Source organism: Parabacteroides caecihominis, from assembly GCF_023656785.1.
GTDB lineage: Bacteria > Bacteroidota > Bacteroidia > Bacteroidales > Tannerellaceae > Parabacteroides > Parabacteroides segnis.
Map to the genome: position 1 here is coordinate 1 of NZ_JAMOKS010000046.1, position 48,655 is coordinate 48,655.

Here is a 48,655-nt window from a genome sequence, read left to right on the forward strand (position 1 = left end):
GTTAAAAGAATAATCCTTAAACAGGAATTGTAAGAAGTTCTTTTGATAAGGAAATGTTTATGGGATAAGGTGTTATTGATTAATGCCTTATCCTTTTTTTTGTGGAGAGTGTAGTTCTAGCTGAACTGTGTCCTTATTATGGAACAAAGCAGAACAGCCGCAAAAGTAACGTATCGTATGATATATTAACATACATTTTTGTCTAATATAGGTGCATCTATTGTCCATAAATAAAAAATTAACACAATAGTAATGGGCTGTATATGAATATAGTGCATAGATTATGGTCAATTTGCACTAACTATTGAAGTTCTGACAGGTAGAAATAGAACATTCATTTTTCAAAATTCGGTTATATCAATTACTGTTTTTCTATTAATATTAAGTAATAGAATTCTAACGACTTTTCTGAACTGCTTTTGTTCTGCTATTGAAAAACAAAAAGAGAAAGAGCTTTATTCTCAGTTGTTTTCTTATTTGTAAAGAATTAGTGATGAGCCAAAATCTAATAATTAGTTAATGAATAAATGGACACAGTCCAGCTAGGACTATTTCCTTTTTATGTGAAACGAACGGGCTAAAATTCTTGCACAACAAGTAATAGTGATTTGGTGTGCGCAAACACAATTTATTCATTAACTAAATCTGGTGTTATTATGACGAAGGATTTTAATCGTTTTTATTTATCAAAACGGATGTTTTTAGGAGCAACTATGCTTTTGACATCTGTGGGGTTGGCTTCAGCCAATCCGGGAATAGAGATTCCCGTTTCCGATGCGCTTGTTGCTTCTCCTCAACAAGCGAAGAAAAAAGTAACCGGAACAATTGAAGACGCTTTGGGACCTATAGCGGGTGCCAACGTAGTTGAAAAAGGGACAACCAATGGAACGATTACCGATATGGACGGTAATTTTGATTTGGAGGTATCTTCTAATGCTGTTTTGGTAGTTTCTTTTATCGGGTACGTGGAACAACAGATCCCTGTAGGAAACCAAACGTCATTTACTATTAACCTAAAAGAAGACTCGCAAGCGTTGGAAGAAGTGGTAGTAGTTGGTTATGGTACGCAGAAGAAAGTGAACCTGACAGGTTCGGTAGCATCCGTTAGTGCGGAAAAAATAGCCAACCGCCCGGTGATGAACCTCGGACAGGCTTTGGTGGGCGCGGCTCCAGGTGTACGCGTTACTCAAGGAAGTGGTAACCCTGGTGACGAAAGTATCGGTATCCAGGTGCGTGGCCAAGGTTCATTCAACAATAGTAGTCCATTGGTATTGGTCGATGGTGTTGCTGCTGATATGGCTCCGCTGAATACGGATGACGTTGAAAGCATCTCAATCTTGAAAGATGCCAGTGCGGCGGCAATCTATGGTTCACGTGCAGCCAACGGTGTTATTTTGGTAACAACCAAAAAAGGGAAAAAAGACGAAAGCCCAAGAGTGACTTTCAATGCTATGTTTGCACAGGAAAAGCCGATTACCGATTTCAAATTGATGTCAAGTACGGCAGATTTCATGGAGTTGCACAATATCGCCAAGTTGAATGCCAATCCGACGGCCAATACACCTGACTATAGTCTTGATAGTATTGAAGAATGGCGTCAAGCAGATTTGAACCCGAATGGGGTCTATACTAATCCTGTAACAGGACAGCAGATACCAAACTGGTTGGCATACCCGAATACAGACTGGGCACAGATCCTGTTTGAACCAGCTTTCTACCAGAAATATGGTGTCAATGTGTCGGGTGGTAATAAAAATACAACCTACCTGCTTTCACTTGGTTATCAAGATAATCCGGGAACATTGGACAACACGAGCATGGAGCGTTTCAATATCCGTGCCAATATAGAAACAAAAATAGCAGATATCATTACCTTTGGAACACAAACCTATGGAACCAAAGAGTTTAAGGATCCGGGAAGTACGTCCATGACTTACCTGCTTCAGGCATGGCCGGGGCAGACTCCTATCTATGATGGTAAATATGGGGCTAGCGAACATCCGGAAGTGACCCAGAAGGATAATATTTTGCAATCGGTGGCTGCCAATGGAGGAAAGAATACATATACGCGCCTCAATACGACATGGTATGCCAACGTTGAGTTGCCTTTGAAAGGTTTGGTGGCTGAAGCCAAATTCAACTGGAGCCAGTATAGCCGCCAGGACGAACATTACTCTCAAAACCTGCCTCGTTATAGTTTCCGCGAAAGTTTTGAAACACCGAAAGAAGGACTAGGTGTTCTGGACCAGGCTACCACCTATCGTTATTCTTACGAATCGACCAGTTATACGGCAGACTTGCTGCTACGTTATAACAACACATTCGGAAAACACGATGTAGCCGGCTTGTTCGGTTATGAGCAGTATCGTGGTGAAACTACAGGGTTCAAAGCAACAAAGAAAGGTTTGATAGATTGGAGTATCACCGATATCACATCCGGTGCGGAAATGCAATCCATTGAAGGTGATGCCAAGTCGGTAAATGCTATACTTTCTTATTTCGGGCGTGTAAATTACGCTTATGATAACCGTTACCTGCTCGAATTCAGCTTCCGTTCAGATGCCTCTTCCAAGTTTGCACCCGGCTATCGTAACAGCTTTTTCCCATCAGGGTCTGCCGCTTGGCGTATCAGTGAAGAACCTTTCTTCGAACCGTTCAAAAATGCGGTTAGTAATTTAAAACTTCGCGCTTCTTATGGATCGCTGGGTAATACTGTAGGGGGAAATTATGACTGGCAAGCTTTGTATAAGAAAGTGAACAATGTTTTTGACGAAAGAGTGCAAAATGGTTTGATACAATCTTCTATCCAGAACCTGGCTCTTTCCTGGGAAAAAGTGACCACCTATAACATCGGTCTGGACGCTTCTTTCCTTAATCAACGCTTGAGCCTGGAAGCCGACTTCTATTTGCGAAAGACTTCGGATATTCTTACCAACTCCATTATGTATAAAACAATGGGTAGTATCAGTGCTCCAATGTCAAACACGGCCAGCTTGTCTAACCACGGTATTGAACTGAACTTGGGCTGGAACGATCAGATTAAAGATTTCCGCTATGGCATAGGACTCAATTTGGCCTTTAATAAGAATGAAGTAACCGATTTTAAAGGTGAATTGAGCTATGAGTTGGATGAAAATGTTAAAGATATCTGGGGGAATCCTACATGGCGTTACACCAATTTGGCTGATGTTTCTACCGGAGGTGACACTCGTCGTGTAGAAGGACACATGATCGATGAATTTTTCTTGCGCCGTCCTTATTCCGGTGACGGCTCTTACAAATTAGCTGATGGCAGTGTTAATCCGCAGGGAGGACCTCGTGATGGTATGATCCGTACAAAGGCTGATTTGGATTGGGTTGCTTCTATGTTGGCTGCTGGATATACCTTCAACAATAATTTGAAACAGATCAATTCTGATGGTTCCAATTTATGGTATGGCGACTTGATCATGGCTGACTTGAATGGTGATGGTAAATATGGAAATGATGATGACCGCGAATTTACCGGTAAGAGTTCGACCCCGAAGATTACTTTAGGATTTAATATCAATGCTTCTTGGCGTGGTTTTGATTTGAATATGATGTGGTCCGGACGCTTTGGCGGTTATCATTACATCAATTCAAAAGGAGCGAATGGATCTATGATTACTAATACTGGTGATGCTTTGCCTGGCGATGCTTGGAACAGATATTATTTCTACGATTCGGAAGCTTCACATGCTGGTATCATTAAAAATGAGCAGGGCGTTGTCATCGGTTCTTCCTACGATCCTGCAGTTGACCCGAATGCCCGAATCTCTAACGAGTATCCTCGTCTGCTTACTTCCGGTGGTACTACCCCTTCAAATACATTCTATTTGTATAATACTTCATTTGTTAAGCTGAAATCATTACAAATCGGATATACATTACCTAAAAAATGGGTAGCACCGGCTAAGATCAATAATTTGAGAGTATTTGTATCCGGTGAAAATTTGTTGACTTTCAAATCCGATAGATTCCCTGGTGTAGATCCTGAATTGGGTGGTTCGCTTGCCGCATATCCGATTGCACGTATGTTCTCCGGAGGTCTGTCTGTAACCTTTTAATTAAAAGCACATAAAGATGAAAAAGATATTTAATTTATTAACATTGGCGGCTGTTTTTGGAGTCGCAACATCTTGTACGGATATTTTGGATACGGCACCCAACGATAAACTTTCCAGTGGTACTATGTGGACTACCGAAGAAAGCGTTGACCAGGGCGTTATTGGTGTGTATTACTCCTTGCAGAGACCTTTCCATGGAAATCAAATTATTGGAGCTGATGCCATGATTGGTTATTATGGGTATGATGCGTTTGGTATGACTGGACAAGGTGAGTATGGCATGCAAAACTTGTTTACTAAATCGGTAAATCCCAGTAACGGGTTTTTCTTAAAAACATGGCAATGGATGTATGACGGTGTGCATCGGGCTAATGCCGCTATAGCTGGTATTAAAATGCTCCTATTAATGAAGCTAAAAAAGCTCGTTTGATAGCTGAGTGTAAAGTACTTCGTGCATTCTTTTACGATCGTTTGAACATTCTTTTCGGTAATGGTGGATTAGGGGTACCTTTGTATACGGAACCGGTGAACCCGTCTGAATGTGATAAGCCTCAAAGTTCGGAACAGGAGATATGGGCTCAAGTTATTAAGGATTTAAGCGATGCTATAGCTGAGCCGAATTTACCTGACAATCAAATCCAAGGAGAAGGACGAGTAAGTAAAGGGGCTGCTTATGCTTTGCGTGGTAAAGCATATCTGTTGACAAAGGAGTATGATAAAGCAATAGCAGACTTTGCTAAGGTAGGTGAGTGTGGTTACAAATTGTTCCCAGACTACAAACAACTGTTCAAGGTTGCTAACGAGCGTTGTGAAGAGATTATTTTGGCAGTACAGTATATAGAAGATCCTACGGGATATGGTACGGGAATACAAAAGTATTGTGCGGCATTTACCCAGGGAGCTAAAGATAGCCGTGGCTGTTGGGGTGACTTGCAGGTGACTCCTGCGTTGGTAAACCTTTATGAAGAGATGGATGGGCAGACAGTTAAAAAATTTGCCTGGGAAGATTATTTGTCTGATTGGAAGAAAGTGACTGATATGGAAGCTGCAGAAGGGCATACGAAATATCGTAAAGTTTTCTTCATTCGTGATAAGTTCGTTAATGGAAAGGAAATCCATTCTACGGTCACCAAGGCTGTTGATACTGAACTTAATAAATTACCCGAAGAAATCCAGGCTATTTATTTGCCGGAAGGTAATGAGGCTCGTTTGAAAACTGCATACGCAAATCGTGACCCGCGTTTAGCTTATAATGTAGTGACACCTTACGCCAATTACCTGGGGGTAAATAGTAACTCTACTGCAGAAGCATGGTACACGTTCCGTTGGCCTGTTGCTGGTAAATATTATGCAGATCAGGCAAATGCCGAACCGAATGCCAATCCGGAGTTACCGAACGATTATTATGCTTCCGGTTTTATGAATGCACAGGCTGAATTTAAATATATTCATCGTAAATTTATCGGTGAGGGGTTGGAATACCTGCGTCGTGAGCAGAATCCGGTAGATGAACCTATCATTCGTTATGCAGATGTATTGTTGATGTGGGCCGAAGCACTTGTTGAAAAGAATGACTTGGCAGGTGCTATGGCCAAGGTGAAAGAGGTCCGTGACCGTGCCGGTATACCGACTATGGCTTCTAGCTTCTCAGATCAGACAACTGCACGTAACTATGTGCGTGACGAACGTCGTCGTGAGTTTGTGAACGAAGGTATAAACTTTTTTGATGAAATGCGTTGGCGTACGTTGAAAGAAACAAAATTCAGTGAAAAGGTTGCCCAGCATGCATGGGGCGGAACAGAGAGTACCGGAGGTACTGTTTATGATTGGATTGGCGACCAGTGGTATACTTGGCCTGTCCCCAAGAGTGAAACAGAGCTTAATACGAATTTGACATCTACACCGGGTTGGGAATACTAATCGATACGAGCACGCACTTTGTTGATTGTATAGAATAATAGAAAGAGGGTGTCAAAGTAATCTGACACCCTCATGAAATAGAAATTTATAAGAATGGATTAGTCTATCCAACCCTCATTTTGTTTTAGGTTTTCATTCATCTGAATTTCAGACCTAGGAATAGCCCAGTTGTATAAATGGTTACCTCCCCAAGTATAAGAATATTGAGGTTCACCCCAAATCTGTTTTTCCCTGTTCATTCAAACATTCAGCTAAAGAAAGGACTACATCCGCATAACGAATTAATGGTATATCAATTGGCGAATAACTTCTGTTTGGTATTTTATTTGCACCTTTAAACCCATAATTTGCTCAAATCTTGAGACTGCCTCTTTCTTAATTAAGGTCGCTACACGTAACCCCAGAGTATATATGATTATTGTAAGCTTCTAAAATGCCACTAGCTATCCTAGTATAAGGATTGCTATAAATAAGTCCTGTCGTCTTGTTGTTTACTGCCCCGTAAAGACTCCAGCATATAATACTGGAACTAGAGGTGAAGGGATATGCTTTAATATAAACAAAAGGCAGAAACTCATCGTCTTTTTGCTTATCCATTCGAGCCATAATAGCTGCAGCTTGTGCATAAGTAAAAGAAGATCCTGGAGGACAATTGTTCTCTTCTATAAATGCTGCTCCTTCATACCTATCCTTAAGCTTCTCCCACGCAGTCTTTTCTTCCTTTTTAGAGCCATCAGATTCTGTGTTAGAACCATCAGGTGGACCAGGAAAAGATATAATATTATAACGCATATTATAAGAATATAGCCAGTTTGAAATATCCGTAAGACCTAAAATATTATATCCTATACATCCTCCAAATTGTGCTATTGTTTCTTCGATTGTTAGAGGTCCGGTCAAGAATGTAGTTTTCCCTTTACTCTCATAATCCGACCAATATGGACCCATATCAAAGCCATGATACATAATAGCCCCAACAACCTCTATTCTCCAATCATGTAAATTAAAGGGGCCGTTATCGTTAATGCTTTTTGTAACGACATCTATGGTAGAATCATCCTTTTCATCAAATACTGTTTCGTTGCTACACGCAAAAAACAACATAAAAGCCACTGATGCAAATAATAGATTTTTCATAATAATAATTTAATAAGTTAAACAAATGGATTATAGAACTACAAAGAGTTAATAAATGCTTTAAATTTATTATTTTATCTACATACCACAAAGCTAAATATTATGTTATTAAACACAAAAAACACCCTACTCTCACAAGCAAGACGGCTAACTTTAGTATTAATATCAAATCAAATTACCAAATCCTGTAATACACCCCCACTTCGACATATGGCGACAGTCCGGATCGTCCTGCCCCATAACCGACAGACAGCCCAATCCCCAAAGGCGGGTAGGTATTTTCTTTGTTATATAGACGGTCTTCGGAAAAACATCTATACTATCCAGGGCGACATTATATCCGCTCACCCACGCCCTGTAATTTTGTGTGACGTACTCTTTCCTGACTTCATCACTTTTCTGCGCACCACGGCGTGAATTGATTATCAAAGAGTTATCTTTTGATTTAGGTGGCGCAAGCTAAAAAACGTAATTTTGCGGCATGTATGTGCGCAAGAAAAAGAACCGCTCTGGCACTATCAGTGTCGTTGTAGTAAGCAAATCCTCCGGTAAGTATGAGGAAATAAAGAGCTTTGGCACCGCGGACTCAATAGAAGACACGGAAAATTTGTGTGATGCCGCCTAAAGATGGATTAACAGCTATGCAGGTCAGCGAGAACTCGAAGAGACCAAACGAGTAGTCGGCAATGTGGATGCTGTATTGATCAACGGAACTCAGTTGCTGCTTGATTGTATCTATGATAATATTGGCTTCAATCGCATACCGGACGAGATATTGCGACATCTTGTGATCGCACGTGTATCTCAGCCTGCGAGTAAACTTGCCACCACAGAGTACCTCAAGTCTTACTATGACGAAGATATTGACCTGAATCACATCTATCGTTACATGGATAAACTGTACAATACCCAACGGGAGTTAGTGCAGCAGATTAGCGTGGAACATACCCGTAAAGTGCTCGGTGGAAAAATTGGATTGATGTTTTACGATGTGACTACTCTATACTTTGAAACTGCAAAAACAGATGACCTACGAGAACCTGGCTTCTCGAAAGACGGTAAGACAGCGGAATCGCAAGTCGTGCTTGGACTTCTGGTTAGCGAAGGCGGTTACCCACTATCCTATTCACTATTCAATGGGAGCCAATACGAGGGCTATACCATGATTCCTATGATAGACGACTTCAAACAGCGTTTCTCACTTGGGGAAGACTTCATCATAGTAGCAGACTCAGGACTGATGAACAAAACCAATGTAGAATTACAAACACCCCTCTGGATGCGGAGAAGGTCAGTGCCGAGTATAACGGATTATGGGTTGTAGAACGAGCTTTTCGTATCTCAAAAGGCTCATTAGAGATGCGTCCTATATTCCATTTTACTGAACGAAGAATAGAAGCACACATGTTTGCATTTGCTTTGTCGCCTATAAAATATATGAGGAATTGGAGCGAATTATCAAAGAAAAGAACATTGACCTGAGCGCAGGAAAGGTATTTGATGCCGTCAAAACTATTACTACCATCAGAGTGAAGATGCCTGAAAATGAAGAAATTTATACTAAGACCTTATTCCTGACTGATAAACATCGGGCGATACGCTCACTATTTGACTTCGCCGATGAACCGAAATGATTTGGGTGGCGCATTGACGAAGTCAGGAAAAAGAGGAGGGTGTGCCAAAACTCTCTTTTCAACAAAATCACCCCTGCCACACATAGCTGTAGCAGGGGTGATTTTCATATTTTGGATGTTTTGACACACCTCCTCTTTTTTTGAAATAGATGGGTTATTACCAGTTCGGATTCTGTGTCAAATCCGGATTGATTTCGATTTCTGTAGCGGGTATTGGCCACAGGTAATCGCGGTTTTCGCGGAATACACGGGTTAGCATACGTTTTCCTGTGATGCCGAATTCATCTCCGTTCAATATAGTATGGGATAATTTCCAACGGCGCAGGTCACTGTCGCGGATACCTTCGCCTGCCAGTTCGAACGCTCTCTCACGGAAAATACGCTGGAATACTTCATCCTTTGTATTGGCGGCCAGATAAGAAGGACCGCTATTCAGCAGGGCGATTCCGGCACGGGCACGAACTTTGTTGATGTATTCGACAGCCTTTGACTGGTTGCCCGTTTCATTATAACATTCTGCTAACATCAGATAAACATCTGCCAGACGAAGAATCGGGAAGTTTACAGGGGTATGGGCACGGTCGGTAATTTGTCCGTTCCAGTCGCCTTCCGGTACAAATTTTCTCCAGAAATAGGTTTCCCAGCCGCCTTTATTGTTTCGCATGAAACCGTTATTTTCGTTTACGGCAACAACGTCACCCTTTTCGTTTTTCGCGAAGATGAAAGTCATCAGACGTTCCTGGTTACGGTTCCATCCCAGATAAGTTGTGTAAGGAGCGATAACGGTGGCTGATAAACGCGGGTCACGCTGTTCGTACATCTCTTTTACTTTTTCGGATTCAGCCGGGATATCCAGTACTTCCGAACCGTCGCTGTTGACCGTGCATCTGAATACACGTTCCTTAACCTGGTTGTCGGAGTTGAAGCCGGGGAATACTTCGTCCCAGTCGAACGGGCGTCCGTCCTTGTATTCATACATGTCGACCAGGTTGGTGGAAGGTACCGTATTGTTCCAGCAACTGCCGTAGGAGTTACGGGTTCCGGCGTAGAAGCATAAAGGCATACCGTAGCTGTTTCCTGTTCCTCCCAGGTTGATGATGGAGAAAATCATTTCGGAACTGGTATGGCCCGTCGGAGTGAATAACTCAGCGAAGTCATCATGTAATGCATGTCCGGCCTGGGATTTTTCCAGGTTTTCGATGGCTTTGTCGTATTGTTTGTCGTACAGGTAAACCTTACCCAACAGGGCCTGGGCTGCTGACAATGTAACACGTCCGTAGTTTGCATCGTTCCATTGGTCGGGAAGTCCGGCGCCCAATGCCTTTTCCAGGTCGGCAAGGATAAAAGCGCGTGTCTCTTCTGCAGAACTTCTGGGTTTCAGCAGGTTGTTGAACTCTTTTTCCAGGTCGGTCGTTTCGTCATATATGGGAAGTCCTCCGAAATAGTCCAGCAGGTGGAAATAGATTAATGCACGGAGAAAACGGGCTTCACCTAACATCTGGTTTTTAGGCACTTCATCGATAGGAGCCTCGCCGATGCTGCGGATAGCCAGGTTGGCACGCTGAATGGCGTTGTATCCGTTTTGCCATTTGCCGTTCAGGAATCCGGTACGCGGGGTACAGGTTCCCAGCTGAAGGGCTTCATACTGGTCATATCCGGCAGCAATATCGGAGTTGACGTCTATCATAAACATTTTACCGTACAGGTCGGTGTTTTTCAGGGAGGCGTAAACTCCCATAAGACCTTGCTTACACTGGTCTTCCGTCTGCCAGAAAGTACTGGAACTCAACTGGTCGTATGGAGCCCTGTCCAGGTCGTAACAGCCTGTCAATGTGAATAAGGCTGCTAAAAAAGACATGATATATTTTTTCATTTTATAATTCTGTTTATTAGTTAGACAATCTGATCAGAAGGTAACATTGATACCGATTACAGCTTGACGCATGGTCGGATAGGTAACGCCGCTCACTTCAGGGTCGTATCCTTTCCACTTCGAGAAAGTGAAGAAGTTTTCCAAACTTCCGTATACTCTGACTCTGTCCATATAGGCAACCTTGGTCCATTGGCTGGGCAGGGTATAACCTAATGTGATGTTACGAATTTTCAGGTACGCCTTGCTGGCAACCCAGAAGTCGGAATACTGTTCGTTACGGGTATCGCTATAGTCCAGCAGACGCGGATAACTGGCATCCGTACGGCCTTCGTACCAGCGTCCGTCGATAACTTCCTGGTTCATCTGGTAACCCTGGCGGACACCACTTTTATACAGGTTGCTCAGATATACGTCCTTAATGCCGGCTACACCCTGAATCAATGTAGAGAAGTCAATGCCTTTCCAGTTGAATCCCAGGTTCACCCCATACGTGAAGGTCGGGTTCCGGCCGTCTCCGATAACGGTACGGTCATCATCGTTTACCAGTCCGTCACCATTCAGGTCTTTATACAGGATATCACCTTTTTGAGGAACTCCGTAAGGGAATACGACTTTACCTTCTACTTCCGGGTTATTCAACATCGTTTCAACCAGTGCCAGGTCTGCGTCTGTCTGGATGATACGGTCAATTTCGCGGACATACAAAGACCAGATAGGAAGTCCTTCCTTCAACATTCTGGCTCCATCGTACGAAGGTTCGTCTCCTTTAAATTTATCGACATTGTTTTTGATGTAAGTGAAGTTGAAGCCTACATTATAGTCAAAATCCTTACCGACTCTGTCGGACCAGTTCACAGAGAACTCAACCCCTTTATTGGTTACCTGGGCGGCATTCTGCTTAGGAATTGTCGCGTTACCGTGAACCATTGGAGCCGGAAGGTCAATCAAAATGCCGTCTGTTTTCTTATTGAAGAATTCGAGACTACCGCTCAGACGATTGCTAAACATATTATAGTCAACTCCCAGGTTGGTGATATAGGTCGTTTCCCAAGATAGATTAGCATTGGCGATGGCAGTTTGAGAAAGCCCCATTGCCACGGCACGGCCTAATACGTAGTTGGTCTGTGCATACAGAGACTGCGAGAGGTAGTTGCCGTCATTATCTCTGTTGCTTCCCAGGGTGTTGTTTCCCAGCGAACCGTAAGAACCACGTATCTTCAGGTTATCCAGCCAGGTGAAGTCTTTCATGAAGTTTTCTTCCGAAATACGCCAGGCAGCAGAGAACGATGGGAAATAACCCCAGCGGTTATCTTTCTGGAAACGGGAAGAGCCGTCGGCGCGAAGGTTGGCTTCCAATAAGTATTTGTCATCCCAACCCAGGTTGATACGTCCGAAGAAAGAGCGCATCGCCCATTCCGTAACATTACCGGTTGAGGAAGATTCGCCGATAGCTCCTCCGATTACACCCAGTGACGGGTCGAGCAAATCCTTACGGGTGGCACTGAAGTAAGAACGTTTGTATTGTTCCTGGCTGGCACCAATCATGATATTTGTGCTCAGGCGGTTATTCAGATAGTTACGTTCGTAGCGAGCGATGGCATCCATGAAATTCCTGTAGGTCTTTTCATTGTAATTATAGATGCTTGTCTGGCCCACACCATCTGTATATAACGTATTCGTCTGGAAATTATACATCGGGACGAAGTTTGGTTTCGAATCCTTTTGTTTGTCATAATAATCATAGGTATAAGAACCCTGGATAGTCAGACCTTTTAACGGAGTCAAAATCGCATACATACGGGTTTTCAGCGTGTTTATTCCGATGTTACCGCTCACATTCCTTAAACGATTATATGGATTGTTTGTAGCGTTCTGAGGGTCATCTTCATTATTGGCATTGATACCCAACCGGTTCTGGTCGTCCAAATAGGCGATACCCGGGTTTCCACCGGTTAAGCCGTAGGTATAGATATCGTTGATGTTCTCGCTGACCGGAGTTGTATTGGCTGTATATCCGCTCAGGTTTACACCGATTTTCAACCAGTCTTTTACCTGCGAGTCGATATTGGCACGGAGGCTGAAACGTTCGTATCCGCAATTTTCCAGGATACCCGGGTTGTTCAGATAGTTGAAAGAAGTATAATAAGTCACTTTTTCGGAACCTCCGGTTGCTGACAGGCTGTGTTGATGGGAAACACCGGTTTCATACACATCGAAGATATCGCTGTTAGGATATGCCAGATAGTTCGGAATACCATGCTCATTCAGACCGTTCGGGTCTTTCGACTTCTCACGCCACAAATTTATCACGTTCTGGGAGAAAGGTTCGGGCTTATTGCTGTTGCGCATCCCTTCATTCATATACTCCATATAGCTGGCATAGTCGGTGACTACGTCGTATGGCTTGTTCAGGCTCTGGAAAGAAACATAACCGGTATAGTCGATTTTCATCCTGCCGGCCTTACCGGACTTGGTGGTAATCAGGATTACACCGTTTGCTGCACGTGAACCGTAGATGGCCGATGAGGCAGCATCCTTCAATACGCTGACTGTTTCCACATCCTGCGGGCTGACGCTGTTCAAATTACCTTCCACACCATCAATAATAACCAGGGGAGAGGAGTTGTTCAATGTTCCCTGTCCGCGTACCTTAATATCCGCATCACCGTTGTTGGAGGGGATATTGTTGCTGGATGTGATCTGTACCCCCGGTGCAGTTCCGGCCAAAGCCGTAGAGATGTTGGTTAACGGGCGGCTTTCGGCCATCTCGCTGACATTTACGGAGGTAACGGAGCCGGACAGGTTCACTTTCTTCTGTGTTCCGTAACCTACTACAACGACTTCGTCCAGTGCCTGGGAGTCTTCCGATAATTTAATCCGTAATGATTTCTGGTTATTCACCGGAATCTGTTGCTCCTTGAATCCGATAAATGAAACGACCAGTACGGAATTAGGTGATACTTCCAGGGTAAAGTTACCGTCCATATCGGTAATTGTCCCGTTTGTGGTTCCCTTCTCAACTACATTGGCGCCTGCTATCGGACCGAACTGATCTTCGACTACTCCATTAATAATGTATTTGGCTTGTTGAGGAGAAGCAGCAACAGGGTTCGGTAAGGCTGTACCCGTAGTTCCTGTTGCCGGACTGGCCGTTGCCAATCCTACAGATGCCAGAAGCAGGGTTGCTCCCAGGAACATCTGTTTTGATAAGTAAAAACGATTAAAATCCTTTGTCATAATAACACCAGATTTAGTTAATGATTAATTAATTGTTTACCCGGTTTACTGATTGTTTTTCCGTGAGTTTCAGCCTGGGTATCTGGCAAAAACCACATAGTTCTAATGGAACTACGCTGTTTTTTTGATTTGGATGGCGAAAGGATTGAAGATCAATTAGTATATAATGACTGTTGAAAACGGTGTGGATTTTAGGGTAACTTTAGGTGAGGCGCTGATAAATAAATGGAGAGCGGAGAAAGACAAATCATTGGTATTAGCGTTGCAGATACTGAAAAGATGTTTGGAATGATTAAATCATTACTGTTATTATTATTGAATATAGTTAACATTCTTATCCGGAGGCTAAATATACAAGGGCTTTAAAATAGGGGAGTTCTCGTTTTTTACAAATAAGCGTTGGACTATTAGTGCATATTAAATGGATAAATTAATACACTCATTAACATTAATAACATATATATTTGCATCGGTATGATTGGAGTTCCATTAGAACTAAGTTATGCCTTAATATATGTGAAAGCAGTTTACTGCAAAAGTGGTATCAAAAACCTTAACAGACTAATACATACCTTTATTTACAATGAAATAAAAAGAACCTTTTCACCTGTTTTAATCTGTGTCCTTGGACGATAAGTGCATATGAAATGGATAAATAGGCGCCTCTGTTATGGACAATCTTTCTACTTTTGTGTTCAAAGCAAATAATAGTATCATGAGAACACAGAAATGTTTAACCTTATTTTGCCTGCTATTCGGAATAATAGCATCTGCAAATGCTTATGTCGAACGTGATCTGCTGCAAAAGGCGGCAGATATATCTGAATTGAAATCCGTTTTATTGATGGACCGGAAATGGGTTCCTTATCCGGATTATACCGATCGCACTGCCTGGGAGCAATTTTTGGGAGATTACAGGAATGATTACATCAAACAAGGAGAGAAACGTTTGGGTTATGAATGGAAAGTTGTTAAAGCAACCGACTATATCGAATATGAACGCAGCGGAAACCGGCGAATCATGGAAGATCCTTTCGGCAGTAATAACGGAGCCATAGCCGACTTGGTGATGGCTGAACTGGCAGAAGGAAAGGGCCGCTTTATCGATCAGCTGATCAATGGTGTCTTTCAGTCCTGCGAGATGACTTCCTGGGCATTGTCGGCGCATTTAAGCGCACAGCATTCAAAACGTTCTTTACCCGATTATAAAGAAGATGTGATCGACCTGACTGCCGGCGACCTGGGTTCCTTATTGTCCTGGACCTATTATTTCTTCCATGCAGAGTTTGATAAAGTAAATCCTGTTATTTCCGAGCGCCTGCGCCATGAGTTACAGAAAAGAATATTGGATACTTATATGAAAGAAGACCGTTTCTGGTGGATGGCCTTCAATTACAAACCCGGAACACTGGTCAACAACTGGAATCCGTGGTGTAACTTTAATGTACTGCAATGTTTCCTACTGTTGGAAAACGATAAAGAGAAACTGGCAGAAGCCGTTCATCGTACAATGGTTTCTGTCGATAAGTTCATCAACTATACCCATTCGGACGGAGCCTGTGAAGAAGGTCCTTCTTATTGGGGACATGCTGCGGGAAAGATGTATGATTATCTGCAATTATTGTACGACGGAACCGGTGGAAAGATCAGTTTGTTCGATCAGCCGATTATCAAAAATATGGGTGAATATATTGCCCGCTCTTATGTAGGGAATGGCTGGGTGGTTAACTTCGCGGATGCCTCGGCAAAAGGTGGCGGAGATGCCCCGATTATTTTCCGCTACGGAAAGGCGGTAGGCAGTGATGTGATGATGCAGTATGCCGCTTATCTGAACAGCCTGTCAACCAGAAAATCGCTTTCTTCCGGGAGAGATATGTTCCGTACCTTACAAAGTCTCCTGTATGCAAAGGAGATGGGAGAGGCGGAGCCTTCGTATCAGTCTCCGGCTTATACCTGGTATCCTGAAACGGAATTTTGTTATATGACGAACAAAGCCGGTTTCTTCCTGGCTGCGAAAGGTGGATATAACAATGAAAGCCATAATCATAATGATGCCGGAACTTTTTCTTTGTATTCAAATACGACTCCGGTATTTATCGATGCCGGTGTCGGCACTTATACCCGCCAGACATTCAGTAACGAACGGTATACGATCTGGACAATGCAGAGCAACTATCATAACCTGCCGATGATAAATGGAGTACCCCAGTCGTTTGGTTCCCGGTATAAAGCGACTGCGACTTCTTTCGACCCGAAGCGGATGACTTTTACCGCTAATATTGCTACCGCTTATCCTGAAGAAGCCGGGGTGGACAAATGGATTCGCTCATATACATTAAATAAGAATAAGGGCGAAGTGAAGATTCAGGATTCATTTACCCTGAAAGAGTTGAAAGAACCGAATCAAGTCAATTTCCTGACCTGGGGTAAGATAGATGTTTCTTCGGAAGGAATCGTCCGGATAGATGTAAACGGAGAAAAGGTAGAATTGCTGTATGATAAAAATACTTTCACCCCGTCTGTAGAGACAGTTGCGTTGGATGACCCGCGTTTATCCAATGTATGGGGAAAAGAAATCTATCGCCTCTCTTTGAATGCCGGAAAAATGGTGAAATCCGGGACTTACACATTTACAATTAAACAAAACAATAAATAAAAGAAGAATGAAAAATTGGATCGCTTTAGCGTTCTCCGCATTCCTGATCTCTTGCGGGGGAACACCTAAAACAGTAGAAAAGAGTTTTATTGACGAGAATATCGATTTCGCCCGTGCACAGCTCGGTAACGAGATAGAAGTCATTGAAGCCAGTGGCAAATGCCTGAATCCTGTGACGCTGAAAAAGGATAGCTCAGTTTATTATTGCGGCTATGGAGACTGGCGCAGTGGGTTCTTCCCCGGCTCGGTGTGGTATCTGTATGAACTGACGGGCGATACGGCCTTGCTTCCGCTCGCTCAGAAATATACATGGGCCATAGAAGAAGCCAAGAATCTGACCTGGCATCATGACATCGGGTTCATTATCAATTGCAGCTTCGGTAACGGTTTGCGTCTGACGGCCGATCCGTCTTATAAAGATGTGATGGTACAGGCCGCCAAGTCATTATCGACCCGTTTCCGTGAAGCTCCCCAGGTAATCCAGTCATGGAATGTGGATAAAGGATGGCAGTCGGAACGCGGTTGGGAATGTCCGGTGATTATCGACAATATGATGAACCTGGAGCTGATGTTCGAAGCGACCCGTCTGTCCGGTGATTCTTCTTTTTATAACATAGCGATTGCGCATGCAGACCGTACGTTGCAGGAACATTTCCGTCCGGACGGCAGCTGTTACCATGTCATCGATTATAGTCTGAAAGACGGTTCTGTTCGTAACCGCCATACCGCACAAGGATATGCGCATGAATCGGCCTGGAGCCGCGGACAGGCGTGGGCTATTTACGGATTCGTTGTTTGCTATCGTGAAACCGGTGATCGCAAATATCTGGACCAGGCGTTGAAAACATTCAACTTCATGAAGAATCATAAGGCAATGCCGGCTGACCTGATCCCTTATTGGGATATGGATGCACCGAACATTCCGAATGAGCCGCGTGATGTTTCAACTGCTTCCTGTATTGCTTCCGCATTGTATGAAATCAGTACGATGGATGTGGAAGATGCCGTAGCGTATAAGACGTATGCTGACAGTATCATGACTTCGCTGGGCTCTCCGGCTTACCGGGCTGCCCTGGGAACGAACGGAAACTTTCTCCTGATGCATTCCGTGGGCAGTATTCCTCATAACTCGGAAATAGATGTTCCGTTGAACTATGCCGATTACTATTTTATGGAAGCGTTGAAACGTAAGAAGGAGTTAGAATCGAAATAATATTCTTTTATGAGAAAAGGTATGAAATGGATATGCGGGGCAGCTGTCATTCTGATGATGGCTGCCTGCAATACGAGACCGGCTGATGAATGGCAGTTGGTCTGGGAGGAAAACTTTGACCAGGCAAACGGGTTGGATACGACAAACTGGTCGAAAATTCCCCGTTGGGCACCGGAGTGGGCAAAATATATGTCTGACAGTGAACTCTGTTATGATTTGGTTGACGGTAATCTTGTTTTGAAAGGTTTAATCAATCCGGACCGCTCGACAGATACGGTTCCTTACATTACCGGAGGCATCTATACCAAATATAAGCGTGCTTTCCATGGAGGCCGGTTAGAGATAAAAGCACAGCTGGGATGTGCCACCGGGGCATGGCCAGCCATCTGGCTAAAACCGTTTGAAGAAGCGAAGTATCCCTGGCCGTCGGGTGGCGAGATAGATATCATGGAGCATCTGAATTATGATAGCATCGCTTATCAGACAGTTCATTCTACTTATACGCATAACCTGAATATCAAGAAAGACCCGCCTCAGGGAAGCACCGGGCCCATCGATCCGGCAGGTTATAATGTATATGCGGTAGAAATGTATCCGGATAGCCTCGTTTTCTTTATAAATGATGTACGTAACTTTTCATATCCCCGCATAGAAACCGATAAAGAAGGTCAATTCCCATTTGACAAACCCTATTATCTGTTAATCGATATGCAGTTGGGTGGCCCCTGGGTCGGTCCTGTCGACCCGGAAGATCTTCCGGTCGAGATGAAGGTCGACTGGGTTCGTTATTATCAGAAGAAGAAATAGAAGTAAGAGTAAAAGTAAAAGTAAAGGGCGGATATTTTCCGCCTTTTTTATTTATGATTTGTCGATAGAATTTGTTTTGAGTAAAAGCTCTAATATGTATAAATGTTAAATATGAATATTTCTGCTCATAAACTGAGGACAAATATGGATTTTTAAAGTCTATATAAGAAAGGAATTAAAAAAACTCCTTGGTATGCTCAAGGGTTTTTGGCTGGAAAATTAATAAATCGATTAATCTTATGGATAATACATTGAAGAAAAAATTATGTGAACGGTTATTATGGTACTTTGGTCTATCGAACTCAAAAAAAGAGAAAGTATCCTATATAAGCATGGAAGAATGGACTTATATTGAACGTTGGGTGGATTATGTTCTTGGAGGATTTTTTTTGCGGTTAGGAAAAGTTCATCCGAATCTTTCCACAACAGAATTGCATATCTGTTGTTTAATGAGATTAAAACTACGTCGTTTTCATATGGCATCTTTAATGGGGATATCTCCTTCGACTGTATCAACCTATAAATTTAGAGTCAAAAGAAAAATAGACGCTCAGAATACAAGTATAAGGAATATATCATTGGAATCATATTTGCTTAGTCTTTGATTTTGTTAGAATCATTTTTTAATGTCTGATGAATTGCGCTATTGAATCAATGAGGGTTATATTTGCGCTAGAAGTTGAGAGAAATCAATAAAACTCAGGGGGGAATACTTTCATTGTCTATGTCTTTTTTTAACTTTAACTCTACTATGTTGTTTTTTAATGTGTTATTCTTTGTGTGTGATAGATGTTTGTCTATCTGGTAAATGATATGATTTAAATAACTTTATTTATATTTGTCCTAGATTGTGAAATGATTAATGACTTTTGTAAGATATGAAAAAACAATGTATATTATTTGTAATGTTAAAACTACCAATCCTGATTCTTACTTGTTTATGCATGCAGGGATGTCGTAATATAAGTGTTGAAACATATATGGATAAATCATTGGATGATATTTCTTGTATTGCAAAAAGAAGTAATAAACCTTTTTGTATTGTATTAGTTGATTCTTGTCAAGAATTATCTAAAGAATATAGTTCGTATTTGCATAATGATTATAAATATTTGCTTAATAAATCTATTTATAATTTTGTGAACATAAGATCTTTAGAAAACGAATGGTATTTGAAATGGTTATGCCCTGTATCTATTCCTTTAACTTGTGTTTTTTCTTCGAATGGAAAACTGATTGATTTAATACCTGGTGCAGCTAAGGAAACATTTTTATATACGCAGTTAGCATTAGAGAATAGAAAAATAACTGAATATCATTGGCCTAATAGGTTTAATATTAGTAAGACCGAAGTTGTATCATTGTTGGATAGTACTTTACTACATAAGAATCTTTTAAAGCAAGGTGTATATATAAAATCTGAATTGCAAAAAATTTCAAACTCTTTGCATTATCCATATACTGAATATTTACAACTAATGGGAGAATTGAAAGAAAATGATACACTTCAAGCACAATATGTAGCAAAAAAAATGTTGAAGTTTGAATCTTCTTATAATTTAGATTTATATAAACAAGAATTTGTGACGGCAAAGAGAGTAATAGATCCTAATTTTGATATTGAGAATGAACCTACAATCGAGATAAATAAGAATCTTGTATATTTATATGATTGTGAAGTCAGTAAAAGTGTTTCGTTTGATATTCCTATATTTAATAAAGGGAATAAACCATTGGAAATATTTGCTATACATACAAGTTGTTCTTGTTTAGAGCAATTGAATTATATGACAAAAGATAAGTTGTTTATAAATAGACACGATTCTATTGTTTTAAAATTTAGTTTTACAGCTAATAGTTCTGAAGAGATATATAGAGATGTATTTATTAATTCAAATGCGATTAATATCCCTATATTTCATATAACTGTAATAGCAAATTCAAAAAAGTAAACTTTTAATATTTATCATTATGAAGAACATTATTTGTTGTGTAATTTTGTTGATTGTGTCTTTTATGATACAAAGTTGTTCTATGGAAGATTCTTTTTTAGGAACAACAACGAATGAGGAAAATAATTTCCCCGTACATGTAGAAGAATATGCAAAGGCTGTTGCAAACGAAATTCATGTTACTGTACAGAATCTGAACAATATGAGGGTCGATTATTCAAAAGCGGATAATTCGCCAGCATTTAAAAAACAGTTTTATAAAGACTGGTATAATGCAAGTCAAACAATGACTAAAAGTAGTATATCAATAGAACAGATGCAAATTGACCCAACTGTTTTTTCTGATAAAATACGTAATTTGACAAGTTTGCAAATAGAATTTATCGAGAAAATTATAGATGAATGTCAAAGAAGTAAGTCTAATGAAGACTTACTTAATAGGTTAATCTCAGTCACTAAAGAAATACATTCTTCAGTACCTGAAATTCAGCAGGAAAGATTATTAAGAGTTACGGCAGTACTTTATTATTGTATAATAGAAATAAATAATCTTGAAAAACAGGGCATTATGCTTGTAACTCCCTATAATAAGTATGCAAGAATAAAAACAAAAAGTGAAGGAGGTAGTCTTGGTGATAAATGCCGTAGCTTTTTAGCAGCGACTTGGGCAATAGCCGTTGGTGAACCAACTTTTGCTGGAGAAATTGTTGCAAGTGTTGCAACAGTTATTGTTGCAGGTATTTTGATGTATGAGGTGGTTGTATGTAAAAAGAACTATACAGATGATACTTATCAGTATTGTCAGGAGCAGTTTAGGAAATGTATACCTTCATTTTATGATGCATGTGCTCATTGTTTACAATTTTGTTTATCCTATGGAGATTGGCCTGGTTCTAGTAAGGGATGTAATTGATATTGTGTAAGAAAAGAATGTGAGAAATGCAAAAAAACATGAAAGGGTTTGAAATAATACATAATGGCAATAAAAAAATAGTAGCTGTAAATGATGGTCTTTTAACAATTCATCTATTTGATAATAAAGGAGATTGTCGTATATATACAGATGTTTTTGATTATGAATCTTCCCAAAAAAGTATTTGGCATAATTGGGAAAAAATATCTTTAGGTGATGATTTTCTTATGAAATTTGTGGAAATAGATGAACCGTCTATCCCCTTCTGTAAGGAGGATATAGAGGTTGTAAAACCTATAACAAAAATGGAAATATTCAGAACACTAGAAGCTAAATTAAAAAAGGAAGGATTAATATGAAAGGATTTTTATTGCAGATTAATAAAGAAAAAGTTTCGGCTGAAAGTATAAAAAATGGATGTATAAATATACTCTTGACAAATAAAGAGGGAGTTTTTAAAATAAATTTTGGCGGTATGGATGAAAATATGTATTCTTATACCTGGTATTCTTCAGAACTTACATTGGGAGATGAGATTTGTATTTCTTATAAAGAAAATGTACAAACTTCTAATCCTATTGCTAAAGTCAATTTTGCTCAACTTACAAAAGAAGAAATCTTACAACGTGAATTAGAAACTTATTGGAAGTTAAAGGCAGAATTGAACTTGTAAGCTATATGTCTTAAATTTAATCTGATTCCATTTATAGAAGCATTCTGAATGTATTTGTTTTCAGAATGCTTTTATTTCAAATTGGAATATATTTGTAAAAAGCAATAAGTAAGATAGTATGATAGCATATTTGAATATATTGTTATTTTTGATAGCTATGACAGGTAGTATATTTTTGGTGTCAGATTATTTTGTAGAAAAGTATTGTACAATACAGTCATTATGGTTATTATTTGTATTACTATTTAATGCGTTCATATTGTATTAGCATAGAAGTGTTGTAAAATGTGTAGATGTTTTTTTCTTGTTTATATTATTATTAATTCTTTGTGGTGGTATAATTGATCTTTTTAGTGAATTGTTTTATGGTGTAATAATTGTTTTATTATCGGGGAATATTGTGGTGAATTTGAAGAAAAAACTTTCTTTAAATATATTTTTTATTTATAGTGGATTGTCTATAATTGGATTTGTAGAAGCATTATTAGGTATAGTGCAATTTTTTTATATTTTACCAACTTATTCTGTTGAATATAAGATGACTGGTACTTTTGATAATCCGGCTGGTTTTGCAATTTGTTTATCGGTTCTATCTCCTTTTTCTTTGTTTTTGTTAAGGACGATTTCTCATCCTTGGAGAATTGCTGGATATTCTTTTTTTATAATATCCAGTTGTGCTATATTTCTTTCTGAATCTCGCACTGGTATATTGGCTTTGATGGGAGTATTAATAGTACATTTTTATATCTTCTATTTACATCAAAAACTAACAAGATGGAATAAAGCTCTATTAGCCTATGCGGTAATACTCTTTTTGATAACTCTATTTGTCGGTTTATATTTTTTGAAAAAAGATTCGGCGGATGGGCGTTTATTGATTTGGCGGGTTGTATGGGAGATGATTAAGGATTCTCCTTTGGTCGGTCATGGGGGAGGAGCCTTTCAAACCCAATATATGCTTTACCAAGCTGAGTATTTTCATTTAAATCCGAGTAGCCAATTTTCTCAATTGGCAGATAATGTTAATTATCCCTTTAATGAATTTCTAAAAATAGGAGTAGAATATGGAAGCTTGGGCTTATTTGTATTATTACTTTTGATTATTGGGGGAATATCTATATATAAGAAAAATTTAAATCCGATAAAGTACCCTGCATTTGAATGTATTATAGCCATTGCTATATGTGCCTGCTTCTCTTATCCATTAAAATACTCAATGACATGGGCTATTCTGGGATTTGCTCTTTCGATTATTGCTATAGAACATCATAGCAATTTAAAATTTAGAACATCTTATATTCGAAGGTTTGCAGCAGGAGGAGCTTTATATCTAATGCTTTTATTATTACAATATACAATTGCCGAAATGAAGTGGAAAAAGGTCGTAGATCGTTCTCTTCGTGGTGAAACAGAGCAAATGTTACCGTTTTATGAGGAGTTAAAAGAAGAGCTTGGCGCAAATAGTTTGTTTTTATATAATTATGCAGCTGAATTGCATTTTGTTGGACATTATGATGAGAGTATCGAAGTGTTAACAGAATGTATTCGTTATTGGAATGATTATGATATACAATTATTATTTGCTGACTGCTATTTGCAAAAGGGGGAATTTGAGAAAGCAGAAGAATGCTTAATATTAGCTTCGAATATGTGTCCTAATCGTTTTATTCCTTTATATCAGTTGGTACATTTATATGATAAAATTGGTGAAAAAGAAAAAGCGTATGAGTTTGCAAATAGGATTACACATAAAACAATAAAGGTTCCCTCTTTTAAGGTTCAATGTATAATAGATGAAATGAAAGAATATGTTGACAAAGGTATATAAAATAATATTGATTCGTTTCTTATTGCTTACAGGAGTGATGTTGTCTTGTACTAATACTAAATTGGAACAAGCTTTATCTATGGCCAGAGAGAATAGAGCCGAATTAGAAAAAGTGCTTGAGCATTACGAAAAGGATACTAATTCATTGAAGTTGAAAGCGGCTGTTTTTCTTATAGAGAATATGCCGGGACACCGTTCGTATACAGGGGATACCATTCAAAATTATTATAAAGAGTTGGATTTTATATTAAATATGGATACCACTGTCGGTTATAAGAATGAGAAGATAAAAGAGTTGGCTCATAATTATTTGAAAGTATCTTTTCAAGAAGAAGAGGATATTAAGATAATTACAGCCGACTACTTGATACGTAATATTGATCAGGCTTTTGACTGGTGGAAAAATGGACAGCGACTTGAGTATGTTACTTTCGATCAGTTTTGTGAATTTATACTTCCTTATAAATGTTTTGAATATCAGCAATTAGATGATTGGAGAGATACTTTATCTGTACGGTTTAATAAAGCACTCAATCCCCGATTACCTTATGATTTATTAAAATTTTCTTCATATAATGCCGCAGCTCAGATAAATAGAGAATTGTCCGCTTCCTTTTGGGGAACAAAAGAAGCTGCTACTAAAAAACCGGAAGGAGTTCCTTTCTTGAATTCATCAATTTATAAAGCTGCTTATGGGGATTGTTTTGGATCTGCAACGTTGGCAACCATGGTGTTAAGAAGTCATGGTCTTCCGATTGCAATGGATTATATTCCACAATGGGGAAGAAAGGAGGGAAGTCATGCCTGGTATACATTTTTGAGTGAGAATGGAATTTTTATGCCTTTCAGTTGGGGATTAACCTCTAACCCTGGAGATGTTTTTTTTCCTTATGACCCTATCCCGAAGGTCTATAGAATTAGTTATGTAGCCAATGATAAAATTGTCCGTTACTTAAAAGATGCAGTTTATACACATCCTTTTTTTGAAATATTTGAACAGGATGTAACGGATGAATATATGAAAACCAGTGATTTGTCCGTACAATTACTCACTCAAAAACTCAAAGATAAATATGTTTATTTGTCTGTTTTTGATAATCAGTCATGGACTGTACTTGATCTGGGAATTGTAAATGGGAATCGGGCCGAATTTCAAAAAGTAGGTAGAGATATTGTTTATCTGGTATGGGGATATGATGGTACACATTTAATACCGGTATCTCCCCCGTTTTCGGTAGAAAAGAATGGAGATTTACATTATTTTAGTGCTGATAAGTCAAAAACGCATCAGGTTTGCTTGCATCGTAAATATCCCAAAAGCTCGGGTGTCGCAAATGTGGAGTCTCGAATTATCGGTGGAGAAATTCATGCTTCGAATGATAAGAATTTTAATCGATATGAATTGCTGTACAAGATAAATGATTTTTCTTATCCGGATTTAATTAAATTGTCTCCAAGTCAAAAATATAGGTATTGGCGTTATTATTCAAGTAGTAATGGTTATTGTAATATCGCAGAATTGCAGTTTTATAAGGAAAATAGTGATAGTATAGTAAAAGGTAAAGTTATCGGGTCTGAGAAAATATATCAAAATAATCCGGATATGGCTAGAGAAAAAGCTTTTGATGGAGATTGGTTGACTATTTTTCATGCAGAGAAGCCTGATAGTGGTTGGGTTGGATTAGATCTTGAGAGAAAAACGATTGTCGATCGTGTACGTTGTGTCCCTCGAAGCGATGATAATGCAATACATTACGGAGAAATGTATGAATTGTTCTTTTGGGATCAGGCTGGTTGGAAATCCTTAGGAAAGCAAAAAGCAGAAGAAAGAATGTTGTATTTTGATTCCGTTCCGGATAATGCGCTTTTAATATTACGGAATCATACACGGGGCAAGCAAGAACGTATTTTTGTATATCAAAATGAACAACAAGTTTGGTGGTAACTCTTGAAATTTGTACTGTCTATAGCTTTTTTAATATATCTGTACCGATTTTTTATACTATAGGCTTGCTGAATGCCGTATTATGCAAATAATTAGTCGTTTATTGCAAAGTAATCCTTTTTTGCATTTTTTATTTTTGTGCTTGTCTAATTAATGTTGACCTTATGAATAATAATGCATTGAAGAAAAAATTATCAGATCGGTTACTGTGGTATTTCGGACTATCTGAGTCACCTGTTAAAAAGGTATTATATATTGATGAAGAGGAATGGTGGTATATTGAACGATGGATTGATTGGGGGTTAAAAAATTACTTGTCGCGACTCGCCAAAACACATCCGGATCTTACGCGACATGATTTACATATATGTTGTTTATTAAGACTAAAATTGAGTAGATCTTATATTGCAGCTTTAATGGGTGTTTCGACGTCATCAGTTTCGACTTGTAAGTTTCGGATTAAAAAAAAGATAATTATTCAAAACCCTGCTATTGGTTTCGAAGATGTCACTTTGGAATCTTATCTGTTTAATTTTTAGTGAGATTATAAACCTAATTGCATCAGATAAACTTCAATTAAATAAACTTTTGTCGCATAAATATAGATAATAGATAAAATGCTTATCTATATTGTGGCAAAAAGTCGTCCATAAAAATGTGTTATATCACAGAAAGTCGTCCATAAAAGTGTTGTACTTATGCATAATCTGGTCCTTAAGGTGTTTTTTTCTTGTATTCCGCCGGTGTCGTATCGAACTGTGCTTTGAAGCAACGGGTGAAATAACGAGGGGAACCAAAACCCAGCATGTCGGAGATCTCGGCAATCTGCAAATCCTGACGGGTTATCAATAAGGTGGCGGCCCGCTTCAGTTTACAATTCAGGACGAAATCGTTCGGTGTCATTCCGGTCAGGGCCTTGAACTTGGCATAAAGCGAGCTGCGGCTCAATCCTAGTTCTTTAGCCAGGGTATTCATGTCGAATTCCATATTACTCAGGTTTTCTTCTACGATTCGGTTTACCGTGTCCATAAACTTTTGGTCAATCGGGTTGCTGGCCAGCGATTGCGTATCGAAATCCCTTTGCTCGTTGAACTTCTTTTGCAGGATAATACGGTTGCGCACCAGGTTGTTGCAACGGGCAAGCAGCACTTTGGCATTGAACGGCTTGCTGATATAATCGTCGGCTCCCCGCTGCAAACCTTCTATGCTTTGCTCTGCCGAACCGAGCGCTGTCAACAGGATGACCGGTATATGACAGATGTCGAAATCGTTCTTGATCTTCAGGCACATTTCGGTTCCCGACATTTCAGGCATCATGATGTCGCTGACGATGATATCCGGCTTTTGGGAACGTGTGATCTCCAGTCCCTCTTTTCCGTTCCGTGCCAGTAAGACATTATAAACCGGCGAAAACAGTGAGTTCAGTATCTGGAGCAGTTCTTCGTTGTCATCGACCAGCAGAACGGTGTAAGTAGCATCCGTCTCGGCCAGCGATAATTCGGAGGTACTTTCGGGAATTTCCTGAGTCAGACTTTCCGGCAGTATCTCGTTGCGGATCATCTCTTTCTCCGGTTGCACAAACTGGCATTCACCTTCTTTGAAATGGCTTCGGCCCTTCGGCAGATGCACGATGAATATGCTTCCGTATCCCGGCGTACTTTCTACTTGTATTTTTCCATGATGCAACCCGATGATGCTCTTGGTTAGTGACAGGCCGATACCTGTGCTCGGTTGCGATATTCCCGATGAATTATTTCCTGCCTGGTAGAAACGGTCGAATATCTTGTCGATATCTTCTTTGCTGATACCGATACCGTTGTCTATGATTTTTATGATGATCGCCTGGTCATTCTCTTCGACGACCATTTCGATGGCTGCACCCGGTTTTGAATATTTGAATGCGTTCGACAACAGGTTGTAGAATACCTTCTGCATCTGTTTGGGGTCGAACCAGCATTCGATATCTTCCGCTCCAGAGGTGAACTGATAAGTCACCGAACGGCTGGAAGCATATTCGTAAAAAGAGAGATAGATCTCTTTCAGGAAAGGGATAATGTTTTGTTCGTATACTTTCAGTTTCACATGGCCTTGTTCCAGTTTGCGGAAATCCAGCAACTCACTGATCAGCATCCGCATATTGTGCGTATTCCTGTATATCTTCAGCAGTTTGTTGTAGGTGGATGGGGCTACCGAACTGCTTTGCAGCAAGAGTTCGATCTGCGAAATGATTAGGGTGAGCGGTGTCCGGAACTCATGCGAGATGTTTGAAAAGAACTGTAGTTTAGCCTGGTTCAGTTCTTCGATCCTCTCTTTTTCTTTTCGTTCAAACTCCAATGAAGTTCTGAGCAGCAACTGTGACTGTTTGAAGCGGAAGAAACCGTAGATCAACCCGCCGCCGACCAGCACGTATAAGAGATAAAATAACGGTGTGGCATAGAGCGGGGAATGGATCGTGATGCCCATCCGGATCGTTTGTGGTTCGATCTTTGTGTCGTATTGTTTCTCACGCACGACCAGGGTGTATTTGCCCGGATTGAGGTTCGTGTACTGGATGCTGTTGTCGGTATTGCTGATCCATTTGTTGTCGAAGCCTTCCAGCATGTATTCGTAAGCCGTCTCTTTCAACGTATTGATATAGTTGTTCGAGTTGAACGAGATGATGAGGTTGTTCTGATTGTGGTTCAACTCTATTTCCTGCGTATAAGGCAAAGCGTCGGAGAGAACCCGTGAACGGTCGGAAGGATTAACTAATTCATTGTTGATATATAATTCGGAGAAATATAACCGGTAGTCTTTTGCTGGCCGGAACAAGTCCTGTTCGAAGAACGTACTTAAACCGTCTATCCCTCCCACAAAGATTTCGCCGTTCGGGCTGACCAGCAGGCCGCATCCTTTGTTGATTCCGGAAACAGGAAGTGCGGTGCCCAGTTCTACCACCTTAAATAACTGTTGTTCCGGGTCCAGGAAAGAGAGTCCTTTATCACCGGATATGATCAGGTAACCTTGTATCGATTCTTTGATGTCGTAGCAATAGTTGCTCAGGATCATACTGTTTTCGGTGGTATATCCGCTGAAAGTATGGCTCTTCTCATCATACAGATAGAGCCCGGCTCCGAGCGTCCCGAAGAAGATACGTCCTTTTTTGTCCTCATAGATGGCAGATACCGGCTGGTTTCCCAATCCGTTTTCGCCGCAACGGAAGACAGTCCTGTCTTCCTGGTTATTCAGGTTGATCTTGTTGATGATTCTTCCTGTTGTTATCCATATATAATCCTGCGAGTCGATCAGGAAACAATGATTACCGTATTGCTTACCTCCTTCGAAAGTAGGGGTGATCTTTTCGGTATCGAGATCCATTTTGACGCATCCCCATTGCGTCAGGAGTACCAGATATTTGTCTTTCCAGATGGCCATCTGATTGATACGGTCGCCGGCTTTTACGGCATACGAAGGGTCTTCGAAATAAGGATTCCGGAACCGTTTCTTCGGGATATCGAATATGGATAGTCCGCCGGTGTGGGTACCGATGTAAAGCTTATTGCGGTTGGCACTGTAGGCAATAGATTTCAGATTGTCATGAGCGATAGAGTTTCTGTCGGGATCGGCCATGAAATAGGTAAATGTTTTCTTTTTCCGGTCGAAGAGGTTTAGCCCGCCGCCTTCGGTGCAGATCCAGATATTATCGTCTTTATCTTCCGTCATATGCCCGACAAAAGGGAAACTGATGCAGTCTTTCCTTGTTTTGTCTGCCGTATAAATCGTGAAAAGATCCATTTCAGGATTGAAATAGTGGACACCCCCGTAATAAGTACCCAGCCAGATGCTTCCCTGCCGGTCTTTGTAAACTGGGAAAACGGAGGAGTGGGCGAGGCTTCCGGGAAGGTTGTCGCGGGTATATACCTGGAAATGATCATTGTAGGGATTATATTTGTTTAGTCCGGTGAAGGTCCCTATCCAAAGGTTACCGGAGTTGTCTTCAACGATTCCCCTTACCTGGTTGCTGGATATATTGTTATCGTTGTGCGGATCGAAGCGGTAGCGTTTGAAATTACCCGACGGTTCCCGTTTGTAAAGTCCGTTCATACGGGCGGATATCCATAGGTTCCTATGTGAATCTTCGTATAAGGCATAAATATCTTCACTAGGAATGATATAGGCAAGGGGCTTGTCTTCCTCTTTCATATATAATCCTGAATTGGTCCCTATCCAGCAGCGTTTTTGGGAATCGACCATGATACAGGTTGCATGTTGGTTGGAGAGTTCCAGTTTGAAGCGGAAACGAAGTTCTTCCGTCTGTGTATCCCAGACAAAGATAGAATCGGACGCGTTCACCCAAAGTTGTTCGCCGCTGAAAGCGATCGCATTCACCCATGCTTGTTTCAGGCAGGAAAACTGCTGGGAGCGCAGGTTGTATCGTACCAGGGAATTATCCGAATTGAAATAAATATTCCCCTGGTTGTCTCCGGTTATGAAGTCGATGCTGTTACCGACGGGTGTATCCTTCCCGTATTCATTCTTTAATGTCGGTTTATATGAAGTCACGTGAACACCGTCGAAAACGCTTAGCCCTTCTTCCGTCCCGAACCACATACGGCCCAGTTCATCCTGATAGATAGACATGACGGAGAGTTGCGAAAGTCCTTCTTTCATCCCGATATGTTTGAAATAGATAGGGAAGGCGTAAGACAAGGTATGCAGAAATATGAAAAGGATGATTGATTTTCTCATGGCTTTTACATTATTTGAAGGCGAAGATAATGATAAATTTTGAAACAGCTTTACGTATCAGGTCATATAAAATGGTATCTTTGTAAATCAATGTAACCAATAAACTACTGCTTGTTATGAAACCAGATTTCGATTATAATGAATTCCCGGGTAGTTTTGCCCATTGTCTCAACGAGAAATGCGTGCGTCGTGATACCTGCCTTCGGCATCAGGTATGGCTTCGTGTTCCTCAAACGCGCGGAGGTGTATATATTATCAATCCGGGGCACCTTGCATCTCTCACCGGCGAAGAGTGTCCTTTCTTCCTGCTCGACCAACCGCAGCGGTTCGCCAGAGGCATAACCTGCCTGTTCGATGATATCCCTTTACGAAAGGCCGAGACTATCAAATCGCAGCTTATTGCCCATCTGGGACGTAATACCTATTACCGCTGTAAACAAAAGAAGCGCCTGGTCAGGCCGAAAGAGCAGGCATATATCAAAAAGCTGTTCCTTGCCCAAGGCATTACCGAAGAGCCGCAGTATGACGAATATATGGAGTATTATGATTTGGATAGAGATTGATTCATAGTCTGTTACGGACTACTGAATGATCTATCCGTATAGATGCAGAAATATCATATATTGTGATACTCAATTCTCATATATTATACGAATGTTGTATCATAATATATGAGAATATGGTATCCTAATATAAGATACAGAAGTTGTCTGGTTGCGGAATGAAAAACAGGTGCGCTTACGTTCTCCGAAAGATCGGATTTCTTGGATTTTTGTGCTTGAAAATGGAAAAAGCCGTAATAGTATGGATTTTTTGCTTCCGATAAATAATAATATTAATGTACGCGCATGTACATTATATATAAGACATTTAATATTTCTCTAACGGATTAAAGACGGAGATGACTATGTAGCTATTGAAATATAAAACGTGAAGTGCGAAAAAGGACTGACTAATTTAAAGGTTCCTTTTTTCTAGTCACAAAATTACAACAATCTTTTTAACCACCACTCTTTTTCCCTATATTTTTTTCTTTCTCTATATCCTTTCTTATCAACAGAATAACAAAGTTAGTACAAAATTCGACCTTTCCAGTATGAAGTCAAAACACGCACTTGTAAATGACTAGAAAAAAGGAACGTTTAAACTCGTCATTTAACATTTGACAGTCTCTGAACGGATCCGTGAAATGGACTTTTATAACACTATTATTAATATTAAATTTATTGATTATGAACAAAAAGTTTTCTACTTTGATGGCTGGCTTTCTGCTGGCCGCAACAGTAGGGGTAACTGCTCAACAGAATCATGCCGGAAATGGTGAAATACCTTACCGTACCGACATGGTTAAAAGTGCAGTCACTTCTATACATTGTGACGGTGTAAACAAAATCGAATCAGACAAATGGTACCAGTTGGTGATTAATCACGGTATGGAACAAGGAGAAGAAGGCGTTGCTCCATTAGGTTCTGCTACTACTGTCCTGACTATGGAACGTGATTATTCTACGGGTGCATTACATCTGGAAGCAAAAAAAATCGAGGATGCAGCTTTGACTCACTCTCTTTGGAAAATCAAATTTGATGAAGATGCTGTGAGCGGTCATAACTATACCTTTATTAATAAGGAAACAGGTTATGCATTGACTTTCGATCATACCAGAGCTGTTCAATTGACAGCAGCAGATGCTGCAGCAGCCGTTCGTAATACTGAAGCTACTATTTTGGATGGTTGCAATGACATGTGGACTTGGTATTCAAATGATGACAACGGTGATACTCGTTTTGACAATCATCTGGTTTATTCTTATTACCATAGAACAAAAAGAGTCATGGCAATGGCTTTGAATGCAAACAATGAAGTAGTTCTGGTAAGCGCACCTCAGGATTTAGCTAAAGTAGATGCTTCTGGTTTGCAGAATATAATCTCTTTCCAACCGGTAATTGCCGGAGCAAAGGTATTGAGCGCTGCTGAAATCAATTCTATGATTGATGCTGATGCTTCTTATAAATCATTTCCTCCTGCTGCCGGAAATAATGCATCAAACCTAGCCGGAAAGTTAGCTAAGTTCTTATTCAATGTTACTATGACAAGCAATCCGTTGGATGCTTCCGATTATGTAGCAGAAGATACTCAGGTGGCTGCTTTAAGCCGTGATAATTATAGCAATGCTGAAGGTAGCAATGTTATTACAGCTGGTCAGCCTTCTGTATATGCAGGTTATGGCATTCTGTTCAGAAAAGATAGGACTACAGACAAGTATCTGCGCGTCTCTACAACTTATCATGAAGGTGCAACTACCAGCAATTACAATGGTTTGAAGTTGGAAGATGCTACTTTTGCAAACACAGCAGAGATTGATGCTACAAAAGCTCGTTTCCATTTCAAGGTAACTTACTATCCGACAAACGATAGCTTGGTAATCGAACCGCTGAATGCATCTATGCCTAACAAGAGCCTTCTTCCTGCTGATGTTGCAGCAAATCTGGCAGCTTTGGCTGCATTGACTCCGGCTCAATATCTGAATACAATCAATGCTGGTGTTGCTTATGGTACTGCTGCTCCTGCTGTTGCAAACTGTCTGTCTAATAAGGCTGCCGGCGTTCCGGTTGCTTTGGCTGCAATCAACTTTGCTACTCCGGGTAACCAGTCTCAGGTACTGACAGTTAGCGTTCCTTACGGTATCAATGCTGATGAAGTTAAATTTATGGCTATTTCTAAAGAAGGTTATAGATGTTCTGCTAGTAGCCATGCATTAGGAACAGCCGGATATCCGGGTAACCCTGCTTATATAACATTCAATTGTGACAATCATAACGGTCCTGGTACAGGTGCAGTTGAATACAATGCAGACATGAAGATGAAGGTTACTTTCGATAATACTTACAATCCGTTAGTTCGTACCACAGTTGCTAATGGCGTATATCTGGTTCGTCTGTCTACAGCTAATCCGGATGCAAACGATGTAACATTGACTCAAAAACGTGCAGACGGTTCTTATATCGTTGCCGATATGGGTGGTCATCTGGTATATGACGTACTGGAAGCTGATCAGGACTTCAAACGTATGCCTGCAACTCAGTGGGTTATCGAACAGTTAGGTTGCACTGTGAATAAAGACAATGCAGATCCTACTTATAACAAAACTCCGAGAGTTAAAATTACAAACCGTGAATATGGAGTTATTGGTTTCGAAGGACAACTTTATGATGCTGGAAATGGTAAATATTATATTATTAACCATGAATATGCAAATGGTATGACTACTAGCGGTACAGTTCATGCAACTCCTGCTGTTAATAACTTCTTCTCTTGTGGTGATACTATTTATTTTGAAAAGGTAGAAACTCCTAATACAGCTGGTTATTCAGTAATTGCTAAAGATGTATTGGCTGAAAATGTATATGCATTGCAGCACTATAATGCAAACGTAAATAATTTGTTCCTGGGTATCAGTGCAACAGATAATTATATCAAAGGTATTCCGGGTGATCCGACTTACTATGAATTGCACCTAATCGAAGGCGCTCAGGCTTATGGTTATACGAGCGCTACAGCTGGTGCAACTCAGTTGAGCCGTGATGTATATGCAGTGAAAGTAAAAGATGCAAACAAGATCGACAATGACCATAAATATATGGCTCTTGACCACATGCATCGTTATATTGTTGCTGACGAAGCTGACATTCAGGCAGGTAAGAATGGTTTGACATGGGCTATCTTCTATTTGAAAGAAAATAATAATGTAGACGGTACTCCTTATTATGCATTGGTAAATCAAAACAGCGTATGGACAAAGACAGGAGCTGATAAGAAGGAAATCATCCTGAACAATAACAAGACAGCCGGTAAGATGGCTATCAAACAGGGTACTAACGAAAGTTATATCGATCAGTTATGCGGAACAACTTCTGATGTATTTGCTTTGACTTCAGATCCTCGTCCTTTGTACAAATCTTTGAGTGCAGATGCAGCTTATGCTGAATATGTAAATAATCTGGCTAAGTCTGTTACATTGTCTTCTCTTTCAGGAAACGAATATCTGTATGAAGATTCACAATCAGGTATCCTGAACTATCTGGCTGTTGAGAACAAATCTGTTCAGACAAAACATGAAGGTCTGTATGTTGATTATGTGGCTAAATCAAAAGATCGTATGCCTCAGTATCTGTTTGCTGTTGCTGCTGATAGCGTGAAAGCATATTACTATTGTGGTGAAAACGCTCATGGTGCAACTCACGGATTAAATCCTAGCTGTGATCATAAAGTTGAGTATCCGGGTTATGTAAGCGGTCGCTTCCTGGTTAACCTGAACGACTCTATCCAGAACTCTATCAACAAGGTAGAAGCTGCAAGCAAATTCCAGTATGACAATTACACTCGTCTTGCTTTTGTTGAAGCTGTTCATCGTGGTGATTCACTGTTCGTGCTGAAAGCTCCTTATACATTGAGAGGTGAAAATGCTATTACAGGTGCAGATGCTGACGGAAATATCCTGATTATCCCTGACTATCTTGCTAAAGACCAGGAAGGTATTGTTTATGACGCAGTTGTATTGGATGGTACTCATAACAATGCTGCTTTCTCATTGCGTTATGTCGGTGATACGGAAGAAGAAGGTTTCTTGCTGGAATCAAATGACGGTCAGTTCTCTTCAGTCGGCTCATTCGAAGGAGCTTGGTTACGTTTCGTAAACGGTACACCTGTACTTGCTAAGTTCTTCAACACAAACGGAAATCATAATACGGGTGATATCATCGACGGTAATGGCTCTACAGGTGTTACAGACTTCGGTCAGGTATTGAATCAGGCTGCTATTCTGACTTTAGGCACTGTTGATAAAGTTGCTACAGATAATGAAACTATCAACGCTGTTTCAGAAGTAGAAGTTTCAGTAATCAATGGTAATGTAATCGTTAAGGGTGCAGAAGGTAAGAAAGTTGTTATCAGCAACGTTCTTGGTCAGATATTGGTTAACACAGTCATCACTTCAAGCGAAGCTACAATCGCAGTTCCTGCCGGTGTAGTTTATGTAAAGGTTGAAGGCGAAGCCGCAGTACCTGCAATCGTTAAATAAGAAATTATTTATAATCAAATAATTCTAATAGAGTATCACGCAGCGCAATAGCGTTAATTACCCTGTGACAGGTGAACAAGTGATATTTATTAATACTAAAGTAATGAAATAAAGTTCTTCTGTTCTGCCTCTGTGAAGAGTGAAAACAGACAAAAAAGCAAGCCCCGGGGGATTCGTCTCCTGGGGCTTTGTGTTGTTTAGTCAAAATGTTTTGACTAAATTCGCCCGTCCTTAAGGAGATACATGTGGAATATTATGAAGAACAAATAGTAAGAGGGGTAAAGGAGGGTGATGAGAATGCTTTCCGGATACTTTATGATAAGTATTATCATCGTCTGTTCTGTATCTCCCGGCAATATCTGCAAGATGAATTTCTGGCTGAAACGATTGTATCGGATGTGTTTTTCCATCTTTGGGAAAATCGTAAAACAATAGATATACAAATCTCTCTGAATGCGTATCTTATACGTATGGTCCGGAATTTTTCCCTGAATTATTTACAGAAGAATTATGTCGGGAGGGAGGTCAGTCTGAATGATATGGATATGACTTCTCCTTTGTTATTTCTTTCGGATGAATACCCGTTGGGCCGTTTGATGGAAAAGGAACTGATGGCTAAAGTGCAGGAAGAGATTGAACGCCTGCCGAAAGAAACACGCCAGGTTTTTATTCTCAGCCGCCTGGAAGAATTGAAACATGACGAGATTGCAGCCCGTCTGGGCATTTCGGTCAATACCGTCAAATATCATATAAAACAAGCATTATCAATATTGCGCGATCGTTTAAAAGACTATCTGATAGTGCTTTTAGTCTGCTTCGTGAAATATTTTTGAAAAAAGTGAGTTTTTTCACTACCCCATTTCTCTACTATTCTTGTCTACCTTATAACAACATAGAAAATGAATAAAACGGAACAAACATATTATCCCGATGACCTGATTACCGCTTATTTGAATAATGAGCTGAATAAGGAACAGCGCGTTGAATTGGAACAATGGGTGGCTGCCGACACTGCCCATAAACAATATTTCTATGAAATGACCGAAGTGTGGCTGGCTGCTAACGCCGCTTCCGGAACCCAAGAAGAGAGCAACCGTGCTTTTCAACATTTCCGGGGACGAATCTCCGTATCGCAAAAGAAGAAACGCTTTTCATTGCGTTTTGTCAGAGTGGCGGCGGCAATATTTGCAGGTATCCTGTTGTTGGGAGGAGGTTATTACTGGGGGCATAACCATTTTGATCCATCTTCCTTATATGCGATGCAGACGGTTGAAGTTCCTATAGGATCACGTAGCCGGATCGTTTTGCAGGACGGAACGGTGGTTTGGCTGAACGCGGGAAGTAAATTGAGTTATACAGGCGGTTTTTCCCATCAGGACCGCCATGTCCGGCTGGAAGGAGAAGGCTATTTTGAAGTGACCCGCAATGAAAAACTGCCTTTTATTGTGAATACCAGCGATCTCGATGTAAAGGTGCTGGGAACCAAGTTTAGCGTGAAAGCATATACTGACGAAGAAAACATAGAAGTGATATTGGCGGAAGGTTCTGTTAATCTGTTGAACATAAAGAATCCGGATGAATCGTTGATTATGAAACCGGAGCAACAGGTTATATATAATAAGGAAACTGGAACAACCGATATACACAAAGTGCCGGCATCATTAGCCGGTCATTGGACAACCGGTGCGCATTTCTTTAATGAACAGACCCTGGAACAGATAGTCAGAGAACTGGAAAAGTCATTCGATGTCACCTTTATCTTTAGAAACGAAGAGAAGAAGAAGTTAACCTTTTACGGTGATTTCAGAGTGGATGATTCGCTGGATGACATATTGATGATCATGTCCAGCAGTGGAAAATTCAAGTACAGAAAAACGAATAATATTATAGAGCTCTATTAAAACAAAGTAGTATTAACTTAAAAAAGAAAGGAGAATAGATACGGAAATCAACCATGTGAATAAAAAGCGAATCGGAAAATGTTGGTACCATTTCCCGATTCAGATAGTCGTTAAACTTTTTTGTTATTAAAAACAACAATACAAAATTATGGAAAACATTCCTTATGAGAAAATTAGAGCAACATTATTTGCTCATAAAAAAACATTATTTATTACAGGCTTATGTACTGTACTTATAGCAGGTAGCGGACAATCTGCTTTTGCGGCACTGCCACAGGAAAAGAAAATAACCTTGAATGTCCGGAATATTACTGTGAAAGATGCCATAGAAACTGTAAAAAAACAGAGTGGCTATTCTTTTTTCATCGATACGAAAGAGGTACAACTGCACAAACAGATCAGCGTTAATCTGACAGGTAAATCCATTTCTGAAGTATTGGATATTATATTCAGTGACCAACCGGTCAAATATGAGATTAAGGGAAGACATGTCATTGTAACCGGAAAGGACGTATTGGTCCCCAGTGAGAACATGGCAAAAGACATCCGGATCTCGGGTGTTGTAAAAGATGAGTTGGGCGAACCTGTATCCGGTGCCAATGTGGTCGTGAAAGGACAGGTACTGGGAACTATAACAGATATGGATGGCCGTTATTCCCTGAATGTCCCGGCTAAGTCGGTATTGGTGGTCACATTTATCGGTTATAAGACAAAAGAAGTGCCGGTGGGCAAACAGTCTGTGATAAATGTAACTTTATCAGAAGATGCCGAGTTGCTTGACGAAGTTGTTGTGACGGCTTTGGGTATCAAACGGGAGGAGAAAGCGTTGGGATATTCCGTCCAGAAAGTAGGTGGCGAACGCCTGGCTGCCGTAAAAACAGTAGATGTGGCTACTTCACTGACCGGTAAGATTGCCGGATTGAATGTGCAGAACAGCACGGAATTTAACACAACTCCCGATTTGTCATTGCGCGGGGAGAATCCGTTGTTGGTCATAGACGGGATACCTTATGGTAATATGAAACTACAGGATGTCGCTTCCGATGACATCGAATCCGTAGACGTTTTGAAAGGAGCTACGGCCTCTGCCCTTTATGGAGCCAGGGGATCTTCCGGAGCCATTATGGTGACAACGAAAAGAGGTTCGGAAGATGGGTTGAATATTTCGATAAACAGCAATACGATGTTCAATGCCGGTTATTTGAAGTTTCCGGAGGTACAGTCTTCCTATAGTGGCGGACAGGGCGGCAAATATAATCCGACCGACTTTGTCTGGGGGGATAAGCTCGATATAGGCCGTACGGCTCTCCAATATGATCCTTATACCTTTGAATGGCGTGAGATGCCGTTGACTTCAAAAGGAAAAGACAACCTGAAGAATTTCCAGGAGACAGGATTTGTAACCAACAATAACGTGAGCGTCACACAAAAAGGGAAGTACGGCAGTTTCCGTACCTCGTTAACTCACGTCTACAATAAAGGTCAGTGGCCGAATGCGAAGTTGAATAAGATAACTTATACGGCTGCCGGAAATATGAATTATAAAGGATTCGACCTGGATGCAAGTCTTACTTACAACAAGCGTTTTTCTCCCCAGGGAGAGGGTACTGGATACGGAGGTCTCGGTTACATCTATAACTTGCTGGTGTGGACAGGTCCGGAATGGGATATCCGTGATTATAAGAACTACTGGCGGGTAAAGGATCAGGAACAGAACTGGTATAACGACACGTATTATAATAACCCTTATTATATAGCGAACGAAATTATCGCTTCAAGCGATTTTGACAAAGTAAACGGTTTTGTTTCCGGTAGCTATGAAATAACTCCCTGGTTGAAAGCGACATTGAGATCCGGCCTGGATGTTTATACCACCCGAAAGGAATGGCGTAACCCGATCGGAGCCTACGGTGCATGGGACAAAAAGGGATATTATGAACTGCAAACACCTAACGGTTATAGCATCAATACCGATTTTATGTTGATGGCGGATCATAAGTTCGGAGACTTTTCTGTTGATGGCTTTGTCGGAGGTAACATCTATTTCTATCAGGATAATACACATACCAGTACAACAAAGAACGGTTTGCTGGTTCCCGGTTTCTATTCTTTGAATGCCTCGGTCGATCCTCCCGGAACTTCTGCCGGTATGAAAAAGAAACAGGTAAACAGTTTATTTGGTAAGGCATCCGTTGCCTGGAAGAGCACTTTGTTCCTGGATGTGACCGGACGTAACGATTGGTCGTCTTCTTTACCTTCTGAAACCCGTTCGTATTTTTATCCGTCGGTAGCAGGTAGTGTCGTTCTTTCCGAGTTTATTCCGATGCCGTCCTTTATCGACTTCTGGAAAGTAAGAGGGTCCTGGACTATGTCGAAAGCCGATACCGATGTGTATGCCACCAATAATACGTACTCCATCTCTACAAATACCTGGGATGATATGACCAGTGCCTCTTATCCTTCAACTATTCGGGGAAAATCAGTTAAGCCGAGTACTTCCAAATCGTATGAATTGGGAACAATGCTGACATTCTTTGGCAAACGACTGGTTTTGGATGCCGCTTATTATAATAAGTATTACTATAACCGGATTGTGAACGCAACACTTAGTGCAGCTACCGGCTTTAGTAATACGCAGGTAAACTCTAAAGAAGAATATGTAAGACGAGGCGTCGAAATACAATTGAGCGGCGATATTATAAAGACTAAAGACTGGGCCTGGAATTCTACATTCAACTGGGCATTGGACAGACGGTATTTTGCCAAACTCGACCCGGATTTTTCATCCCAAAAGCCTTGGATAAAGGAGGGAGCCCGTACGGATTATGTGACTTATGCCGATTACGAATATGATAAAGAGGGCAATATGATCCATGAAGCCGGTTATCCGCTGCTGAGTAAGTATTCTACTCATCATGGTTTTTCAGGTCCTGATTGGATCTGGGGATGGGGCAATACGGTCTCTTATAAAGACTTTACGTTGAGTTTCACGATCGACGGTCGCGTAGGCGGTGTAGCTTATTCAAAGACAAATCAGTCTTTGTGGAATACGGGAGCCCATATCGAAAGCGACAACCAGTGGCGTTACGATGAAGTGGTGAATGGGAAAAAGAATTATGTCGGACAGGGGGTGAAAGTAGTTTCCGGTACGGTTCAGTATGATTCGGATGGAAACATCACGTTCGACGACCGGGTGTTTGCTCCTAATGATGTAGAGGTCTCTTACGAACAATATACCCGCGAATATCAAGCGAATGCTTATTCTGCAAGGCCTCAGAACTACTTCAAGCAGACCTTTTTCAAATTAAGGGATCTGTCGCTTACTTATCAGATGCCGAAATCATTGTGCGAAAAGGTCCGGCTGAAAGGCGCGACGATCGGTCTGGTCGGTCAGAATCTGTTGATTTGGACGAAAGAGTTTAAGTATGCCGACCCGGACGTCGGAGGTGATAATCTGAATGCACCTTCTACCCGTTTGCTTGGTTTCAATATTAAGTTGGATTTATAATAAAGATCAGACAATGAAGAAATATATAAAATTGGCGGCTTGCCTGCTATCAGCTATCATCTTTATGGCATCCTGTGGTAATTTTGATGACATTAACACAAATCCGGACGTGCCGACCCGTGTTTCGTCCGAGATGCTGGCAACCGGAGGTATTAAGAGTATGCTTTCGAATTCTACGGGAAAAAACTTTCTTTATAACAGTATGGCCAGTAAGTATATGGCTTGGGGGGAGGGTTCTGAGAGCTATATCTTCAACGGTTGGGGACGCACTGGCCTGGGCGACTACCATACCATCATAAATATGCAGAAGATGGTCGAATTGGCAGAAGAGAAAGACGTGGCGGCTTATTCGGGACTGGCGAAGTTTGTCAAGGCTTACAAGCTGTTCTGGTCATCCATGGACTTGGGAGATATTCCTTATAGCGATGCTTTAAAGGGAGAAGAAAGCGTTCTGAAGCCTAAGTATGATACTCAGAAGGAAGTGATGCGCCAGGTGCTTGAGGATCTGGAAGAATCATACGACCTCTTTTCTGCTGCAAGCGATTTTAAAGGGGATCCTTTCGTGGGCGGAAGTGTTGAGAAGTGGCGGAAAATCGTTAGTACTTTCCAGCTTCAGGTATTGATGTCGTTATCGAAGAAGGCAGATGATCCTGATTTGAAAGTGAAGGAACGTTTTGCCCGTATTGTCAGTTCATCGACCTTGATGGAGTCGAACGACGATAATTTCCAGATGGTCTATTCCGATAAGGCGGGGCAGTTATACCCGTTCAACGATAACATGTATTCAAAGAATCCGATGGTATCATCCTTCCTTATCGACATGATGAAAGAGCAGCAGGACTATCGCCTTTTCTATTATGCCAAACCGAGTGAGGCTCAGTTGAAGGCCGGAGTGACGGCAGACAGTTGGGATGTGTTTGTCGGTACTGATGTCAGAGAAGATTTCTCTGTACATAAACCTTTATACATTGCAGGTAAATTTTCTTGTGTAAACGATCGCTATAATTATTACCGGCCGGGTGAACCTGTGATACGTCTGGGATATTCGCAGCAGAATTTCATCCTGGCGGAAGCGGTAGTAAGAGGATGGATTGCAGGTGATGCATCGACCTATTACAAGCAAGGGATCAAAGCGAGCATGGATTTCATCGTGAAATATACTCCGGATGAGAATATCTATCATCAGGGACGGAAAATGACCCCGGAGGTTATTAGCGACTTTCTTGCCCAGCCCTCCATACAGCTGACCGGAGATAAGGAAGGTGATATCGAGAAGATCATTACGCAGCGTTACATCTCGAGTTTTATGCAATACCCCTGGGATGCTTATTTCGAATATCGCAGAACCGGTTATCCGAAGTTGCCGATAAATCCGGCAACCAGCCTGAACACCAATGCAAAGGATAAGATTCCGGTACGCTGGATGTACTCGACAGACGAGTATTCTTATAATAAAGAGAATGTGGAAGAAGCCGTGGCACGCCAGTATGGAGGAAATGATGAAGTGAATCAATTAATGTGGATTTTAAAATAATATCTGATTATGAAACAAAGTAGATTCTTTTTGTTGATTGTCTGTGCTTTCCTGTGTGTGAATGTCGCTAGTGCGGCAAAATGGAAAGCCAAACATGTCGTGTTGATCGGCCTCGACGGCTGGGGTGCTTATAGTGTGGAAAAGGCGGAGATGCCGACTGTCAAGAAGCTGATGGCGGATGGCTCTTATACGTTGAAGAAGAGAAGTGTATTGCCTTCTTCCAGTGCGGTCAACTGGGCATCCATGTTTATGGGGGCAGGACCGGAGATTCACGGGTTTACGGAGTGGGGTTCGGAAAAGCCGGAGCTTCCGTCGCGTGAGATCAGCCATTATGGTTTGTTCCCTTCTGTGTGGGGATTGTTCCGTGATGCCAATCCGGATGCTGAGATGGGCTATATCTATGAGTGGGGCGGCATGAAGTATCTGGCGGAAATGCAGGCGATGAATAAGGAAGTGAATATCGCTCCTTCTGAAAGCAATCCGCGGGGATGTACGGATGCGGCTGTCTCTTATATAAAGGAATCCCGTCCGGCTTTTGTCGGTATCATCTTTGAGCAGCCTGATGGTGTGGGGCATGGCGACGGACATGATACTCCGGCATATTATACGAAGCTGAAAGAATTGGACGGATATATCGGCGAGATTGTAAAAGCAGTAGCCGATGCAGGCATGCTGGATGAAACGATCTTTATCGTTACAGCCGACCATGGCGGTATCAACAAAGGACACGGCGGTAAGACTATGCAGGAAATGGAAACACCTTTCATTATCTCTGGTAAAAACGTAAAGAAAGGATACGAATTTACTGAAAGCATGATGCAGTTTGATGTCGCTTCGACAATCGCTTATATCTTTAACCTGAAACAACCTCAGGTTTGGATCGGAAGACCGATGAAGCAGGTTTTTAAATAAGACGAATGCCGATAGCAGTTGGTTAGTAAAGTGCGGATAGTAGTCCGTGAAGGAATCGATAGTTACCCGTTGGAAGGCCGGTAACTATCGATTTTTGTTTTCCTGCTGTCCCTAATAATGAAATTGAAATAGCTTGTCTCCCTGTATTTGTTTATCTTTGCACGAAATAAGACAGTAAACATTATATGACGAAAGATATAACACCCGAATATGTGCTTGGTGACCTGCGTTATTTGCAGTTGCTGGCACGTAGTTTCCCGACCGTTGCGGATGCGAGTACAGAGATTATCAATCTGGAGGCTATTCTGAATTTACCGAAGGGGACGGAGCATTTCCTGTCCGATATACACGGTGAATATCAGGCATTCAACCATGTGTTGAAGAATGCTTCCGGTGCGATTAAACGTAAAGTGAACGAGATATTCAGTAATACGCTACGCGATTACGAGAAGAAAGAACTTTGTACGCTGATCTATTATCCGGAGCAGAAGCTGGAACTGGTCAGTTCGAAGGAACCCGATCTGGACGACTGGTATCTGATCACCTTGAACCAACTGGTGCGGGTATGCCGCAATGTATCTTCCAAATACACCCGTTCGAAGGTGCGCAAGGCGTTGCCGAAAGAGTTCTCCTATATCATCCAGGAGTTGTTGCATGAGTCGTCGGTCGAACCTAATAAGTCTGCTTATGTGGACCAGATCATCAAGACGATCATCTCGACCGGGCGGGCGAACGATTTCATTATCGCCATGTGTAACCTGATACAGCGGCTGACGATCGACATCCTGCATGTGATCGGCGATATCTACGACCGCGGTCCGGGTGCCCATATTATTATGGATACCCTCTGCGACTACCATCATTTCGATATCCAGTGGGGAAACCATGATGTCCTGTGGATGGGGGCGGCTTCGGGTAACCTGGGGAGCATTGCCAATGTGATCCGCATGTGCCTCCGTTTCGGCAACCTGGCTACCCTGGAGGATGGCTATGGCATCAACCTGCTACCTCTGGCTACCTTTGCGATGGACGTGTATGGCGACGATCCCTGCGATTTGTTCATGCCGAAGAGCAGTGCCTGCGATTTGAATTTCGACGAGAAGACGATCCGCCTGATCTCGCAGATGCATAAGGCGATAACGATCATCCAGTTCAAGCTGGAAGGGGAGATCATCCGCCGCCGTCCGGAGTTCGAGATGGACGACCGCCTCTTGTTGCATCGTATCGACCTGAAACGCGGAACCATCAACCTGGATGGCAAGGAATACGAACTGAAAGACAAGAACTGGCCTACCATCAATCCGAAAGACCCGTATGCCTTGTCTATCGAAGAAGAGGACCTGATGCACCGTATCCATCATTCGTTCGAGTGCAGCGAGAAATTGAAGAAACATATGCGTTGCCTGTTCCGTCACGGTAGCATGTACCAGGTGTGCAATTCCAACCTGCTGTTTCATGCCTCTGTCCCGATGAACGGGGACGGGACGTTGAAAAGCGTCCGTATCGAAGGCCAGGAATATAAAGGAAAGGATTTGCTGGATAAGGTAGACCAGTTGATCCGTACCGCCTATTTCGATTCGGAGGACTCTTCGGAGAAGGATTTTGCGCTGGATTATATCTGGTATCTCTGGGGAGGAAAAGATTCTCCCTTGTTCGACAAGAGCAAGATGGCTACTTTCGAGCGTTGCTTCATCGATGACAAGTCGGTGCAAAAGGAAGACAAAGGTGCTTATTACAGCCTCCGTGAAGAAGAAAAGATATGTGATATGCTGCTGGACGAGTTTGGTGTGACCGGCCTGCACCGCCATATCATCAACGGCCATGTGCCTGTCCGCTCCATCGAAGGCGAAAATCCCATCAAGGCGGGTGGCAAACTGCTGGTGATCGACGGTGGTTTCTCGCAGCCTTATCATGCAGAGACCGGTATTGCCGGTTATACGCTGGTTTATCACTCTCGCGGTTTCCAGTTGGTGCAGCACGAACCGTTCCTGTCTACCGACCAGGCAATCAAAGAAGGCCGTGATATCCGTTCCACCACGATTGTGGTCGAATTGAGTTCTCACCGCCAGATGGTGAAAGATACCGACAAAGGCGCCGACCTGCAACGCCAGATCCATGACCTGGAAAAGCTGCTGTATGCCTACCGCAACGGATTTATTAAAGAGAAGGAACGGAATGAGTATTGAATAGAGAAAATAATGAGCCAATATGGTAATATGCCAATGTGCCAATTTAGAAAGATTTGAGCTATCAGTTTAGTGACTGGTTGTAACTGTCTCCCCTCTTGAGAGGGGGCAGGGGGTGTGTTAAAGCCAGTCAATAAAACAAGCCTTGTTACAGGTTTATTTGCCGTCTGCTTTAGCTGACGGATAAGTAAAGAATCTATCTCATTGGACTTTAGTCCCATTTCTTACAGTTTTCTATCTAAGAGACATGTGGCTGAAGCCAAAAGAGAGAAACAACTTGTAAACCGTCAGCTGAAGCAGACGGCAAATGAACCTGCAATAGTCAAGTGACTCTGATTAGGATGGTTGTATAGGTGGGAATATGACACACCCCCTTCCCCCTCTCGAGAGGGGAGCCAGTTACAACCAGTCATTTAAATAGATAGTTCAAATTTGTTAAGATGTGAAACTCTCAAATAGGATAATAACTAAATAGAAATGTTTAAACAAATCGCTTTACCATACTTCCTCTTGCCGCTTCTCCTGGCCCTCCTTTTTATGGGAGGCCTGGTATACGGTGCTGTTTCCATCCCGCTGGAGAGCGTGATCGATATCCTTCTGGGGAAAGACGTGGGCCGGCCCGCCTGGCAGAATATTATCCTGCAATCCCGTTTTCCGCAGGCGGTTACGGCTTTGCTTGCCGGAGCCTCGCTGGCTACCAGCGGTCTGTTATTGCAGACCCTGTTCCGTAACCCGCTGGCAGGCCCTTCCATCCTGGGTATCAGCGACGGGGCAAACCTGGGAGTCGCGGCCATCATGCTCTATTTCGGCGGGACGCTCAGTATGGTGACGGAGTTGCCCATCAGCGGCTACCTGGCGGTTATTATCGCAGCCTTTGCCGGTGCCGCCTGTATCCTGGGACTGATCATCTGGTTTTCGGCAAAGGTGAAGAGCAATGTCATGCTGCTGATCATCGGTATCATGATCGGTTACCTGGCCTCTTCCCTGATCTCCGTCCTGAATTACTATGCCTCGACGGATAAGGTACACGCCTTCGTCATGTGGGGCCTCGGCAATTTCTCCGGCGTATCGCTGATGCAACTGCCTTATTTCCTCCTGTTCACGTTGGCCGGACTGCTGCTGGCAATCCTTTTGATAAAGCCGTTGAACGCCCTGCTGCTGGGCGAAATGTACGCTGCCAACCTGGGGATCAAGATCAAGCGGACCCGTATTGCCATCCTGTTTTGTACCGGGTTGCTGACGGCTACGACGACTGCTTTCTGCGGCCCGATCTCCTTCATCGGACTTGCCGTGCCGCATATCGCCCGGCTGATGCTGGGTTCGTCCAACCATAAGATGCTGGTGCCCGTCACGATGCTTGCCGGTTCCTGTATCGCCCTGTTATGTAATATACTGATGGTGATGCCCGGAACCAATAATATACTCCCGTTGAATGCTGTAACCCCCATGCTGGGCGCTCCGGTCATTATTTATGTGATTGTGAATCGTAAAAATATCCAATACTTCGACTGATGAATATGCAAGAACCTGTAATAGAAGCCAGCCGCCTCCGTATTGGCTACCTGCTGAAAGGCGGAAAGCGCAAGGTCATCCACGACGACCTGAACCTGCGCCTGCAACCGGGCGAAGTCACCTGCCTTCTCGGACTGAACGGAGCCGGAAAGTCAACGTTGCTGCGCACGCTCTGCGGTTTCCAGCCTCCCTTGAGTGGCGAGATTCGCCTGATGGGAAAACCGTTGTCTTCCTACTCTCAAAGCAACTTTTCACTGACGGTAGGTGTTGTACTGACGGAAAAGACGAATGCGGGCGGCATCACCGTTTACGAACTGGTGTCTTTGGGCCGCCATCCGTACACCGGTTTCTTCGGACAATTGAAGAAAACCGACAGGGAGATTATCGAACAATCGCTGACGGCAGCCGGCATTGCCCATAAAGCACAAAACTACGTATCCGAACTGAGCGACGGTGAACGGCAGAAAGCCATGATCGCCAAAGCCCTGGCGCAACAATGCCCGATCATCCTGCTGGACGAGCCGACGGCTTTCCTCGATGTCACCAGCCGGATCGAGACCATGGTGCTACTGCATAAACTGGCCGTAGAACAACATAAAGCGATCCTGCTTTCCACCCACGACCTCGACCTGGCGATCCAGATGGGCGATTGCCTCTGGCTACAGGAAAAAGGCCGTCCGATGGCGTGCGGTACGCCCGAAGACCTGATCCTGAGCGGCGCCTTCGAGTCTTTCTTCGGAAAAGAAGGGATTGTTTTCGATCCGTCAACCGGAAAACTGAATACGAAGGCACCCGTCGAACCGATAGGAGTGGAGGGAGACTTCCTTGTATCCTATTGGGTAGGCAATGCTATGATCCGTAACGGCTTCCGTCCTTCGGCAGTGAAAGACGGACAGATCAATATCAACTGCCTCGACGCCCGTCATCTGTCGCTGACCCTGCCCGGAGGAGAGGTGAAGGTCTTATCCGGGGTGGCGGCTCTGGTCGAAACGGTAAGGCGGCACTGACCGGGACGGTAAGGGCGGGGTTTGCACCACCCCGGTGGTGTTGACTGCCTCATCGGGATGGTGTTGGTTACCTCATCCCGGTGGTGTGAATAGCACCATCCCGATGGTGCACTACCGGAACAACAGGGGGAGCTATCCCTGCCCTTACCGGAGAGGGATACCGGACGGCATAAGGGGAGGGGATTATGCCTTTTAAGGTAGATGATTAAGAAGAAACTGTTTTGAATTTATATGAGGGTTAGTGATAGAAAGAATTGAGCTATTAGTTTATATCGACCGGTTGTATCTGTTTCCCCTCTTGAGAGACTGTGTAAAAACTAGTCTTTGAAAAAGTTCTTTGAAATTTTGTTAAGTAGTAGAAAGAAATTAACTTCGGCTATTCAAAAGCATGAGTTATGAACTATCGCGAGTTA

General features: G+C 42.0%; 29 protein-coding genes and 2 pseudogenes. 25 read left to right on the forward strand and 6 right to left on the reverse strand.

Going from position 1 to position 48,655, the window contains the following annotated elements; translation table 11 throughout:
- The first annotated feature begins 656 nt into the window (after positions 1–656).
- Genes NBH14_RS25375 through NBH14_RS25385 form a run of 3 tightly spaced genes read left to right on the forward strand, consistent with a single transcriptional unit; the run spans position 657 to position 6,008 of the window.
- The gene (locus tag NBH14_RS25375; RefSeq protein WP_186959759.1) at positions 657–4,088 is read left to right on the forward strand and encodes a SusC/RagA family TonB-linked outer membrane protein; all 3,432 of its coding nucleotides are present in this window, start codon (positions 657–659) and stop codon (positions 4,086–4,088) included.
- Between the two features lie 16 nt (positions 4,089–4,104).
- Positions 4,105–4,518: a hypothetical protein gene (locus tag NBH14_RS25380; protein WP_250817838.1), complete on the forward strand. Its 414-nt coding sequence runs from the start codon at positions 4,105–4,107 to the stop codon at positions 4,516–4,518.
- Complete coding sequence (locus NBH14_RS25385) at positions 4,515–6,008, forward strand: RagB/SusD family nutrient uptake outer membrane protein (protein ID WP_250817839.1); 1,494 nt, start codon at positions 4,515–4,517, stop codon at positions 6,006–6,008. Before NBH14_RS25380 ends, NBH14_RS25385 begins: the two co-directional genes overlap by 4 nt.
- Before the next feature lie 210 nt (positions 6,009–6,218).
- Here NBH14_RS25385 and NBH14_RS28880 read toward each other — a convergent pair whose 3' ends face one another.
- From NBH14_RS28880 to NBH14_RS25395, 3 genes and pseudogenes are all read right to left on the reverse strand, one after another.
- Positions 6,219–6,329, reverse strand: coding sequence for a RagB/SusD family nutrient uptake outer membrane protein (locus NBH14_RS28880; RefSeq protein ID WP_224265855.1), 111 nt, complete (start codon positions 6,327–6,329; stop codon positions 6,219–6,221).
- 54 nt (positions 6,330–6,383) lie between these two features.
- On the reverse strand, positions 6,384–7,145 hold the full coding sequence (locus tag NBH14_RS25390) for a hypothetical protein (RefSeq protein ID WP_186959758.1): 762 nt from the start codon (positions 7,143–7,145) through the stop codon (positions 6,384–6,386).
- 175 nt (positions 7,146–7,320) lie between these two features.
- Positions 7,321–7,529, reverse strand: a pseudogene (locus NBH14_RS25395) (DUF6808 domain-containing protein); the annotation flags it as partial.
- Positions 7,530–7,626: 97 nt separating this feature from the next.
- On the opposite strand from NBH14_RS25395, the pseudogene NBH14_RS28950 reads away from it, so the two are divergent.
- Positions 7,627–8,779 (forward strand): annotated as a pseudogene (locus NBH14_RS28950) (IS1634 family transposase).
- Between the two features lie 157 nt (positions 8,780–8,936).
- Here the strand turns inward: NBH14_RS28950 and NBH14_RS25410 are convergent.
- Both NBH14_RS25410 and NBH14_RS25415 read right to left on the reverse strand, forming a co-directional pair.
- Complete coding sequence (locus NBH14_RS25410; protein WP_186959755.1) at positions 8,937–10,652, reverse strand: RagB/SusD family nutrient uptake outer membrane protein; 1,716 nt, start codon at positions 10,650–10,652, stop codon at positions 8,937–8,939.
- 33 nt (positions 10,653–10,685) lie between these two features.
- The gene (locus NBH14_RS25415) at positions 10,686–13,889 is read right to left on the reverse strand and encodes a SusC/RagA family TonB-linked outer membrane protein (RefSeq protein ID WP_186959753.1); all 3,204 of its coding nucleotides are present in this window, start codon (positions 13,887–13,889) and stop codon (positions 10,686–10,688) included.
- A 715-nt stretch (positions 13,890–14,604) separates the two neighbouring features.
- Here NBH14_RS25415 and NBH14_RS25420 point away from each other — a divergent pair.
- The 11 genes from NBH14_RS25420 to NBH14_RS25470 all read left to right on the forward strand — a co-directional run bounded on the left by NBH14_RS25420 (position 14,605) and on the right by NBH14_RS25470 (position 26,415).
- A complete protein-coding gene (locus tag NBH14_RS25420; RefSeq protein WP_186959751.1) occupies positions 14,605–16,545 on the forward strand; it encodes a heparinase II/III family protein in 1,941 nt (646 codons plus the stop codon).
- A 7-nt stretch (positions 16,546–16,552) separates the two neighbouring features.
- The gene (locus tag NBH14_RS25425; protein WP_186959750.1) at positions 16,553–17,758 is read left to right on the forward strand and encodes a glycoside hydrolase family 88 protein; all 1,206 of its coding nucleotides are present in this window, start codon (positions 16,553–16,555) and stop codon (positions 17,756–17,758) included.
- A 9-nt stretch (positions 17,759–17,767) separates the two neighbouring features.
- Complete coding sequence (locus NBH14_RS25430) at positions 17,768–18,565, forward strand: glycoside hydrolase family 16 protein (RefSeq protein ID WP_186959748.1); 798 nt, start codon at positions 17,768–17,770, stop codon at positions 18,563–18,565.
- A 239-nt stretch (positions 18,566–18,804) separates the two neighbouring features.
- A complete protein-coding gene (locus NBH14_RS25435; protein WP_186959747.1) occupies positions 18,805–19,170 on the forward strand; it encodes a helix-turn-helix transcriptional regulator in 366 nt (121 codons plus the stop codon).
- Between the two features lie 375 nt (positions 19,171–19,545).
- Positions 19,546–20,517, forward strand: a complete 972-nt coding sequence (locus tag NBH14_RS25440; protein WP_186959746.1) for a DUF1573 domain-containing protein — start codon at positions 19,546–19,548, stop codon at positions 20,515–20,517.
- A gap of 19 nt (positions 20,518–20,536) precedes the next feature.
- Complete coding sequence (locus NBH14_RS25445; protein WP_186959744.1) at positions 20,537–21,430, forward strand: hypothetical protein; 894 nt, start codon at positions 20,537–20,539, stop codon at positions 21,428–21,430.
- Positions 21,431–21,468: 38 nt separating this feature from the next.
- Positions 21,469–21,789, forward strand: coding sequence for a hypothetical protein (locus tag NBH14_RS25450; protein ID WP_186959743.1), 321 nt, complete (start codon positions 21,469–21,471; stop codon positions 21,787–21,789).
- On the forward strand, positions 21,786–22,103 hold the full coding sequence (locus tag NBH14_RS25455) for a hypothetical protein (protein WP_186959742.1): 318 nt from the start codon (positions 21,786–21,788) through the stop codon (positions 22,101–22,103). The genes NBH14_RS25450 and NBH14_RS25455 overlap by 4 nt, the downstream gene beginning before the upstream one ends.
- Before the next feature lie 304 nt (positions 22,104–22,407).
- Positions 22,408–23,931: an O-antigen ligase family protein gene (locus NBH14_RS25460; protein ID WP_186959741.1), complete on the forward strand. Its 1,524-nt coding sequence runs from the start codon at positions 22,408–22,410 to the stop codon at positions 23,929–23,931.
- Positions 23,912–25,876 (forward strand): transglutaminase-like domain-containing protein, encoded by a 1,965-nt coding sequence (locus tag NBH14_RS25465; RefSeq protein WP_186959739.1) that lies wholly within the window; start codon positions 23,912–23,914, stop codon positions 25,874–25,876. The genes NBH14_RS25460 and NBH14_RS25465 overlap by 20 nt, the downstream gene beginning before the upstream one ends.
- A 164-nt stretch (positions 25,877–26,040) precedes the next feature.
- Positions 26,041–26,415: a hypothetical protein gene (locus NBH14_RS25470; RefSeq protein WP_186959738.1), complete on the forward strand. Its 375-nt coding sequence runs from the start codon at positions 26,041–26,043 to the stop codon at positions 26,413–26,415.
- A gap of 175 nt (positions 26,416–26,590) precedes the next feature.
- Here the strand turns inward: NBH14_RS25470 and NBH14_RS25475 are convergent, their stop codons facing one another.
- The gene (locus NBH14_RS25475; RefSeq protein ID WP_186959737.1) at positions 26,591–30,604 is read right to left on the reverse strand and encodes a hybrid sensor histidine kinase/response regulator transcription factor; all 4,014 of its coding nucleotides are present in this window, start codon (positions 30,602–30,604) and stop codon (positions 26,591–26,593) included.
- 116 nt (positions 30,605–30,720) lie between these two features.
- On the opposite strand from NBH14_RS25475, the gene NBH14_RS25480 reads away from it, so the two are divergent.
- From NBH14_RS25480 to NBH14_RS25525, 10 genes are all read left to right on the forward strand, one after another.
- Entirely contained in the window at positions 30,721–31,167 is a 447-nt protein-coding gene (locus NBH14_RS25480) for a DUF6078 family protein (RefSeq protein ID WP_186959736.1), read from the forward strand.
- Positions 31,168–31,836: 669 nt separating this feature from the next.
- Positions 31,837–35,682, forward strand: coding sequence for a DUF6383 domain-containing protein (locus NBH14_RS25485; protein WP_186959735.1), 3,846 nt, complete (start codon positions 31,837–31,839; stop codon positions 35,680–35,682).
- Between the two features lie 245 nt (positions 35,683–35,927).
- Positions 35,928–36,515: an RNA polymerase sigma-70 factor gene (locus tag NBH14_RS25490; protein WP_007655012.1), complete on the forward strand. Its 588-nt coding sequence runs from the start codon at positions 35,928–35,930 to the stop codon at positions 36,513–36,515.
- Positions 36,516–36,581: 66 nt separating this feature from the next.
- Complete coding sequence (locus tag NBH14_RS25495) at positions 36,582–37,583, forward strand: FecR family protein (RefSeq protein WP_186959734.1); 1,002 nt, start codon at positions 36,582–36,584, stop codon at positions 37,581–37,583.
- A gap of 148 nt (positions 37,584–37,731) precedes the next feature.
- Entirely contained in the window at positions 37,732–41,091 is a 3,360-nt protein-coding gene (locus NBH14_RS25500; RefSeq protein ID WP_186959733.1) for a SusC/RagA family TonB-linked outer membrane protein, read from the forward strand.
- Between the two features lie 13 nt (positions 41,092–41,104).
- Positions 41,105–42,625, forward strand: coding sequence for a SusD/RagB family nutrient-binding outer membrane lipoprotein (locus NBH14_RS25505; protein WP_186959732.1), 1,521 nt, complete (start codon positions 41,105–41,107; stop codon positions 42,623–42,625).
- A 9-nt stretch (positions 42,626–42,634) separates the two neighbouring features.
- Entirely contained in the window at positions 42,635–43,537 is a 903-nt protein-coding gene (locus tag NBH14_RS25510; RefSeq protein ID WP_186959731.1) for an alkaline phosphatase family protein, read from the forward strand.
- A 185-nt stretch (positions 43,538–43,722) separates the two neighbouring features.
- On the forward strand, positions 43,723–45,723 hold the full coding sequence (locus NBH14_RS25515; RefSeq protein WP_186959730.1) for a fructose-1,6-bisphosphatase: 2,001 nt from the start codon (positions 43,723–43,725) through the stop codon (positions 45,721–45,723).
- Positions 45,724–46,200: 477 nt separating this feature from the next.
- Complete coding sequence (locus NBH14_RS25520) at positions 46,201–47,235, forward strand: iron chelate uptake ABC transporter family permease subunit (RefSeq protein WP_007655005.1); 1,035 nt, start codon at positions 46,201–46,203, stop codon at positions 47,233–47,235.
- Entirely contained in the window at positions 47,235–48,242 is a 1,008-nt protein-coding gene (locus tag NBH14_RS25525) for an ABC transporter ATP-binding protein (protein ID WP_186959729.1), read from the forward strand. The genes NBH14_RS25520 and NBH14_RS25525 overlap by 1 nt, the downstream gene beginning before the upstream one ends.
- The last annotated feature ends 413 nt before the right edge of the window (positions 48,243–48,655 follow it).

Excerpts from the sequence above, each read along its gene's own strand:
- NBH14_RS25375 (WP_186959759.1), top strand. The coding sequence starts at position 657 with ATGACGAAGGATTTTAATCGTTTTTATTTATCAAAACGGATGTTTTTA.
- NBH14_RS25380 (WP_250817838.1), top strand. The coding sequence starts at position 4,105 with ATGAAAAAGATATTTAATTTATTAACATTGGCGGCTGTTTTTGGAGTC.
- NBH14_RS25390 (WP_186959758.1), bottom strand. The coding sequence starts at position 7,145 with ATGAAAAATCTATTATTTGCATCAGTGGCTTTTATGTTGTTTTTTGCG.
- NBH14_RS25410 (WP_186959755.1), bottom strand. The coding sequence starts at position 10,652 with ATGAAAAAATATATCATGTCTTTTTTAGCAGCCTTATTCACATTGACA.
- NBH14_RS25415 (WP_186959753.1), bottom strand. The coding sequence starts at position 13,889 with ATGACAAAGGATTTTAATCGTTTTTACTTATCAAAACAGATGTTCCTG.
- NBH14_RS25420 (WP_186959751.1), top strand. The coding sequence starts at position 14,605 with ATGAGAACACAGAAATGTTTAACCTTATTTTGCCTGCTATTCGGAATA.
- NBH14_RS25425 (WP_186959750.1), top strand. The coding sequence starts at position 16,553 with ATGAAAAATTGGATCGCTTTAGCGTTCTCCGCATTCCTGATCTCTTGC.
- NBH14_RS25430 (WP_186959748.1), top strand. The coding sequence starts at position 17,768 with ATGAGAAAAGGTATGAAATGGATATGCGGGGCAGCTGTCATTCTGATG.
- NBH14_RS25435 (WP_186959747.1), top strand. The coding sequence starts at position 18,805 with ATGGATAATACATTGAAGAAAAAATTATGTGAACGGTTATTATGGTAC.
- NBH14_RS25440 (WP_186959746.1), top strand. The coding sequence starts at position 19,546 with ATGGATAAATCATTGGATGATATTTCTTGTATTGCAAAAAGAAGTAAT.
- NBH14_RS25445 (WP_186959744.1), top strand. The coding sequence starts at position 20,537 with ATGAAGAACATTATTTGTTGTGTAATTTTGTTGATTGTGTCTTTTATG.
- NBH14_RS25450 (WP_186959743.1), top strand. The coding sequence starts at position 21,469 with ATGAAAGGGTTTGAAATAATACATAATGGCAATAAAAAAATAGTAGCT.
- NBH14_RS25455 (WP_186959742.1), top strand. The coding sequence starts at position 21,786 with ATGAAAGGATTTTTATTGCAGATTAATAAAGAAAAAGTTTCGGCTGAA.
- NBH14_RS25465 (WP_186959739.1), top strand. The coding sequence starts at position 23,912 with ATGTTGACAAAGGTATATAAAATAATATTGATTCGTTTCTTATTGCTT.
- NBH14_RS25470 (WP_186959738.1), top strand. The coding sequence starts at position 26,041 with ATGAATAATAATGCATTGAAGAAAAAATTATCAGATCGGTTACTGTGG.
- NBH14_RS25475 (WP_186959737.1), bottom strand. The coding sequence starts at position 30,604 with ATGAGAAAATCAATCATCCTTTTCATATTTCTGCATACCTTGTCTTAC.
- NBH14_RS25480 (WP_186959736.1), top strand. The coding sequence starts at position 30,721 with ATGAAACCAGATTTCGATTATAATGAATTCCCGGGTAGTTTTGCCCAT.
- NBH14_RS25485 (WP_186959735.1), top strand. The coding sequence starts at position 31,837 with ATGAACAAAAAGTTTTCTACTTTGATGGCTGGCTTTCTGCTGGCCGCA.
- NBH14_RS25495 (WP_186959734.1), top strand. The coding sequence starts at position 36,582 with ATGAATAAAACGGAACAAACATATTATCCCGATGACCTGATTACCGCT.
- NBH14_RS25500 (WP_186959733.1), top strand. The coding sequence starts at position 37,732 with ATGGAAAACATTCCTTATGAGAAAATTAGAGCAACATTATTTGCTCAT.
- NBH14_RS25505 (WP_186959732.1), top strand. The coding sequence starts at position 41,105 with ATGAAGAAATATATAAAATTGGCGGCTTGCCTGCTATCAGCTATCATC.
- NBH14_RS25510 (WP_186959731.1), top strand. The coding sequence starts at position 42,635 with ATGAAACAAAGTAGATTCTTTTTGTTGATTGTCTGTGCTTTCCTGTGT.
- NBH14_RS25515 (WP_186959730.1), top strand. The coding sequence starts at position 43,723 with ATGACGAAAGATATAACACCCGAATATGTGCTTGGTGACCTGCGTTAT.
- NBH14_RS25520 (WP_007655005.1), top strand. The coding sequence starts at position 46,201 with ATGTTTAAACAAATCGCTTTACCATACTTCCTCTTGCCGCTTCTCCTG.
- NBH14_RS25525 (WP_186959729.1), top strand. The coding sequence starts at position 47,235 with ATGAATATGCAAGAACCTGTAATAGAAGCCAGCCGCCTCCGTATTGGC.